Annotated in this window: 45 protein-coding genes and 1 pseudogene (1 of these 46 only partly in view); 13 read left to right on the forward strand and 33 right to left on the reverse strand. The window is 40.7% G+C overall.

Annotated features, from left to right (window positions below; genetic code table 11):
- Positions 1-748, reverse strand: partial view of a LysR family transcriptional regulator gene (locus tag G6Q48_RS12450; protein ID WP_166266747.1) — the 5' portion only. Its footprint begins 134 nt before the window's first position; only the first 748 of its 882 coding nucleotides appear in the window; it begins with the start codon at positions 746-748; the stop codon falls past the left edge of the window.
- 317 nt (positions 749-1,065) lie between these two features.
- Between G6Q48_RS12450 and G6Q48_RS12455 the strand changes: the two genes are divergently transcribed.
- Together G6Q48_RS12455 and G6Q48_RS12460 are read left to right on the forward strand one after the other, a co-directional pair.
- Positions 1,066-2,250 carry a sodium/glutamate symporter gene (locus tag G6Q48_RS12455; protein ID WP_231068259.1) on the forward strand — a complete coding sequence of 395 codons (1,185 nt, stop codon included), beginning with the start codon at positions 1,066-1,068 and terminating at the stop codon, positions 2,248-2,250.
- Positions 2,251-2,300: 50 nt separating this feature from the next.
- Complete coding sequence (locus tag G6Q48_RS12460; RefSeq protein ID WP_102139526.1) at positions 2,301-3,266, forward strand: agmatinase; 966 nt, start codon at positions 2,301-2,303, stop codon at positions 3,264-3,266.
- 57 nt (positions 3,267-3,323) lie between these two features.
- Here G6Q48_RS12460 and G6Q48_RS12465 read toward each other — a convergent pair whose 3' ends face one another.
- Entirely contained in the window at positions 3,324-3,674 is a 351-nt protein-coding gene (locus G6Q48_RS12465; protein WP_165879170.1) for a nuclear transport factor 2 family protein, read from the reverse strand.
- Complete coding sequence (locus G6Q48_RS12470) at positions 3,674-4,531, reverse strand: LysR substrate-binding domain-containing protein (protein WP_166266751.1); 858 nt, start codon at positions 4,529-4,531, stop codon at positions 3,674-3,676. The genes G6Q48_RS12465 and G6Q48_RS12470 overlap by 1 nt, the downstream gene beginning before the upstream one ends.
- Positions 4,532-4,615: 84 nt before the next feature.
- Between G6Q48_RS12470 and G6Q48_RS12475 the strand changes: the two genes are divergently transcribed.
- The 8 genes from G6Q48_RS12475 to G6Q48_RS12510 all read left to right on the forward strand — a co-directional run bounded on the left by G6Q48_RS12475 (position 4,616) and on the right by G6Q48_RS12510 (position 13,050).
- Entirely contained in the window at positions 4,616-5,302 is a 687-nt protein-coding gene (locus G6Q48_RS12475) for an ankyrin repeat domain-containing protein (RefSeq protein WP_166266753.1), read from the forward strand.
- Entirely contained in the window at positions 5,302-5,769 is a 468-nt protein-coding gene (locus G6Q48_RS12480) for a nucleoside deaminase (protein WP_166266755.1), read from the forward strand. Before G6Q48_RS12475 ends, G6Q48_RS12480 begins: the two co-directional genes overlap by 1 nt.
- Positions 5,766-6,947 carry a cyanate transporter gene (locus tag G6Q48_RS12485; RefSeq protein WP_166266757.1) on the forward strand — a complete coding sequence of 394 codons (1,182 nt, stop codon included), beginning with the start codon at positions 5,766-5,768 and terminating at the stop codon, positions 6,945-6,947. Before G6Q48_RS12480 ends, G6Q48_RS12485 begins: the two co-directional genes overlap by 4 nt.
- A gap of 98 nt (positions 6,948-7,045) precedes the next feature.
- Positions 7,046-7,915: a helix-turn-helix transcriptional regulator gene (locus tag G6Q48_RS12490; protein WP_102139521.1), complete on the forward strand. Its 870-nt coding sequence runs from the start codon at positions 7,046-7,048 to the stop codon at positions 7,913-7,915.
- A 108-nt stretch (positions 7,916-8,023) separates the two neighbouring features.
- Entirely contained in the window at positions 8,024-10,162 is a 2,139-nt protein-coding gene (locus G6Q48_RS12495) for a TonB-dependent siderophore receptor (protein WP_166266759.1), read from the forward strand.
- Positions 10,162-10,413: a hypothetical protein gene (locus G6Q48_RS12500; protein WP_102139519.1), complete on the forward strand. Its 252-nt coding sequence runs from the start codon at positions 10,162-10,164 to the stop codon at positions 10,411-10,413. Before G6Q48_RS12495 ends, G6Q48_RS12500 begins: the two co-directional genes overlap by 1 nt.
- Complete coding sequence (locus G6Q48_RS12505) at positions 10,410-11,849, forward strand: PepSY-associated TM helix domain-containing protein (protein WP_166266761.1); 1,440 nt, start codon at positions 10,410-10,412, stop codon at positions 11,847-11,849. The genes G6Q48_RS12500 and G6Q48_RS12505 overlap by 4 nt, the downstream gene beginning before the upstream one ends.
- A complete protein-coding gene (locus tag G6Q48_RS12510; protein WP_166266763.1) occupies positions 11,827-13,050 on the forward strand; it encodes a RhtX/FptX family siderophore transporter in 1,224 nt (407 codons plus the stop codon). Before G6Q48_RS12505 ends, G6Q48_RS12510 begins: the two co-directional genes overlap by 23 nt.
- A gap of 17 nt (positions 13,051-13,067) precedes the next feature.
- Here the strand turns inward: G6Q48_RS12510 and G6Q48_RS12515 are convergent, their stop codons facing one another.
- From G6Q48_RS12515 to G6Q48_RS12655, 30 genes and pseudogenes are all read right to left on the reverse strand, one after another.
- The gene (locus tag G6Q48_RS12515) at positions 13,068-13,460 is read right to left on the reverse strand and encodes a hypothetical protein (protein WP_166266764.1); all 393 of its coding nucleotides are present in this window, start codon (positions 13,458-13,460) and stop codon (positions 13,068-13,070) included.
- Positions 13,454-13,999, reverse strand: coding sequence for a LemA family protein (locus G6Q48_RS12520; RefSeq protein ID WP_166266766.1), 546 nt, complete (start codon positions 13,997-13,999; stop codon positions 13,454-13,456). Before G6Q48_RS12520 ends, G6Q48_RS12515 begins: the two co-directional genes overlap by 7 nt.
- A 1-nt stretch (position 14,000) precedes the next feature.
- Positions 14,001-15,041 carry a hypothetical protein gene (locus tag G6Q48_RS12525; RefSeq protein ID WP_207393035.1) on the reverse strand — a complete coding sequence of 347 codons (1,041 nt, stop codon included), beginning with the start codon at positions 15,039-15,041 and terminating at the stop codon, positions 14,001-14,003.
- Between the two features lie 29 nt (positions 15,042-15,070).
- The gene (locus G6Q48_RS12530) at positions 15,071-15,682 is read right to left on the reverse strand and encodes a LemA family protein (RefSeq protein ID WP_241098790.1); all 612 of its coding nucleotides are present in this window, start codon (positions 15,680-15,682) and stop codon (positions 15,071-15,073) included.
- A gap of 98 nt (positions 15,683-15,780) precedes the next feature.
- Complete coding sequence (locus G6Q48_RS12535; protein WP_102139513.1) at positions 15,781-16,044, reverse strand: helix-turn-helix domain-containing protein; 264 nt, start codon at positions 16,042-16,044, stop codon at positions 15,781-15,783.
- 55 nt (positions 16,045-16,099) lie between these two features.
- Positions 16,100-16,513, reverse strand: coding sequence for a hypothetical protein (locus G6Q48_RS22230; RefSeq protein ID WP_242685806.1), 414 nt, complete (start codon positions 16,511-16,513; stop codon positions 16,100-16,102).
- Between the two features lie 65 nt (positions 16,514-16,578).
- Positions 16,579-17,592, reverse strand: a complete 1,014-nt coding sequence (locus G6Q48_RS22235; protein WP_242685807.1) for a hypothetical protein — start codon at positions 17,590-17,592, stop codon at positions 16,579-16,581.
- The gene (locus G6Q48_RS12545; RefSeq protein ID WP_242685808.1) at positions 17,568-18,626 is read right to left on the reverse strand and encodes an adhesin; all 1,059 of its coding nucleotides are present in this window, start codon (positions 18,624-18,626) and stop codon (positions 17,568-17,570) included. The genes G6Q48_RS22235 and G6Q48_RS12545 overlap by 25 nt, the downstream gene beginning before the upstream one ends.
- 15 nt (positions 18,627-18,641) lie before the next feature.
- A complete protein-coding gene (locus G6Q48_RS12550; RefSeq protein WP_166266802.1) occupies positions 18,642-19,139 on the reverse strand; it encodes a fimbrial protein in 498 nt (165 codons plus the stop codon).
- Between the two features lie 20 nt (positions 19,140-19,159).
- Positions 19,160-19,696 carry a fimbrial protein gene (locus G6Q48_RS12555; RefSeq protein ID WP_166266770.1) on the reverse strand — a complete coding sequence of 179 codons (537 nt, stop codon included), beginning with the start codon at positions 19,694-19,696 and terminating at the stop codon, positions 19,160-19,162.
- The gene (locus G6Q48_RS12560) at positions 19,689-20,036 is read right to left on the reverse strand and encodes a hypothetical protein (protein WP_166266772.1); all 348 of its coding nucleotides are present in this window, start codon (positions 20,034-20,036) and stop codon (positions 19,689-19,691) included. Before G6Q48_RS12560 ends, G6Q48_RS12555 begins: the two co-directional genes overlap by 8 nt.
- A 17-nt stretch (positions 20,037-20,053) precedes the next feature.
- Complete coding sequence (locus G6Q48_RS12565; RefSeq protein WP_166266774.1) at positions 20,054-20,782, reverse strand: fimbrial biogenesis chaperone; 729 nt, start codon at positions 20,780-20,782, stop codon at positions 20,054-20,056.
- A 12-nt stretch (positions 20,783-20,794) separates the two neighbouring features.
- Positions 20,795-23,284 (reverse strand): annotated as a pseudogene (locus tag G6Q48_RS23205) (fimbria/pilus outer membrane usher protein).
- A 35-nt stretch (positions 23,285-23,319) separates the two neighbouring features.
- Positions 23,320-23,877: a fimbrial protein gene (locus G6Q48_RS12575; protein ID WP_242685810.1), complete on the reverse strand. Its 558-nt coding sequence runs from the start codon at positions 23,875-23,877 to the stop codon at positions 23,320-23,322.
- Between the two features lie 42 nt (positions 23,878-23,919).
- Complete coding sequence (locus G6Q48_RS12580) at positions 23,920-24,471, reverse strand: fimbrial protein (protein ID WP_166266778.1); 552 nt, start codon at positions 24,469-24,471, stop codon at positions 23,920-23,922.
- A 404-nt stretch (positions 24,472-24,875) separates the two neighbouring features.
- On the reverse strand, positions 24,876-25,358 hold the full coding sequence (locus tag G6Q48_RS12585) for a hypothetical protein (protein ID WP_166266780.1): 483 nt from the start codon (positions 25,356-25,358) through the stop codon (positions 24,876-24,878).
- Positions 25,348-26,166, reverse strand: coding sequence for a winged helix-turn-helix domain-containing protein (locus G6Q48_RS12590; RefSeq protein WP_102139504.1), 819 nt, complete (start codon positions 26,164-26,166; stop codon positions 25,348-25,350). Before G6Q48_RS12590 ends, G6Q48_RS12585 begins: the two co-directional genes overlap by 11 nt.
- Positions 26,167-26,518: 352 nt before the next feature.
- Positions 26,519-27,037: a 4-hydroxyphenylacetate 3-monooxygenase, reductase component gene (gene hpaC, locus G6Q48_RS12595; protein ID WP_102139503.1), complete on the reverse strand. Its 519-nt coding sequence runs from the start codon at positions 27,035-27,037 to the stop codon at positions 26,519-26,521.
- Between the two features lie 19 nt (positions 27,038-27,056).
- Positions 27,057-28,619: a 4-hydroxyphenylacetate 3-monooxygenase, oxygenase component gene (gene hpaB, locus G6Q48_RS12600; RefSeq protein WP_004905326.1), complete on the reverse strand. Its 1,563-nt coding sequence runs from the start codon at positions 28,617-28,619 to the stop codon at positions 27,057-27,059.
- A 523-nt stretch (positions 28,620-29,142) separates the two neighbouring features.
- The gene (gene hpaA / locus G6Q48_RS12605; protein WP_102139502.1) at positions 29,143-30,033 is read right to left on the reverse strand and encodes a 4-hydroxyphenylacetate catabolism regulatory protein HpaA; all 891 of its coding nucleotides are present in this window, start codon (positions 30,031-30,033) and stop codon (positions 29,143-29,145) included.
- 276 nt (positions 30,034-30,309) lie between these two features.
- A complete protein-coding gene (gene hpaX / locus G6Q48_RS12610; RefSeq protein ID WP_102139501.1) occupies positions 30,310-31,677 on the reverse strand; it encodes a 4-hydroxyphenylacetate permease in 1,368 nt (455 codons plus the stop codon).
- A gap of 163 nt (positions 31,678-31,840) precedes the next feature.
- Positions 31,841-32,647: a 4-hydroxy-2-oxoheptanedioate aldolase gene (hpaI, locus tag G6Q48_RS12615; RefSeq protein WP_102139500.1), complete on the reverse strand. Its 807-nt coding sequence runs from the start codon at positions 32,645-32,647 to the stop codon at positions 31,841-31,843.
- 10 nt (positions 32,648-32,657) lie between these two features.
- Positions 32,658-33,461 (reverse strand): 2-oxo-hept-4-ene-1,7-dioate hydratase, encoded by an 804-nt coding sequence (gene hpaH, locus G6Q48_RS12620; protein ID WP_102139499.1) that lies wholly within the window; start codon positions 33,459-33,461, stop codon positions 32,658-32,660.
- Between the two features lie 120 nt (positions 33,462-33,581).
- Positions 33,582-35,045 carry an NAD-dependent succinate-semialdehyde dehydrogenase gene (locus G6Q48_RS12625; protein WP_102139498.1) on the reverse strand — a complete coding sequence of 488 codons (1,464 nt, stop codon included), beginning with the start codon at positions 35,043-35,045 and terminating at the stop codon, positions 33,582-33,584.
- Positions 35,042-36,268: a Bcr/CflA family multidrug efflux MFS transporter gene (locus G6Q48_RS12630; protein ID WP_102139497.1), complete on the reverse strand. Its 1,227-nt coding sequence runs from the start codon at positions 36,266-36,268 to the stop codon at positions 35,042-35,044. Before G6Q48_RS12630 ends, G6Q48_RS12625 begins: the two co-directional genes overlap by 4 nt.
- Before the next feature lie 55 nt (positions 36,269-36,323).
- Entirely contained in the window at positions 36,324-36,707 is a 384-nt protein-coding gene (locus G6Q48_RS12635; protein ID WP_166266782.1) for a 5-carboxymethyl-2-hydroxymuconate Delta-isomerase, read from the reverse strand.
- A 9-nt stretch (positions 36,708-36,716) separates the two neighbouring features.
- Positions 36,717-37,598, reverse strand: a complete 882-nt coding sequence (gene hpaD, locus G6Q48_RS12640) for a 3,4-dihydroxyphenylacetate 2,3-dioxygenase (RefSeq protein WP_102139495.1) — start codon at positions 37,596-37,598, stop codon at positions 36,717-36,719.
- 274 nt (positions 37,599-37,872) lie between these two features.
- Entirely contained in the window at positions 37,873-39,339 is a 1,467-nt protein-coding gene (gene hpaE, locus G6Q48_RS12645; RefSeq protein ID WP_004905295.1) for a 5-carboxymethyl-2-hydroxymuconate semialdehyde dehydrogenase, read from the reverse strand.
- Positions 39,339-40,106: a fumarylacetoacetate hydrolase family protein gene (locus tag G6Q48_RS12650; RefSeq protein ID WP_166266804.1), complete on the reverse strand. Its 768-nt coding sequence runs from the start codon at positions 40,104-40,106 to the stop codon at positions 39,339-39,341. The genes hpaE and G6Q48_RS12650 overlap by 1 nt, the downstream gene beginning before the upstream one ends.
- Positions 40,107-40,117: 11 nt before the next feature.
- Positions 40,118-40,747: a fumarylacetoacetate hydrolase family protein gene (locus tag G6Q48_RS12655; RefSeq protein ID WP_102139494.1), complete on the reverse strand. Its 630-nt coding sequence runs from the start codon at positions 40,745-40,747 to the stop codon at positions 40,118-40,120.
- Between the two features lie 430 nt (positions 40,748-41,177).
- On the opposite strand from G6Q48_RS12655, the gene hpaR reads away from it, so the two are divergent.
- The 3 genes from hpaR to G6Q48_RS12670 form a co-directional block, all read left to right on the forward strand.
- Complete coding sequence (gene hpaR, locus G6Q48_RS12660; protein WP_102139493.1) at positions 41,178-41,633, forward strand: homoprotocatechuate degradation operon regulator HpaR; 456 nt, start codon at positions 41,178-41,180, stop codon at positions 41,631-41,633.
- A 705-nt stretch (positions 41,634-42,338) separates the two neighbouring features.
- On the forward strand, positions 42,339-44,012 hold the full coding sequence (locus G6Q48_RS12665) for a ShlB/FhaC/HecB family hemolysin secretion/activation protein (protein ID WP_166266784.1): 1,674 nt from the start codon (positions 42,339-42,341) through the stop codon (positions 44,010-44,012).
- 24 nt (positions 44,013-44,036) lie between these two features.
- Positions 44,037-46,667 (forward strand): filamentous hemagglutinin N-terminal domain-containing protein (locus G6Q48_RS12670; protein ID WP_166266786.1); only part of this gene is annotated, 2,631 nt, incomplete at its 3' end.

Here is a 46,667-nt window from a genome sequence, read left to right on the forward strand (position 1 = left end):
TGAGTGAATGGCGGAAATTAATATGTGAGGCATAGTTTTCCGGTAAAATTCCGACATAGTGACCTGAAGCGATAAAGGTGGCTACGGCCTCAAGGCCAGCGGCTTCGGGGCCTCGGCTAAATTCACCCGATGCTAAAATACTTTCAGTGAATGGGTGTGGCCGATAAACCAATGCTAGATTATGTTTGTTGTTGGCCGTATTCGCAGAAACATAAAGCTTATGGTTTTCTATAAATAAGAATTGGTAATTAAAACGGCTATTTTCGTGATATTGCCCGCGAATACCGATTTGAATTGTTCTATCACTAAGCGCTTTATTTAATTGATTATGGTTGAGTATACTTAGCTCTAATTTAACATTAGGTGCCTCTTGGGTAAATTGAGCGATAGTGGCTGATAGATGGCAGAGTGGATCCGTTAATATATGTTCAATAACACCAATAACTAATGTTCCAGATAAAATCCCATGGCGTTCATCAACTTCAGTTTTGATATTATCTAATGCTTTCAAAGCGGTATTGGCTTTTTCGATAACAAATAAGCCTGACTCAGTTAGCTTAAAGCCAGAAGGACCCCTTTCACACAATTGGACCCCGAGTTTTTCTTCAATTTCACGGATATGGCGGCTTATTGACGCTTTTGACATATTTAGTTTTTTTTCTGCAATGGTAAAGCCACCAGCTTCTGCAACGGAAGTAAAAACACGTAATGATTTTAAGTCTTTTTCAGTTAATTTTTTATTATGCATATTTATACCTATTACGTGAAATCAATCACTAAATGCTAATCTATCTTATTTTTTATTGCGATACAAATAGCATAATTAATACTGCTTTATTTTAAATGTTAAAATTGTTTTTATTTATATAAAAGGTTTCATTTTATGAAACCATAGGATCAAAAATATCACTTTTATTCCTAGTGGATACGTATATCTTAAAGTTGTAGTTGTTAATAGATTATTACCAAAGTGGCGCCACAAAATAATAATTAATCCAAATATATATAAATACAAAAGGATTCTAATTTATGGTCACAGATGAATTGTTAACAATAAAATTAGATATGATTACATTTACAGCATTAGGGGCTTTGTTGTTAATCGCTAGCAATGTAATTATAAAGAAATTTCCATTTTTTATGAAATATTCAATTCCTAGTCCGGTTATCGGCGGGTTTATGTTTTCTATTGTAATGTGGATAGCTTATCAATTTAATATTGTAGAGCTTAATTTTGATAACACATTATATGATTTATCAATGTATATATTTTTCGTCACAATAGGTTTAATGACGGGGGTTAAATTATTAGTGAGTGGTGGAAAAATATTACTGATTTATATGGTGATTTGCTGGGGCTTGGCATTTATGCAAAATGGCGTCAGTATTGGTTTATCGTATGTTTTAGATATTGAGCCATTAGTTGCTATGATGGCAGGCCAAGCCTCGATGCAAGGTGGTCATGGTATGGCGGCATCTTTAGCACCGCTGATTGAGTCCTTTGGTCACAACCAAGCCCTGAATGTTGGGTTAGCGGCTTCGACCTTTGGTTTGATTGCAGGGTCAATTCTAGGTGGGCCTGTTGGGAACTGGTTAATCCAAAGAAATAAATTAAAGATTGAAACTGACCATGTTGATTTAGAAAATTTAGCGGAAAGTAACGATACTGAGGATAAAATTACAGCTCAACAATGTATTATTACAGGTGCAGTTATTTTAAGCGTACTCGCTATCGGAATGCCGACAGCAAAATGGATAAGCACAGTAACAGGGTTTACTATTCCTGGCCATATTTTTAGTTTATTTATCGGCGTTATATTTCATTCAATTAATGAAAGAAAACCGATGATTAAAATATCTCGCAATACAGTTGTATTAATTTCCACTCTATCACTAGAAATGTTTTTAGTGATGGCAATGATGAAGCTAAAACTTTGGGAATTATATGAGTTAGCGTTACCTCTAACTATCATATTAATATCACAAGTCATTACAACAATATTAGTGGCTATATTTGTTGTTTACCGTGCATTAGGTAAAAACTATGATGCCGCTGTTATGTCAGCTGGTTTTATTGGGCATGGTTTAGGTGCAACACCAAATGGCTTAGTGGTAATGGATGCTATTTGTAATAAATACGGTTTATTCTCACGAAAGGCATTCATTATTATACCAATCGCTGGAACGGTATTAACAGATATTGTTGGTGTCCCTCTATTTGTATTCTTAGCTAACACATTTGGTGGCTAAGAAATAAAAAACAAAAGAAAGAAAACTAAATCTAAGAAGGAATAGTTTGTATGAAAAAATTAACGACACCCCCACATGTTGGCCATAAAACATTTTTATATTCAGAATTAGTGACTGAATTGACCAACATTGAAGCGGATATTGCCATACTAGGGATGCCATTTAGTTCAGCTTATAGTGCTCATGCATTTACCAACGATCAATCTCGTGCTCCACAATATTTACGTGATATGAGTGACCGAATTGTTAGGCATCCAGATCATTATGATTTTGATATTGATGGGCCACTACTACAAGGCCGGAAAGATATTAAATTTGTTGACTGTGGTGATGTTATTCCTGATTTATCAAAGCCTTTGGGGGAGCATCATCAGCGTGCAGCCGAGGCAATTCGACAGTTATTAAGAGCTAAAGCACTTCCTATTGTTTTAGGGGGCGACCATGGGATCACAACGCCTATTTTGCAGGGATTTGATGAAGTAGGGCCGATTACACTTGTGCATATTGATGCACATTTAGATTGGCGTGAAGAGGTTAATGGGGTGGATACCGGCCTTTCAAGCCCGATCCGTCGCGCTTCTGAAATGAAGCATATAGGTGAAATTTTCCAAATTGGTTTACGTGCACAAGGTAGCGGACGCCCAGGGGATTATCAAGCGGCTAAAGACCATGGTGCGCATGTTATTCCGGCCTATGAACTACACGAGGTTGGCATGCAAGCCATTTTAGACCGCATTCCAGATAATTCGAACTACTATATTAGTATTGATGCGGATGGTATTGACCCGAGTATCATGCCTGGAGTTGATGGCCCGGCTCCTGGTGGGGTGACTTATTTGCAAGCTCGTAGCCTAATTCACGGTTTAGTGAAAAAAGGTCGCGTTGTTGGTATGGATATCGTTGAAATTACACCCGCAAAAGATATTCCCTCTAAGCTAACTGGGGTGACTGCAGGGCGTTTTGTTGTGAATTTAATTGGAGCATCCATTCGCGCAGGATATTTTGATAAGAAATAACGCAGCCAATTAATGTTGTGCTAACAATAAAGAGGGTGATTCATTTCCACTTTATTGTTAATTTGCGGGTGTCCCTTGATGAAACCTTAATTGCCATTGGTTTGCTGAATTTTTTAGCCAAATAGATGAGCGGTTAGTTAGCTTGGTTTTATCCCCATCTTGCTGTTCAAAACTGATATAAGTCATCAACACCGTATTATCACTCAATTGCGAACAGTGGAAATTTTCGGCGTAAATCGTTTTAGCTGTTTCATTAGCCAATGACGCTAGGGTATCGAGTTTATCGGTTGAAAAGCCAGAACGACCAAATTCAAAAAAATCCTCATGTAATATCTCGCGAAGAAAATCGCTATTCTGCCGGTTAGTACTGTTATGTAATTTTTTTTCTAATTCAATCAGTTTATTCATCACTCGCGTGCCCCCAATTGTTGTGCCAGTTTCTCAGCGAGTTGAGTCACCGTATCCGAAGTATTTGCTTGGAAATGCATCGCAATTTCCATTTCTTGAGCAGCAGGGAAACCTTCTTCTTCTGTTAAAATTCGATGTTGAGGAAGTTTTGCTCGTAAAGGTAATAAACTAATACCTAACCCGTCTGCGATAGCACTTTGAATACCAGCAAGGCTAGAACAAGTATAAGTTATGTGCCAAGGACGTTGCTCATTGTCTAATAACTTAAACATGTCATTACGATAAAGGCCGTTTTCAGGAAAAACCACCAAAGGTACTGAATCATTATTGAAACGTTTATATTGGTTGCTCGTTAGCCAACACAAAGGCTCTGGCCAATGGTAATCACTTTTAAATTCACCTTTCTTCTGTTTCACAATAATTAAATCTAATTCACCATGTTGGTAGCGCTGATGGAGCTGGCGGCTTAGGCCACTCGTAACTTCTAGCCGCACATTGGGGTTAGCTTGCATAAATGCGGCCAGTGTCGGGGTGACTTGGCCAGAAGCGAGGTCTTCAGGAAAGCCGAGCCGAATAGTTTGAATGACGGCATTGCCAGTGATTTTCATAAAGAAGGTATCATTTAGCGCCAAAATATTTTTTGCATAGCTTAACAAAACTTCTCCAGTTTCGGTTAAGGTGAGTATGCGGTGCCCTCGGATAAATAAAGGCTGGCCGACTAAAGTTTCTAGTCGTTGGATCTGCTGACTCAATGTTGATTGCGTTGAATTTAAATGTTGTGAAGCTACGGTGAAATTCCCCGTCTCAGCGACAGTAACAAAGGTTTTCAACAAAACTAGATTGAGCAACGAATTCATTTTATAAATACCTATCATTTGGTTATTTAATTTTTAAATAGCATACTTTTTCAGTAGATTAAAGAGTCATAGGGGAGATTAATCATGAAAACATTCTTTTTACGTGCAAAATGGTTGGTTCACTTAGCTAGCATTCTTATGATTTCATTGATATTTATGGGGAAAGGCATGGCAAATTCACAAGCTAACTCTTTGGTATCATTGGCTGAACAAGGTAACTTACAAAGTGTTAAGTCCTTAGTTGAGCAGGGCGTGGACATTGAACAGCGAGATTCACGCCAACGTACTGCGTTGATGGCGGCAACCCATGAAAACCATCTTGAGGTTGCCCGTTTTTTGATTGAGCAAGGCGCGGACGTGAATGCACGGGATAATATGCAAGACTCCCCTTATTTGTACGCAGGGGCGCGTGGTTTGCAAGAGATACTTGTATTGACTCTGCAACATGGTGCTGATTTGAAAAGTACCAATCGCTACGGGGGAACTGCGTTGATCCCCGCAGCAGAGCGCGGCCATGTTGCCACGGTCAAAACCTTGATTGATGCGGGTGTTGATGTCAATCACGTTAATCGGTTGGGTTGGACTGCACTGATTGAAGCGATTATTTTGGGTGATGGTAGCGATAAGTACGCACAAATTGTCACTGAATTAATTAAAGGTGGCGCAGATGTCAATTTAGCGGATGGTTCGGGGATATCACCGTTGACGCTGGCGAAAAGTAAAGGTTACCGTAATTTAATCGAAATTCTTGAGCGTTCAGGAGCGAAATAATGACGGATACGCAATTTTTACAACAAGCTATCAACTTAGCAATGGAGAACGTGCAAGCTGGCGGACGGCCTTTTGGCGCAATAGTTGTCCGTGATGGGCAAGTGGTTGCAAGTGGCGTTAACCAGATGCTTGAGCTCAATGACCCAACCGCCCATGCGGAGCTGATGGCATTGCGTCAAGCAGGGCAAAAATTAAGCCGTGTGAAATTGGATGACTGTGTGGTTTATGCAAGTGGGCAGCCTTGCCCGATGTGCTTGGCCGCGATGCGAATGGCGGGGATCTCTCGGGTCGTCTACGCCTATTCAAATGATGATGCCGCACCTTTTGGGCTCTCTACGGACGCCATAGCAAAAGCGCTGAGGGTCGTTCCTGAGCAGCAATCAGGTTTACGGTTTGAGCAATTAAAACCTAATGATGAAACGCGTAGCACCCTGTACCAACAGTGGTGGGAACGGCAATCTCAATGAGTAAAACAGCACCATCTTCGTTGTCATTGATATTGACCATTGTCTTAGTCGGGCTGAACTTACGACCCTTTATGACGGGGCCTGGGCCTGTCATCGACAATATTATTCAAACGACAGGGATGAGTTATCAAAGTATTTCGCTTTTAACGCTGTTACCCATGTTATTGATGGGGGTTGGGGCATTGGTTGTACCTATGTTAAACCAACGTATAGGCGAACGTGCGGGTATCAGTACGGCAATGTTGTTACTGCTAGTCGGTTCACTCGCTCGTTACTTTGTTGCGGATGGTGCGGCTTTATTATTAACCGCTTTTTTATGTGGAGTGGGTGCGGCTTATATTCAGTCGGTCTTTCCTGGGCTCATTAAAGCGAATTTCCCCCAAAAAATGGCGATGATGACCGGGCTATATTCAGCCACATTGATGGCGGGAGGCGCTATCGGCGCACAGCTTACGCCTTTGGTTGAGGAAATGACAGGCCATTGGCAGAGTGCCTTAGCGTGGCTAGCTTTCCCTGCTTTGTTAGCGCTGTTGGCTATTTGGGCGAATGTACACACGGAGCGGGGCTCAAAAGCAGATCGGGTCTCAGTATTGGTGTTCTTACGCAAGCCGAGAGCATGGTTGTTGATGGCAGGCTTTGGGCTGATTAATGCAGGATATGGCACCGTGGTGACTTGGCTGGCACCTTTTTTCCAAGAGCAGGGAATGAGTGCTGCACAAAGTGGCTCATTTGTTGCCATATTAACGGTTTTTCAGGCGTTATCTGCGCTTATGATACCCGTATTTGCATCGCATAATATTGACCGTCGCTTTTGGTTGATTGTCACGCTCAGTTGCCAAGCTCTTGGTTTTTCTGGGTTGATGCTGTTTGCCAGCGATGCGCCACTTTTATGGGTTGCGTTATTAGGCATGGGGCTAGGTGGCTGCTTTGCATTAAGTATTATTACCGCTTTAGACCACCTACCTCACCCGGTTAGTGCAGGGGCATTGACTTCATTGATGCAGGCTGGGGGATTCATTATTGCAGCTTTTGGGCCACTATGTGCTGCGTGGATACAGCAATTGAGCCAGAGTTTTACATGGGTATGGGCAATGCATGTGGTCTTTGTATTAGTAACATTGATTCTTTATTTGCGTTTGAACCCTAAAAGCTACAGTCAAATCTTCAATTTAAACTGATTAATCTCCTCTTTATTTATTGCGAATGATAATTATTGTTATCTTGGCGTTTTTTTGTCACTATCACTGTTTATTTATTCGTCTAGGTAAGAGCCTTTATGCAGCAGCGCATCGAAGATAAATTCACTCAAGCGCATTCAGCCCGAGAAGAACACTCTGTTGGTGAGTTTATTCGGATCCGTCGCGGTGAGTTTCTGATTAACCGTGATTTAGGTATTGAAGAAGAGCAAGCCGCTGGGCTAAAAATTGTGGCTATCCATCAAGGTGCAATGGGCTGCCGTAGTAGTGCGGGACAAAATGTTGAAGTGAATTCGCCTTCTTTGATTTTATCGGGCAGCCAGAAAAATTATCTATTGAATAATCAATTTTATGGCCAACAAACCATGAAATACACCATGATAGATATTTCCCCTGAATGGTTGGATGCGCAGCAATTAAGTTTACCAGATACGTGTTATCACCCAAATTCCCCAAAACTATTACAGTTGGTTATTCCTCCCAATATATTAGCAATCACGCATCAACTATTTGCTTGCCCAACCCATTCATCATTACGCCAGCTATATTTAAGCGCTAAAGTGTCTGAAATTACGGCATTATGCTTACATCATTCGTTATCTAGTGCGAATTCGGCGGTTATGGGCACATTACGGCAGCGAGATATTGATAGTCTGCATATGGCAAAAACGATATTGATTCAGGAAATAGAATCTCCGCCCAGTTTAGATGAACTGGCTAAGCGGTTAGGGATCAATACCCGTAAACTTACACAAGGTTTCCGTCAATTATTCGGTAACAGTATTTATGGCTGGTTGCAGGAGTACCGTTTAGAAACGGCTTTTCAACTGCTGAGTATGAATGATGCAAATATCTCAACCGTAGCTTACCAAGTCGGTTATACCCCCGCTCATTTCTCCGTTGCATTTCGCAAGCGCTTTGGTATTTCCCCGAATCAACTCAAAAAATAACAATCGATGTGCCGGATAACGATAGACAAATTCCGGCAGTCGAAAGTAACCCATCACATTAATTGCTAAATTGATAACAATTATCATTTAACTTTTTTAGGGTGGGAAATGCTGTCCGTTTATAACATTAAGTCACGCGGAATATTCCGCTTAACACCTTGTGCCCTTTTGTGTGCAACAGTGAGTTGGTCTGTACAAGCAAACCCAGAGTTAGTACAACCGAAACAGGATGTTATACAAGTGACAGCATCCTCAGAGGTTGATGATGACTATGTTGCACCCGGTGTAACAACGCTTGGGAAAATTGCCCTTAAGCCGCGAGAAGTGGCGCAATCTGTTAGCGTGATTGATAGAGAGCAAATTGAAAAACAAAACCTACAAACCCTTGATGATGTAATGCAACGTGCAACAGGGGTAACCAGCGCGCCTTATGTGAAGTTAACAACCGCTTATTATGTCCGTGGTTTCCAGATTGACTCATTTGAAATTGATGGCGTGCCCGCGTTACTAGGGAATATGGCGAGCTCACCTCAAGATATGGCGGTATACGAGCGGGTCGAAATTCTGCGGGGCTCGAACGGACTATTGCATGGTATGGGAAACCCAGCGGCAACTGTCAATATGGTGCGAAAACATGCACCAAAAGAAAACATGGCCAAGTTGAGTTTAAGTGCGGGAAGTTGGGATCGTTATCGCGGCGAAGTGGATGTTGGCGGGCTACTGAATGGATCTGGCTCTGTTCGTGGGCGATTTGTTATGGCGTGGGAAGATAAAGATTATTTTTATGATGTTTCTGATCAACAAACCCGTTTGATGTTCGGTACGGTCGATATCGATATTACCCCTGACACCTTGCTGCGTATGGGCGCGCAATTCCAAACCATTGATTCTGTCACCAATATGGCAGGGGTGCCTTTTGGTAAAGATGGCAGTGATTTACATCTACCGCGTAAAACCTATTTAGATGTGGGTTGGGATCGCTTCAAGTGGGATACATCCCGCTCATTTGCGGGTATTGAACATAAAATCAACGATGATTGGCAATATAAGCTTAACGCAGAATATCAACATGTGAATGCTCGATTACTGTATGCAGGCGCATGGGGAAATATCGACCCAGTTACGGGTGATGGTGCGATGCTGATGGGGGGCGCCTATAAATTTCGTAACGAACAAACCAGTATAGATACCAGTTTAAACGGCAAAGTGGACGCGTGGGGGTTAACCCATGATGTGGTTGTCGGTGCAAGTTACTCACATGCCAGTGAAAAACAATATAGCGCAGATTTAGACCCCGCCTTAAATGTGCCTGTGAATGTGTATCGTTGGAACCCTCACAGCGTGCCAAAACCGAGTATTGGCGCTTATAGTTCTGCTGGGCCAACCAAAACAACGCAAAAAGGCTTATATGGGATGGGGCGCATCAAAGTGATCGAACCTGTCACGGTTATTGCAGGTGTACGCGATAGCTGGTGGGATGTCAAAACGCCAACAGCAAACTTCACGGAAAATGGCCGTCTTACCCCCTATGGTGGCGTAATTTGGGATTTTACCCCCCAATGGTCATGGTATAGCAGCTATTCAACGGTCTATCAGCCGCAAACAGGAAAAACGTGGAGCGGGAAAATGCTCAAGCCTGTTGAAGGGCAAACTCTTGAAACGGGTGTCAAAGGTGCGCTATTCAATGGCGGATTAAACTTATCCGGTGCTATTTACCAAATCGATATCAAAAATAATCCACAAATTGACCCTGCGCACCCAACGGGGGGCTTTAATAACTATTTCATTAGTGGTGGTAAAGTCCGTAGCCAAGGCTTTGAACTTGAAGGCATTGGTTATCTAACCCCATTTTGGGATGTCTCTGTGGGTTATACCTATACGGATACGAAATACCGTGATGACAGCCAGCGCGAAGGTGAGTCTTACAACACCTTAACTCCGCGACATATGCTGCGTGTCTGGTCTAACTATGACTTACCTTGGGATGAGCGCAAATGGAGTTTGGGCGGTGGCATGCAAGCCCAGAGTGCATACAGTACAAGTAACGGCAATGTGACTTTACGCCAAGGCGGTTATGCCATTTTCAATGCTCGTTTAGGTTATCAAATCGATGAAACATGGACGGCAGCGGTTAACGTGAATAACTTATTTGACCGTCGTTATTACTCAGGGTTGTTCTCTCCTCAATGGAATAACCGCTATGGTGACCCAAGTAATGTGATGTTTACATTGAAGGCTGATTTCTAATGAAATTAGTGAGTTGCCTAGCAGTTATTGGCACCTTGTTCAGTGGGATCGTGCTATCGATGTTGATAGCACGTTTTTATCCATCAACAGATCCGCTCGAACGCTTATATGGTGCGATATTTCTGAGTGTTATCACCTCAATGGGGTTATTGGTTTATAACCTCAGTGCATCAAATTGGCGGCAAATATTAGTACGCAGCTATAGTTGGTGGCCATTGCCGCTATTTTTAATGATAGGTGGGTGGATATGAAGCATAAACAGCCTCTTTCCCTCACCCGTCGTTTAGACCAATTACATCGCAGTGCGGGGGCGCTATTTGGTGTTTTTCTGTTTGTGATCTTTTTCACCGGGTGCTGGAGCTTAGGCAGTGATGCATTGAGGTTGTGGGGTAACAATGTGCCACTTTCAGGTAAGTTATTACCACTCGAACAGCTCCTTGCGTTGCAACCAAATGCAACCATGATCCAATTGCCAGAACAGCACAACCCAGTGATCACTTTTTGCCAAAGCATGGGGAAATGCGAACTCAGCTATAGCGCGATTAACGGTGAATTGGTTGTATTAGATAGCCCGACAATGTGGCTAGTGACATTACATAAAAACTTATTTGTGGGTTTTCCTGGACGTATTTTTATCAGTTTATTTGGTTTTGCATTAGTTGTCTTATTAATCACAGGGCTAGTGATACAACGTCGCAGAATAGCCACAATGTTGCACTTGCCACGCACCACACACTTAAAAGCATTGCTTCACGATTTACATAGCTGGCTTGGCTTATGGTGTTATCCGTGGCTGGTTTTATTTGCGTTTACCGGCGCATTATCGGGGTTAGGTGCGCTCGGAACCGTCTCCCTTGGGGAAAGGGCGGCACCGGATAATCCACACATTATCATGAAAACCTTGATGGGGGAGTTTGAGCCACTAAAAACACCCGTTTCTGTGGCTGAAAGCTCGATTACTGCGGCAGTCAGCGCATTACAGCAAACGGTCCCTAGCTTTATACCTCAAACCTTGTTCAAACAAGGTGATACGTGGGTGATTGGCGGAGTGCGTGATGGGCAGTTATCCACTTCTAATTTCGAACAATATCAATTTGATAGTAAAAAACGCCAGTTAGTTGCAGTGCGAGATTCTGCACAGCAAGGCTTTTGGACACGTGCTTTTATTGCCATCCAACCCTTGCATTATGGGCAATATCAATGGCTGCCTAAAGTAAGTAATACATTGAGTTACCTGCATTTTATCGCAGGGTTGAGTGGGCTGATATTGGTTTCTGTTGGCCTCGCCATGTGGTGTTGGAAAAGAATGCATAGCCTAGCCGCAAGGTTTATCGTGGGCTGTTGCGGTGGGTTGCTGTTGTCCGCATGTGTGCTGCTAGCCGTAATGCCATGGTTCACTGCTTTGCTGCCAATACACTTTTTTATGGTTTGGGGAATAGCATGTATCGCGAGTTTACTCTGTAAAAATGCCCAGTTTAGCTTGATGGTATCCCTTTTTCTCTCTGCCATTTTGTTGCTATTCGCATTTATCGCCTCTTATTTGTTTGGCTCGTTACCTTTTTCTCGTATCAATCTTGTTTTGCTATGTGGCGGAATAGGGCTGTTACTTATTTTATTCGGTTGTCGAAAATTGTCATGCACAGCAAAACGTGCACGGAGTGGGTATGAAAGATCTATTACAGAATAAACAGTTAGTAGTGACGTTGGGGCTACTTTATCTTGCACAAGGGATACCGATGGGGATCGCAATGGATGCGTTGCCTACTTTTTTACGCCATGATGGTGGGGAACTGAAAGCATTGGCTTTTTTGCCATTAGTCGGCTTGCCGTGGGTGGTAAAGTTTTTATGGGCTTCGTTTGTTGATAACCATTGGGGGAAACATTTAGGCCGTCGTAAAAGCTGGATTATTCCAATGCAAATCATTGTGACGGTAACGATGTTTGCGTTAAGTACCATCGGGCTGTCAGTTGTGAATGCTTTACCCTGCATTGTTTTGTTGTTTGTCGCTTCACTTGCCAGTGCCACCCAAGATATTGCAACAGATGGTATGGCTGCGGAGCAGGTCAGTGGCACAATGTTATCAAAAATTAATGCGGTACAGATAGCCGGGGTGATGGCGGGCTTTTTTGTTGGTGGCGCAGGGTTGATGATCATGAGTGAAAGTTTAGGCCAGCACCTTGCCTTGGGGGTTTTAGCTTGTGTGCCGTTACTCAGTTTAGTGTTTATTAGTCTCTGTCCATTAAAAACACCATCAATCACACAGGAAATGAACGAGAAAGCGAGTCTATTAAAAACGGTTAAACGCCGTGGTGCCCCGCGTTTACTGTTATTAACTTTGCTTTCTGCGGTGACAGCTGTTTCCGGTTTTGGTTTAGCCAAATTATTCTTAAATGATGCAGGTTGGTCATTAGCGCAAATTGGTAAAATGGGCATGGCTGGTGGAATGGTCACATTAGTATTAGGTTGTGGCGGTGGGGCGTGGTTAATCGGTAAAATCGGTGTGTGGCGCGCTTTCTCATTTGGTCTGTTATTTGCTTTACTCTCTTCACTATTGTGGTTGCTACAATCTTTCAGTGGCGTGTCAATGAGCTTAGTTGCACTGTGTATTACATTTGGTTCATTATCTGCGGGGATCACCTCGGTCGCGATAATGACAGCAGGGATGCAATTTGCATCAGGTTATCAGCAAGCGGGTACTGACATGACCGCGGTACAAAGCACACGGGACATTGGGGAGTTAGTCAGTTCAATGATGCTTGTTGGTTTAACGGCAGCGGTAGGCTATTCAGGTGGGTTTATATTAGGAGTATTAATTGCTTTTATAGCGTTGCTAGTGACATTTTCACATTACCGTTATGTGCAAAGATTAGAAGCAGAGCAAGTTTAATATAAATAGAGTAAGTGCTATTTTTTACGTTTCTTATTTTGTTTTTTGACTTCTTTATCCGCTTTCTTTTTAATGGAATTGAAGTAGATATCTAAATAATGTCGGTTGCTTAAAAATGAAATTAAGCAACTGGCAACAATCACTACCCAAACAAGTTGCAACTTAATTGAGTTTTCAATACTGAAAAGTAGTAGCAGTGGGATCATGACCATCATGCTTATGAAAATGGAGCACAATAACGCGCCAGCAATATAGAGCGAGTACTTTTTAAACCCGAATATATTGAGGATGGTAAGCACGACAAAAGTTAACAGTAGCGTACCAAATGTCGCAAACATAATGATAAGCCCTGCCTCTTGTTCAATGAGCCAATCCGTGAAACCAAACCAAGAGAAAGGGATACTTACCATGATGAACGCTCCTGTTGGCTAAATAGCAGGGGGATATTTTTAAAACCAAATAACCGGGCAAAAATAAGATTGGGGAAAACATGAATATCCGTATTGTAGAGTGTGACGGTTTGGTTGAAAAACTCACGTCGGTCTGCAATTTGGTCTTCAATATGTTTTACTTGAGTTTGTAATTCCATTAACACCGCTTTACTGATTAGTGTTGGATATTTTTCAGCAATAGCAATCAGTGGTTTTATTTTTGATGGATACTGGTTTGCGGTATCGACTTTGGTTTCAATCGCGGTGCTTGATAAATAGCGCTGGCGGCTTGCTATTAATTCACTAAATAGCTGCTTTTCATGTGCCATCGCTTTATCTGCAACTTGGGTTAATACAGGAACTAATTCAACTTGCTTCTTTAATAACACATCAATATTCGCGAATGCCTTATGGCAATTATTTTTCAAGAATACAATATTATTATAAATATTAATAAGATAGCGTATAAAAACATAGCCAATAACAGCGATAATGATGAAAAAAATAAGCTTTTCCATGTTAGTTATCACCAAATAATGCAATTTGGTCGAAATGCATATTGAGCTGCCCATTTTTGTAATCCATCGGGGTAACCAAAATCACACCAATCAGAAAAAGTGCAATCATGGCGGTAATAGCTAAATTTCGACGCAATGGACCCGTTTTGTTCCAACGGACGACATAGCTAGAAGGTGAGACGCCTAATAACATATGAGGTGCTTTACGTATAATAACGGGCTCCCCTTTTTCATTGGCATCTGCAGTGCCAATTAATAAATAGCTGCTGTTTGGTTCAAGTAAATATTCTTTGTAACGGCGATTACCGCTTTCAATATCCATATGCGGTTCTAAGCCAGGGTAAACAAAATAATCAGGGTCACATTCTACTTTAACAGAGCCCGTATCATCCGTTAGGGTAAAGCTGTGCATGTTGTATTTGCTATTTTGTAAGGTATAACTCTTTTTACCATCTTTATCTTTTGATATGGAATACTCAAAATAAAAGGAGCCATAGCAGGATTTATTGCCTAGCTGGCTTTTTATAACTGTCCCGGCAGTAATTTTTCCTTCAATTTCCACAAGCCCCATCGCCATTGAACGTATCTTTGAAGTGGCTAAGTTTTTCTGAAATTTTAAGAAGCGCTTGGTTGGTGTATTTTCAATGGCTTTAAATACGAAGGCTAAGACAAATGCGATAAAAAATACCCGCATGTCAATAAAGAACCCTGCAAATAGGCAAGTTGCTAGTAGCATTCCCACAAGGACTTTCAGAAATGCACTAAACTTTGATGAGCCTTCATTTTGTAAGCGTTGATAACGTTGATAGGCAACTTTGCTAGATTTGACAACGCTACGGGTAATAAAAAAGGTGATAACGAGTACAACGACATAATAAATGATACTGACATAATCACGGGTAGAAGGAGAGAGTGAGTACCACATACCGCAAGCAATACTAATAAAAGGAATAATTCCCCAGTTTACTTTTTTATTTACCGAGAACTTGTTATCAATAAATAAAATTAAAGCGCCAATGGCTGCACCAAGTAAAAAATACATATTCACGCATTGATACCTTTACGCTGACATTATTTAAACTGGACGCCGTGATATTTTTTTTCATCTTCAGAAATATCAAGTAATGGCAGTGCTGTAAAACGAAAGGCATTCGCAATCAGGCTATCTGGAAACATTTGTATTGCGGTATTGTATTCTGTTGTTGCATCGTTAAAGCCTTCACGTCGCTGCGCGATTTTATTTTCAACCTCACTTAAGGCAATTTGTAACTGCGTAAATTGCTCACCAGAAATGAGAGTCGGGTAGTTTTCTGCAATGGCAACAAGACTGCTGAGTGCACGGTTCATTTCATTTGATGCCGCAATTTTTTCATGCATATTTTGGGCATTAAAGTAGCGTTGGCGTGCATCACTTAATGAAGTAAATAATGTTTTTTCATGTTCCATCGCTTTTTCTGTGATGGTAACAAGTTGCGGGATTTGGTCTGCACGTTGTTTTAAAATAACATCAATATTGGCAAATTGATTGCTGACTTGATTACGAGCGTTGATCAGGCGGTTATAAATAGAGATCCCCCAGCCTACGGCCAATAATAGTAAAATAAATACAACGATAAGTGTGATAGTCATATTGATGCGTTTTAACCCGAGATAAGTGATTTGAGTTAAATGTATAAAAGCCATGCAGCTTATGCAATCAGAAAAGAATGAAATTGAGGTTAGAATAAAGAAAATCTGATCTTATTTTATAACAAAATCAGATTTTACTGTTTAAACAGTGCTTAAAGATTTATATCGACAAGAGAAAGGTTCTCATAGATATTTTGTTCAAGAAAATAATCTAGGTCACACTGCAGTACATTAGCAAATATACATAGTCGATGAATGGTAAAATTCTGCGTACCGCGTTCATAACGGGAAATTTGCTGTTGGCTTAGGCCTGATTTTTTGCCTAAAGTATGTGCGGTCCAGCCCATTTGTAAGCGGCGTTTACGAAGTTGTAGTCCTATATAGGTGTTTGAAATTTCAGTTTGATATATTCTCATTATTTTTTCCTGATATATGCACGAATTTAGTGCTAATAATGTTTATATTTTTTAACTATAGTTTTGTACTTTCTAGAATGATGAAGCTAGATGTATGTATCATTAAGTCTTCACGAATGGAGTTTTCTTTTGAATAGAAAGATTTTTCCCCGTTGAATAAAAATAATCCAATGCTAAAAATACCTAATCCAAGAATGAAGATAATTAAGCTAGAAATAGATGATAGCTGTTTATTAATGTAAATTAATGTTTGGTGCTCTAATGCAAAAGCTGCATCAGAGAAAGATAAAAATAATATCACTATTCCCCAATGCAATACGGAGAGTAAAAAAGGGTACTCTACATTAGCATGAATAATAATAGGGGTGATTGATAGTATAATTGCGAGTGGATAGCCATTTCCATTTGTTTTGTATTTTATTACAGATTGAAAAATAACATAGATAGCTCCTGTTAATAATAGAGACATGAAAATTAAGTTAATATATCCACTACTCATAATCCATAGAAATATTTCATTGTGAGGGCGGGGGACTATATACATTTTAGGGCTAAAAAATGGAATTGCCGTTCTTTCATAGCTTTTTCAAATAAGAATGACTGTTCCCATGCATCATAAGGCTTTTCTAAAAATAAAGTAATAGAAAAACGTAACATCTGTTTTAAATGAAACTGATTGATAATATCAGTGCCAATATACTGTGGACCGAGCTTGATGAGATAGATACCAATAAATATAGCTACAGCAATAATAAAGTAGCTAGCACTTACTCTCAGTGGGTTTTTATTATAAAAAAGGCAAATAAAAACAAATGCACAAACTGTTAAACAGAGCCAAGCGATGATTGACTGCAACACCACTAAAACTAGTGTAAACAGTAGAATACAGACTCCAAGTAAAATGGCTCTGACATTTTCATATTGTTCAGATGATAACGAAAACTGAGACAAAACTAGTGTCATTAAAGATAACAAGCATGCAGTGGCCATATTGATGGATAATATATTGACTTGTTGTGATAGCCCATTTGACCGCATACCGGAGGCAAGATAAAAGATATCTGCTTCAAATATATATTGATACGCAGTAAGAAATACTTGAATCACACTAATCATAATATAGCAGTAGATACAAAATGACTGTATATACCATTTTTTTCTTACCTGCAGCCCTGCTATATATAATAAAACACCAATAGTACAGCCTGACCAATACCAAAAATCAATACTATTACTTTCATTTTGATAAGATATTAATTCTATCATTAAAATTGCCAGCGATAAGCAATAACAAATAGCCGGTAATGTGATGACGATTTTAATACGGCGACAGAAAACAGTAAACGCAGTAATAGAGATGATTAATGTAATGGATAACCAGCTAATAATATTTTGCGGTAATGATTGTCTCAGGCTTCCAAGGCTGTCTATATAAATTAGACTAGCAAGATGCCAAACAATAAATATAGCAAGAAATATAGCACGAGAAAACGTAATCATATTGGTTTGTTTTTTTGAGTGAACTATAAAAATGTCGCAATAATCCAAGCGTTCCCCGTATATTTACCAGGGGTCATATCAAAACCAGAAATATGACTTTCCACTTGAATATTTTTTACTTTATCAATTGTTGTCTCAAAAGTTTTTCCACGTTGATTGGTGTCTGCATCATATAAGGTGAGGTCAGAGTAAATGGTATTTTTGCCAGACTTTAAAGGAACTCGTTTCTGTGGATCACTATCAGTGACGTAGTCTAAAGCAAATTTCACTCTTACTGATCTATCTAGGTAACATTTATAGCTTACAGTGCGTGTTTCTAAGCTATTAAATTCATAAGCATTCAGTGTCTGATGATTGATATTTAAATTACTGATATTAGAGCTACAATTTGAGGGGTAACTCACTACTGATGAGGTTAAGTCTAGTATTATACTGGCTTTATCTGATGGTACATTGATATTTGGTGCTCCTGAATCGCTAAATATACGGGTATAACCTGCAAGCATAGACTTAGGAATAACAATTTTTCCATCTACAGGGATGTTTTTTACGTAGATACGTACCTCAAAGGGGAAGTGAATAACAAAATGAGAGGCATCTAATGGACCTAATTCAGCATTAGAACATCCGGGAGCAAAAATTCTTTGCCATCCTTGAGTGATTTTATTATTGGAATATAAGGTAAAATAAGTATTTGAGTTGATCTTATATGCATTGAGCCCTTTTATTGTAATACCTGCATCAGGTTTATAAGCAAAAACTCGATGATAAGCTTCATTAGGAAGTAATCCTGGATGATAATATCCAGATAGATAGTTAACCATACAATAAACGAGACCTGATGGTTGAGATGTATGCTGATTAATTTCTATCCCTTCTCTGTTTGCTGGAGCAATTGAATAATATTTATCCCCATCGCTACCTATTATTGGCGTATAAGATAATTGAGCGTTAACTGATACTAAATTCATAGTATAAGTCCCCCCGCTAGGGGCATAACGTGTCAGCCCATAGGATAATTGGCTAAATAGAAATAATGGCAATAAACCGGCCATTAATAAAAAATGAATTATTTTTTTCATTATAGTTACCTAATATTAAAGATAATCAATCATTACGGATAGAGCAGCACTAAATGGACCAGCTTCAAGACTTTGTGGATTTTGGTCTGTTGCTAACTGTGACTGCAATGTGATACGAGCAGTGTCACCAACAATTTTGGGGTAGATTTGTTGCCATTTAAGAAGATCAATTGCACTACTTTTATTTTCTTCTGAAATTCGAATACCTAGGCCTTTTGTCGTCGTAGACAGTACAGTTTCATTATTGATATTCAGAGTAGAACCTTCTTTGGGTGACAGGTATATCTGCAAATTTTTTCTTAAATCACATTGTTTAATCAATATACCAAAAGTGGCTTTCTCTTCGGTTAAACGCTCAATAGCCACATTGGGAAAATTTATATAAAGTTCTTTATCCCCATTTTCATTGGTGATAACACAGGCAGGGCGAACTAACGTAGCTTCTAAGCTAATTAGAATATCGGCCTGCATAGTTGTTGAAACCCAAAATGAGAACAATACTAATATTCGCATTATGCTCACTTTTATTCTCCTTATTGGTAATCCACATTAAAAGTGATTAATGTGGAAAAGCTGCCAGTTTTTAGTGGTTGATTAAATGGTTTTTGTGCATATACACCGAATGACAATGTATTAATCGAACCTTTTCCTGATTCAGTAATTTTGCTGAAATCTAGCAGTTTATTAAACTCCAATGGTTGTCCATTATTGCCATCGGTTAGTACCAATAACACGTTGGATTCACCGGTTGTTTTTAAATAAGTAATACCGCTATGAGTTTCAGTATTTTTCGCATTAAAGGTGATTTTGATGGTTTTATTTAAAGCGAATGACGAACAATCAATGAGATCTAATTTAAAGGGTTGAATAGCAGAACGCCCTTGATTTTCAAGCTCAGAGAAACGCAAACCGGAAAGGTAGACTTTCTTTTTGGTATCATCATCAGACAATTGGCAGCCTAAAGGAATTAAAGTTCCTTCAAAATAAACGACTAAGCTATTAGCGAAGCCCAAGTTAGAAACTAACAGTAAGCTACTGAAAACTAAAATCGATAATAAATACTTAGTCATAATTTAGCTCCAAGCGACGCGCTGAGTTATTTTCTGGTACAGATAAAATAAGCGAGTCTTTTATTAAAGACCTTGATGACGACAACATGGTTTGCCCTAGCGTGATGGAAAATGGTAATCGTTTGTATCGCTTTGCATTAAGGCAATGTGCAAAACTGATATTAAATTGGTAAATAGGTGTATTAATATGGCTTACACCACGTTGCACTGTGACTTTAGGCTGGCAAAGTGGAGCCACTAAACGGGCATGTACAAACACGGTGCCTGTTGTTTGTGATTGGGCTTGCCCAACAAATATTGGCATTGCAAGCATCCATAGCCCCAAGTGGTGTAATTTCATAATAAGCTCCCTATTTGCTATTCCGTCACACTGCACTGTGATGCTTGGCATTTAAACGCCAGCGAAGGCTTTCCACCATAGTCATTGATATATGTTAAATAAGGTGTCGAGAACTTTGCTGATTTAAAGCTATGCGTTGATTTTGGTGGGATCATGACTGCCTCAAAATCACTTTGCTCAGCTTGCTTTTGGCTATTACCAAGGCCAATAACCGTGAGGTAAAACGGCGTGGGGTTGTTCAGTTGATAACCACTTGCTGTCGGGGTTAGTGTGAGCTGTCTTGTCCATTCTTTTTTACTTTCAGCCATAATGGACTCTGGGCGGTAAAACAGTTTTACACGGCTTTGCAGCGCAATTTGCAACACCCCAGCCTCTGTTGACTTTGGCGGGATTTCACGCAGGTTATAATAGAATAATGTTTCTCTATCTTGAGGTAGTTTAGCTATATCTGGGGCTGTACTTAAGCGAACCAAACTACTTGATTTAGGTTCCATTCGTTGAATTGGTGGTGTTGCAATCACAGGGCCCGCTTCCAGTTTCTTTTCGGCATCATCCTCTAACCATGATTGGGCTAAATAAGGAAGTTCAGGATTATCATTACGAATAGTGATGTTAATTGACTGCTGGCTACCATCAAAAATAATACGAGTGCGATCCAATGTGACTGCAGAATGTGCTGTCACAGCCGTGCTGATTAAGCTAATAAATGTGCTAGTGCGGATCAAAAAAGGTAAATTCAATTTCATTTTTTTCTCTTATTAACGACAAGTTAAAGTTGGATAGATATCTTGGGTGCGAATAACCTCAGGAAGCTGAGTACGACACTGCAGTTTGTTCGCCCAGTAAATATCAAGGAATTCTGTTGGCATTACCCCGACAATCCATGCAATGCCTTGCTCGCCGACAATGCCCAGTTCAATATTATTTTTATTTCGCACACTGGCACCAAATGGCGGGAAGCTACCATCCGCCAGTTTCAAACGGGCAAAGGTTTTTTCCCCTTGAATCACATTGAGTCGGCGATGACCAATAGCCCCACGAGTCAAGGTGGCATCCGTCATGGTATCGAGGGCTTCAATATTGTCAGGTAACTTACTGGTATTAATGGATGCAGTGGTTTTTCGGTAGCTGCTGATGTTAGGCAATACAGCAAGACCAAAGTGATTAGTCTGGTGAACGCCCTCATTGAGCGGTACGTTTTTAGCGCCAGGGGTCTCGATAACTAAACGCGTCCCTCCATAAGCCGCTTGGTGCATGGCAATACCTTGTTTTATTAAGGTAATCCCTCCATTAATCGACCCGCCAACGCTGTGATATTGGCTTGGTACATAACTCGCATTGGCTGATATTGATGCAGATGGTAGGTTCTGAGTTAAATACCCACTAAAGCTGGTTTGAGAGTCTTGCATCTGTCCCGCTTGATAGCCCACATTTAGGTTGTAGCTCCGTTGGTCGCTATAGTTGCTGTAGCCTACGTTGTGGCTTGAAGAGCGTTTTCCGCTTTGGTTTCTGGAATAGCCTTCCGAGAAACTTAAGCTACTACCAATAGTTAGCGGGATAGAAACATATAAATTAATGGCGTCATCACGATATCCAGCACGTTGAGAGCGTGTTATCGATGTGGTTAGGTTGATGTTTTTTAAGCCGAGTGATGGCAAATTTAAGGCGGTATTTAAATAAGCGCCATATTGTTCCTCCGTTTGGCTATTCCAATAGGTGTTGTATTGGTAGTTTCCACCTAAAGAAAAGGCATCAAAATATTTATTAATATTAACTTGATAGCTTTCTTTTTGAGCTTGAGTTTCAACACCACTACGGCGTTCATCTAAGGTTTGCTGTAATGAACGATATGTTTTATCGGAAAAGCGGTAACCTGCAAATGTAATGTCGGTTCTCGCTTCATCAAATGATTTCGAGTAACTTAAGCGATAACTACGCCCTGTTAAGGTCTTCTCTGGCAATTTTGCGTGAGACTGCGTTACATCGAATGACAAACTTCCAAAGGTGAATAAATCACGACCAAAACCAGCGGAAAGTGCTTGGTAATTTTTTGATAAAATTGACCCACCGTAGACGGACCAAATGTTATTTAAGCCATAAGAAAGCTCGCCTGATGTCGTTAGGTCGCCTTCTAAACTGCGGCCGTCATAGCGTGGCTTACCCACAGCAGACTTATAACGAATTTGCCCAGGGCGTGTTAGATATGGCAGCGCTGCTGTCGTAATACTAAATCTTTGCTCTTCGCCATTTTCTTCGCGTACAGTGACATCAAGTGTCCCACGGATAGAGCTGTCTAAAGTTTGAATCTGAAATGGTCCAGCAGGAACGGTAGTTTCTAATACGATTCGATCACGGCTTTTGACTATTACCGTTGCGTTAGTTTTGGCGATACCAATAATTTCAGGTGCATATCCGGTCAATTTTGGTGGCATCATATTTTCATCAGTTTCTAGTGATAAACCGATATATTGCCAAGAGTCAAAAATTGATGAGTAAAAATAATTTTCTCCAATAGTCAAAAGAGATGCAATATTGGTTAATGAGCGATAGGCAAATATACGGCTAAAAACGGCATCACTATATTGTGTGCTGTAGTTACCTGAGGATTTACGGTAATTTGCTTGGTAGTCAGCACGAAGGCGCTATGAACCAAAATTTAGGCCAGTTGTTCCATTTGCCGATATATAAGATTCTTTGGTACCACTATTTCGACGTGTTAATGCCCCTGTCAAGGTGTAATCAAGTAAAAAACCATTTACCCCGTCTTCCCAGCGTGTTGGTGGAACCCAACTTGGGTCGGAATATTCTAAATAGCTTTGTGGTATGAAAAGGGACAGTGTTAGAGTGGATAAATCCGTATTTAGCGTTGTTCCTTCTAAAGGCGATAGGTTAATACATTGATTGTTATCTCGATATTTAACTAAGCTCAAAGCCTCTTTTTTCAACCCTAATTTTTCGAGGATATCAGAGGGAAGGCAAATAACATCAAATAATGTATTTTCTGCTGATATTGGAGAGCCAACGGTAATATCTTGGGCATTACCTAATCGCTCATTGTTAACTTTTAGTGTTAAGTGGTAAGTGCCAGGCATAATAAAACCTGACTGAGAAAATTGGCTAAAATCAATATTCTTAGTGTCTTCGGTATCTAACATATCGGTATTAAACTCGACGGAGTATGCCACCGTAGAAAAACTAGATAAGCAAGAAACAATAATTAGATTGTGGAAAATATTAAATTTAGCCATGGTGTTTTTATCATTAAATTATTATGAGTATGTTATTAGTCGTAACTGATATTGAATTCAATCGTTACAAAATAATCCCCAGGTTCTATTTCTTTATTGAATGTGTTTATTTCGGTTTCATATTTTAAATAGCTAGTCTTTGTTTTACTGTCAAAATAAATAGAACTATTTGAAATGGAATATGATTTATTTGGCGATAATAAATTATGATTTACATCATAAATATAAAGTAATACCCCTGGTTTTGGTCCAGATAATTTTATTGCATCAGCATAAGTATCTTGTGGTGCATAAAACTGTATTTTTATGCCTTTGCGATTTTCTTGGTCATATTCACTGATGCAATTGTTTAATCTAATAGTAAATGATTTTCTACTCTCTTTTTTTATTTCACTATATTCGATGCTATGAGTTGAAATTGAATCATAATCAATGTATTGATATTGACTGTTCGTTTCGATAGAACACGGAGCGGAAACAATATAACCTTGCATAACCGTTGCCCCACGGATACCACCATCGATAATATATTCTGCTGACACCACATTATAATTAGTAAGTAATATTAACGATAAAAGATATTTTTTATTCATGATGAGCCTTTTATTGGGAGGGATTTCCCCTCCCATAAAAAATTACTCGTAAGTAATTTTAAAATCAGCGATAGAATTAAAGTCACCTTCTGTTACTGGTGTCGCTGCATCAATACGTTTTGCTAATGCAGTGAACTCTAGAACGTTCTCGCCTTGGCGGTTACGAATTTGGCTGAGGATAGATTTAGCTTCATCAAATTTGAAATCTTTAATTTGAATACCAATATTTGAAGCTGAGCCAGAAACGCCTAAGAACTCTTTATTTGCACCAGCGTAGTTTTTACCACCAAAGGTAATTTTAATATCTTTAACAGCAACCCATTTACCATCAACATCTTTGCTAAACTCATCAAAGTTACATTCTTTTAATTTGATAGCGATATTTTTTTCAGCAAAGTTACCTGCTTCTAAAGAAGCACGAGAAAGCTGACCAAATGGTACTTCTTGTTTAGTACTTTCTGACTCGATATTACATGGGGAATTAACTACCTGACCGCTGAAATGTAATTCACCGCTATTACCACTTGCCAGAATAGAAGTAGAGAATGCAGAAGTTGACAGTAATACAGCAATAGAAAGTTTATTCAAATTCATATTGTACGTCCTTAAATTTAAGTAAGATCCCTAGTGTGCCAATAGAGGCACAGTTATAGGATTGAAGTTAAATATCCATTAATGGATTGTTCGATTTCCTAATCAAAAAAACGCTTAACGTATCCTTACGGTTGTTCTTAGCATGGGTCATTTCGACGAAGAAAAGCTTATCCCTATCGCGGATAAATTGGAACTAAACTCTTAAAAATTAACAAAATTAGATTTTATATGCTTGTTTTAGTATTTTTTTAATGTAAATTAATATTTTTATGCTAATTTTATTGTGATTGAAATGTTTTGATATTTGTGGGTTTAAGGTGTTTTAAGGTGGAGAGTGTTTGGAAAATAAAAAAATGCATCAAATCATCAATATTTGATGCATTTTTATCAATTATTTTGCTCTGTTATAGTGTACAAATAAAAAGTGGAGAGAAGTTTTCTTCAAAAATATAATTTTTATCGTTTAATCTTTTTATTTTTAAAAAATAAAGTTGGTCAACTTTTGGAATACCTCGGATATTGGGTCTATCTTTACCTTGGTCATTTGGGTCAATAAACTCTTTTTCAACGCGTAAAAAAAAATGGTCGTCTAATGCTTCTGTTTTCATTAAAAATTTTCGTGAGATAGTATAGCTCTTACCATCATCATTAATAGTACCATTCATTACAAAAGTATGTTGGTCAGGCTTGTTTTTGTTAGGAATGACACTTAATAGATAAAAACCTTTTAAATCTGATTTATTATCTGAAATATTTATTTTAACGGTTGCGCGGCAGTTAGGAATGATAGGGGTATTAATTATATGGTATGCGTAAACAGTAATGGAAACCAGTATTGCTGATATGATAAATAAATAAAGTATTCTTGCGGAGCGTTTATTTGACATAAAAATTCTCACAGCTCACAGTTGCGCTCTCTTTCGGTACCGTTGGGCAATAGGACAAAAATAGGAAATTGTCATATAAATTTTTATCATTCGCGACGATACCAACATTATAATAAAAAACAGTTGCTGGCTTTTTACAATCAAGGTTTAATTTCGTGAGTTCATTTTGAATTGTCGCAAAGCTGATGGTTGTTGTATCGGGTTTATGGTAACTATTAATGTAGCGGATACTGCATTGATCAATACGACCAACTTCAGGATATTCTGTTCGGCTTGCAAAGAAATAACTTTTAAATAGGTATAATAAGCAAAAAATAATGATAGCTATAAGTGAAATTTCAACATACCGGTTATTCAGCATGTAATTTTTTTTATTTTCGCTTACTTGGGGGGAAGCTCCTTCAGGTACCTTTGATGAAGAGCCTAGTTCAACCCCAGTAGTGAGCAATTCTTTGTCATTATTATCCTTTATTTCCTCACGCCCATTTTCAATTTTCAGGTCAGCAGAAAATTTAATCCCAACTTTAGGAATAGTTGTAATAATTTCACCATCAGAAAAAGAAGACAGGTGACGACGTAGTACAGATACACTGCTATTAAGGTTATTATCAGAGACGACTTGGTTATGTTCCTCCCAAACCCTACGTAATATTGTTTCTCGGTCAACGATGTCATGATTATTTTGCACTAAGACTAGCAACAAACGGTTTAAAGTTGTTGTTAGTTTTAAGGCGTTATTAATATCGTCGGTATATAACAGCCCCTGATGACTATCATAAGTAATATGATCATTAATCAAATAGTTCATTTTAAAATTTTTTATTTATCGTTAAAATATTTGTATTATTTTAGTGTATACCTGTTATTTATAATATGTCAATTAAGCATAATTCGAGTTAAATTAAAATTTGTTTTAAATCAATTGGTTGTGTTTTTGTTTACACTTGTTATGTTTAAAATTCGGTTTTTTGATGTTATTTCTATAATCGTTCAAAACTAGCTAGTTACTTAGAAAATAAGAAGAAAGGAAACATTAATCTGTCAGTATTAAAAAATTTTAATGTTAAACGAAGTATTAAGATGTGGTTTTATCTAAGAAAAAGTATGGATAAAAAATAGCCTCTTAAAGTCGAGGCTATTTAATCGATATCTGTGAGTCATTAAGCGGTTGGCTCAAGGATTTGGTGCATAATAGGGTGGAATCTACGTTTGAAATAGACTAAGCCATGCCCTTCATCACGGACAATGATTTGTTTCATTTCAACCATATAGACAGAGTGCGTACCCATGTCCTGCACTTGAGTGATTTCGCCTTCAAGGTTGGCAAGGGCATTTTTTAGTAAAGGTTGCTGTAAAATACCGTTATCCCACACATTCCAGCTAAAACGTTCTTCCATCGTGGAACCTTTCATTCCAGCAAAATGGCACGCTAACTCTTCTTGGTCATGACTCAGCACGTTCACGCACAGGCGGCCATTCTTTTGAAATACCGCATTCATAGCGCTATTGCGGTTAACACAGACCATCAAAGTGGGTGGCGTATCTGTAACTGAACAGACTGCGGTGGCTGTAATTCCACAGCGACCCTCAGTCCCATCCGTGGTGACGATATTGACTGCTGCACCAAGACTTGCCATCGCATCTCTGAAACGCAGGCGATGTTCATTTTCTAAAGACATTTTGACCTCCTGCTGCCGATTATTTCAGCAGCGAATCTAACTGATTAATATCATTGTTGTTATGCAGGTGTGGACGTTTCCATCCGTGTTGATCGTAGTCTGATAAACAGCGATCAACCATATCTGTCATGGCTTTCATATTGCCAGAACCGTATGCATGACGCAGACATTGCAGACGAATTTCATCTTGGCTTCCTGCGTAGTTAATTTCATACAGTTCGTGGCGGCCACCAAATTCACTACCGATTGCATCCCACATGAGTTTAAGGATCTTAATACGTTCAACGTGATCCATACCATTAGAGCCGCGAACATATTTAGCTAAATACTTATCAATTTCTGGATTATTCATATCACGAACGCTTGATGGTAGGTAAATCAGGCCACTTGTCACGTTACTTTCAATGATATTCTTGATTTTGGTGTAAGCCATTGGTGCCATAACACGGTAAGTTTGGATGGCTTGAGTATCTGGTAGATAAGCACCGCCTTCCCATGCTTGCGCTTCAGAGGTCATTGCATCGGTTAATGACCAGAACAGATTACGCCATGCGACCACTTCACCGAGATCGGCTTGTACACCACGGAAATCAATAACACCTGTACATTCTAAACTTTTTTGTAACAATCCGGTAATGAAGTCTAATTTAACCGCTAAGCGGACACAAGCTTGTAATGGGAATAAACGCGCAAACCCACCTTGTACGGCCCAATTACGAGCGCGGTCAAAGTCACGGTAGATCAGGACGTTTTCCCATGGAATTAACACATGATCCATCACCAAGATGGCATCATTTTCATCGAAACGGCTTGAAAGCGGGTAATCAAATGGTGCGCCTGTTGCGCCAGCCACTAATTCATAAGATGCACGTGAGATTAATTTCACACCGTCGGCATCCATTGGTGCAACAAACATCAGTGCAAAATCTGGGTTATCACCCATCACTTGTGCAGAACCAAAACCGATAAAGTTATAGTGTGTTAATGCGGAGTTGGTCGCAACGACTTTTGCACCACTGACGATAATACCCGCATCCGTTTCTTTTTCGAGTTTGATATAAACATCTTTGACTTCATCAGCTGGCTTATGGCGGTCGATTGGCGGGTTAACAATCGCATGGTTAAAGTAAAGGCCGCTCTCTTGAATGCGTTTATACCAGTGACGCGCGTTGTCTGCAAATTGACCATAGTATTCTGGGTTAGCACCTAAACAGCTGGCGAATGCCGCCTTATAGTCTGGAGTGCGTCCCATCCATCCGTAGCTCTGGCGTGACCAATCTGCGATAGCGTCACGTTGTTGGCGCAGTTCATCGGCACTTTTAGCGAAGCGGAAGAATTTGTGAGTGTATCCACCGTTGCCTGTGTCGGTGTTCCAGCAAAGTTGGTCATGAGTCGTTTTATCATGAAGCGCATCATATAATTGTCCTATAGAAGCGGCTGAATTACGAAAAGCAGGGTGAGTGGTGACGTCTTTTACGCGCTCGCCATAAATATAGATTTCGCGGCCATCTTGTAAGCTTTTTAAATATTCTTGGCCATTAAAAGGGCGTTTAGCATCGGAACGAAAATCTTCTGGTTTCATGTCTACCTCGTTATCTCACAATGAGGGCTTGCATTGATAGGGCACAAAGGCTGCAAGCTAAATATGTTAATTTTATGTTTGTTTTGTGTTTCTTAATTGAATCGCTTTACGAGGGAGTTTTAAAGAGACATTCTAAAGGTTTACTGGTACTTTTCGTTGAAAGTTGTTTTTTGTGAAAGAAATGTGATCATCTCGATGTTTTGATATTAACGTAATGCTTTTGTTGTATCGTAATCTATTGATTGTCATTTAATAATTAACTTATTTTTATATTAATGTTAACTATTATTCCAGTATACTATTGTTCTTTTTTTAATCTCCTTGTTCACTTTTAGTTAAGCGTTATCGGCATTTTTACAAAGTTAAAACAAAATTTATAAAACATCAAAATGTTTTTAAAATGTAAAATAATTTGAAGGTGTAATAGTTTGTAGAGATAAGGGAGAAGATGGTTTGATATGCAGATAGAGAAGCTTAATGATTTTTACCTAAAAAAATAAGGATAAAATCACTAAGCCTCTCTTTAATGAATGTTTTGTTCTCTCCATAGGCTAGGAGAGCATCCTACTAACCGGTTAAAAAAACGCGCAAAATAGGCGGGGTCTTTGAAACCGAGCTGGTAGGCAATCTCAGAAACGGGGCTATCGGAAAATAACAACATTCGTTTAGCTTCACGCAATATTCTGTCAAAAATTAACCTTTTCGGTGGCCGGTTAGCGAACCGCCGGCACATATCTTTAAGGCGTGATTCTGTGACATCAAGTTTCTTGGCATATTCAGGCACTGCAAGGTGTTCATGATAATGCAAGTCAATGAGCTGATTAAACCGCTGGAATAGACGATGTTCGCCTCTAACCCCTGTTGTTGGGTGTTCATCAAGTGGAATCGAGCGCAGCAGAAACGTAAATAATGCTTGGGCTAAAGAAGCGAGGGCTTGGTCTTTACCTATATAGTTATTAGCCGATTCACGCGCCATCAATGCCCAGTAATGGTTAAAGGTATCGATATCATCAGGTTTATCAGCAACAGATAAACATATAGCCGGAATATCCACTAAATCAGGATTTGCTGGGTATAACGACCCCAGTAATGGCGTAATTAAATCCTGTCGTACGGTGAGTACGTGGCCGTCAGTGTCTTCTTGAGTGAAAAATGCATGCGCAACCGAAGGGGGCGTAAGAATAAATAATGGGGCTTGAACGGAATAGCGGGACTCATCGAGCTGCAAAGTAATATGGCCCGTAACCAAATAGTGCAACTGGAAGAAACCGTCATGGCGATGCGCTTGCATATCGCGACCAAAGAAGGCAGCCATGTTGCCAAAGGTTTGGTAGTGGACGTCGTCAGTGCCTTGGGTTTCGTCGTAGTCTGTACTGATGTCAATATTCGTAATTAAAGTTGAGTTACCCTTCATTCTTCGGCTCGCAGCGTTGTTGGCCTCACAAGCCAACCCTAGTCACATATTTCAGTATGCTCTTAGGGATTAGCTTGCTTGCCGCTTAGCTGCAACTCGAATTGCTCTTCATTCTTTGGCCCGCAGCGTTGTTGGCTTCACACGCTAACCCTAGTCACATACTCGTGTATGCTCCTAGGGATTAGCTTGCTTGCCGCCTAGCTGCAAGCCAAATTATTTTGAGCAATATCCATGGTTATTGAGTTACAGCACTTTAATTTATTAAACCTTACACTTTTAAGGTGTTGCCCTTGGTCTTGAGTTTTTCATTGGAATAACCATGACTAACAGCGCACCGACCACCAGCAGGCCTGCCACAAAATAGAGGCCGGAGTTAAAGCTACCGGTTTGGTCTTTTAACCAACCAATCAACAGTGGGCTGACGGCAGAACCTATATTACCCGTTGCGTTAATAACAGCAATACCGATGGCGCGAGCACGTAAACTGATTGATTGGTCTGGGGTTGTCCAGAACACGGCCATCGCAGTAAATGAACCTGTTGATGCCATGATAATACCAATTAATTGGATGACGGGATGGCTTGTCATCGCAGCGAGGATCCAGCCCGCTGCCGCAAATAAGTAGGGAAGTGCAGTGTGCATTTTCCGTTCTTGTAATCTATCAGAGCGACGACTCCAATAGATCATCCCTAGAATAGTACAAAACTGTGGGATAGCGGTTAATAGCCCAATCATGGCATTACTACTACCTTCATTGAAGCTTTGCATGATCTGTGGTGTCCAAATATTAATCGCACTTAACGTATTGGTTAAGCAAAAATAAGCGACGGTATACATTAAGATCACAGGGGTAAAAATTTCTTTCCATAAACTTTTGTTCTGTAATGCGGTATGGCTTTTTGACCCCTGTGGCTGGACAAGCTCTAGTTGGTCTTGGTCCATCATTTCTTGTAATGTATCTTTGTCTTCTTGGGTCAACCATTTTGCTTTCTTTGGTGAATCATCAAGGTAGAACCAAACCAACACACCGAGGATCACCGATGGGAAACCTTCTAACAGGAACAGCCATTGCCAGCCTTTTAGGTTTAAAATGCCATCCATGCCTAAAATGTAGCCCGATGCCAGGGAACCGAATGCCATGGTGACTGGCATCGCAATCATAAATAAGGCATTAGCACGAGCGCGGAAATAGGCCGGGAACCAGTAAGTCAGATAAACTAAAATCCCAGGTAAGAAGCCCGCCTCAGCGATACCCACTAACATCCGTAGGACGTATAAGCTCGTAGGCCCTGTGGCAAACATGGTGGCTGTAGAAGCGATACCCCAAAGCACCATGATGGTGGCTATCCAGCGGCGAGCCCCAACAATCCCCAACATGATGTTACTTGGAATACCAAAAATCACGTAAGTGGCATAGAACAAGGTAGCCGCTAGGCCAAACATGGTGGACGTTAGGCCGATGTCTTTCCCCATGGTTAAGCCCGCAAAGCCAATATTAATACGGTCTAAGAAGGAAAAAACAAATAGCACAAATAAAAATACAATCAGACGTTTAAATAATTTATTAATCACCCGCTGCTGCGGTTCGGTTAAATTTTTATGTTGTTCAGCAGGGTTAGTGCTTGCAAGTTGTTGATTACTCATATTGTAGGGCCCTCAATTCTTTCTTTTGCAGATTATTATAGGTACAAGGGACGAGTAGGCAGCCATGGTGCTGTCTGCCCAATGTTGCGATATTGATTTCTTATTTATCTAATTAAGTTATTTGTCTGTAGGGTTAAAATTAACTTATTTAGAGATAGTTTAATTAATAAACGCTTGGTGTACTTGAAGTCACCTCAGAGACGGTTTTACCAAATTTTGCTGCTAGCGCTTCTGCGGTACGAGCCAGTAGCGTGGTATCAACCCCGACGGCAACAAATAGTGCGCCGAGTTTCAGATAATGTTCAGCAACATCTGGGGCTGCCATCAAAATACCGGGTGCCAAGCCGGCTTCACGAATTTGTACAATCGCTTTTTCTATCGCGGCTTTGACTTCAGGGTGGTTAGGGTTCCCTGAAAAGCCCATATCCGCACTAAGATCCGCAGGGCCGATAAACACACCATCGACGCCTTCAACCTTTAAGATCTCAGGAAGATTATTCATGGCTTCTCGGGTTTCAACCTGCACTATCACGCACATTTCATCATTGGCACGGGTTAAATAATTAGGTACTCGGTTCCAACGAGAAGCACGAGCTAAAGCACTGCCGACACCACGGATCCCGGCTGGCGGGTAACGCGTTGCACGTACTGCTTGTTTGGCTTGCTCTGCATTTTGTACCATCGGTAGCAAAAGGGTTTGTGCACCAATATCCAGTAATTGCTTAATGATCACCGGATCATTCCACGGTGGGCGTACCACGGGCTGTGACGGATAAGGGGCGATCGCTTGTAATTGAGATAATGTCGTTTGCACATTATTTGGTGCATGTTCACCATCAATTAATAACCAGTCAAAGCCTGCACCAGCAAGTAATTCAGCACTATATGGGCTGCATAAGCCAAGCCATAAACCAATTTGCGGCTGCCCACTTTTTAGCGCTTTTTTAAATTTATTTTCTAAAATATCCATACCATTTTCCTTACACGAAGCGGCAGCTAATTGAACCCATATTGCCGTAATCAACGTGGAACACATCACCTTTACGAGCAGGAACAGGGCGTGTAAATGAGCCACCTAAGATAATTTGGCCTGGCTCAAGTTGTACATTATGCGGTGCTAATTTATTTGCTAACCATGCTACGCCATTCGCTGGGTGATTGAGCACAGCAGCGGCTACGCCCGATTCTTCAATGACGCCATTACGATAGAGTAGGGCGCTAATCCAACGCATATCCAAATCGCGAGGTTTAATTGGGCGACCACCTAAGATTACCGCGCCATTTGCTGCGTTATCTGAAATGGTATCGAACACTTTACGTGGGCGATTGGTTTCAGGGTCAACGTTGTGACAGCGTGCATCAATCAGCTCAAGCGCTGGGATCACATAGTCAGTTGCGTTATAGACATCAAAGATGGTGCAGTTTGGCCCACTTAATGGCTTTGCGAGTACGAAGGCTAATTCAACTTCAATACGTGGCACGATAAAGCGGTCTGTTGGAATATCACAGCCATCATCAAAAAACATATCGTCAAGAAGCGCACCGTAATCAGGTTCATCAATTTGTGAACTTGCCTGCATGGCTTTGGATGTTAGCCCAATTTTATGGCCTTTTAGCACACGTCCTTCAGCAATTTTCACGCCAACCCACTCTTTTTGGATAGCGTAAGCATCGTCGATCGTCATTTCTGGGTGATCGAGTGAGATCTGACGGATTTGCTCACGTGATTTTTCAGCCTGATTTAGGCGTTGCGCGATTTGCGAGATTACATCTTTTTGTAACATGCTGTTAATACTCCTATTCACCTATTCTATTTCGAGAGCAGCGCTGCACTAAAGCGCTTTGCTGCCACTCGAACTATTCAAGGTGTAAATTGAATGCGTACCCAGCGGTACTCAATTTAACTAATTAGAAAGACCACCAAAGCAGAGGTATTTCACTTCCAAGTAATCTTCGATTCCGTAGCGTGAACCTTCACGCCCCAGACCAGACTGCTTAATGCCACCAAATGGGGCCACTTCATTTGAGATAATGCCTTCGTTAATACCGACCATGCCGCTTTCTAGAGCTTCTGCGACGCGGTAGATACGACCGATATCTTTTGAATAGAAATAGGATGCCAAGCCAAATTCAGTGTCATTGGCAAGATCAATTGCTTCTTGCTCATCACGGAATTTAAATAATGGCGCGAGTGGGCCGAATGTTTCTTCTTTGGCCACTTTCATAGCCTCAGTGACGCCAGTGATAACGGTCGGTTCAAAGAACAAGCCGCCTAAGTGCGCAGGTTTACCACCTGCAATCACTTTTGCACCATGGGAAACAGCATCAGCAATATGTTCAGTGACTTTATCCACTGCAGCTTGGTTAATCAGAGGGCCTTGCTGGGAGTCTGCTTGTGTGGCAGGGCCGATTTTCAGTTCATTCACGGCTTTTGCTAAACGAGCCGCAAATTCATCGTAAACGCCTTCTTGGACTAAGATACGGTTAGCACACACACAGGTTTGCCCACTATTGCGGAATTTAGCCGTTAACGCACCTTGTACAGCGGCATCTAAATCGGCATCATCAAACACGATAAATGGCGCGTTACCACCGAGTTCCAGAGACATCTTTTTCACTGTATTGGCGCACTGTTCCATCAGCAACTTACCGACTCGAGTTGAACCCGTAAAGGTGAGTTTGCGTACCACAGGGCTGGAGGTCATTACGCCACCAATGGCCTGTGCATCTGTACCCGGAACGATATTGAACACACCCGCAGGAATACCCGCTTCTTCTCCTAACACTGCTAATGCTAATGCGGATAATGGTGTCTCTGCTGCGGGTTTTAACACCATGGTACAGCCGGCAGCAAGGGCTGGGCCGACTTTGCGCGTGATCATGGCATTTGGAAAGTTCCATGGCGTGATAGCCGCAACCACACCGACAGGTTGTTTAATGGTGACAAGGCGACGTCCCGGCAGAGGTGATGGGATGGTTTCCCCATATATACGTTTACCTTCTTCAGCAAACCACTCAATAAAGCTGGCACCATAGGCAATTTCGCCCATCGATTCAGTGATTGACTTACCTTGTTCAGCACTGAGTAACTCAGCCAATTCTTTTTGGTTGTCCATCATTAAACGGAACCACTTGTTTAAAATTTGGCTGCGCTCTTTGGCGGTTTTAGCACGCCATGCTGGGAGCGCTTTTTCTGCGGCCTCAATAGCTTGTTGAGTTTCTAACGCACCAACGTTGCTGACGTTAGCGATAACCTCGTTATTTGCTGGGTTAGTGACCTCAAACACACTTTTATTTTGGGCATCAACCCATTGGCCGTTGATATAAGCTTGTTGGCGAAATAATGTAGAATTGGTATTTATGCTCATTTTTCGTTGTTCTCCGAAGACACTGATTGGACTTGTGGGCGGATATTTTTAGCTGATAGCTGTTGGCTAGCAAAACTTAACCCGGCACAAAGCGCCATAACAAGTGCCATAGCGAATGGGGATTCATCTTGTAATACAGAAACTGCAACGCTGGCGATAGCCGCTAAGGCAAACTGAATAGAAATCGCAAGTGCACTGGCACTTCCTGCAATTTTCCCGCGATGTTGCAGTAATAGTGACAAACTGTTGGTGCCGATAGCATTGACCATCGATAAGAACAGCACGACTAGAATAACAATTATGGGCAAACTTTGTTGGTAAAATATGAGTAACAGCAGACCAAATGCCAATTGAAACCCACTTTGCATAGTCAGTATGCGCGTTAAACTATAGGTTTTTAGCAGTTTAACGTTCAACAACAGCATGACGATCATCCCCAAGATGTTACAACCGAACAGCAAACCATAATGTTGTTCAGAAACACCGAAATAATTGATATACACAAACGGTGAACCACTGATAAAGGCAAACATACCGGCAAAAGAGAATGCCATGGTGCCAATAATACTCAGTGCTTCTCGGTCTGTGAGCACCTGCGCATAATTCTTGAAGGCGACACAAAGGATATTTTCAGAACCACGCTGGTGGGTTAGCGTTTCAGGGAGCAAGAAAAAAATCGCACACACCGAAGCTAAGCCAATCAACGCTAATAAGTAAAAAATCACTTGCCACTGAAAATGAACAAGTAAAAAACCACCTAAAAGTGGTGCCAGTAGCGGGGCTATCATGGTCACCAGTGTCATTAATGACAGTACTTTAGGTAGCTCATGGGCAGGATAAACATCCCTTGCAATCGCCCTAGCCATAACAATGGCAGCACCACTGCCAAATGCTTGCAATGCTCTAAAAATAATTAAGGTATTTGCATCAGTGGCTTGAGCGCATAGCAGGCTTGCCACCGTAAAGATGACTAGGCCACTTAGCAGCATTTTACGACGGCCGAGTAAATCGCTTAATGGCCCGTAAAATAGCATTCCCACACAGAAACCGGCAAAAAAAGCGCCAAGGGTGTACTGCATTTGCCCTTGAGTGGCGTGTAATGCAGTTCCCATTTGAGGAAGGGCAGGAAGGTACATATCGATAGACAATGGACCGAATGCCACTAATGACCCCAGTAATGGGATCAAGTAGTGCGGTATGTGTTTATCGAAATTTTTAACCATCTTGCCCTCTCAATAAAACGTTAAATAAAGATTTAAACTATTAACCTTTAAGCTATTAACCTTTAAACAAGGCATGAACATTGTTTTGCTTATAATTTAATACGGGATCAAGCTCTTCCATGGTAAAAGACAGCGCCAGATAGCGTTTTGCCATTAAATCGGCAAAGTGGGCTTTGATCAGGTCGAAGATCATCTCCCCCGTTTTTTGCCTATCTTCAAGAGAGCGTCCGGCACCAATTTTTAGCGTCATATGCACAAATGCATAATCGTGTTTGCCATCAGCCATTTGCCAAGTATCTAGCCAAATAGCACGGCTACGAATACCGCCTAATGGAAAAATACCAGTAGCAGCAAGGGATTCATTCACTTGTGCAAACAGCTCTGGAAGTTTCGCTTCTTCACGGATATTCTCTGTACATTCTGCATAAAAATGAGGCATAACAGTTCCTTATGCGTTGGCAGCTTGTTTATCAGTGATATAGTTTGGAAGTGGGAACACGGCATTAATTTGCCCTGTGCCTGAGCTGGCAAACAAGTCAGTTAAAACTTCCACTTTCTCAGCGTATTTATCCCAACCTAACATGCCTAACAGCATCACTGTGTCGTGCATATGGCCTTCGCCATAGCAGTAGTCGGCATATTCAGGTAGCATTTTGCAGAACTCTTCAAAGCGGCCTTCACGCCAAAGTTTGACGACGCGTTTATCCATCTGCTCATCAAATTCACGTGTGTAGCTATTCATACCGTCTTCGGCTTTTTGGTCATCAATAAAGCGGTGTGATAATGAACCACTCGCTAATACAGCGACTGTGCCATCGTATTTTTCAATCGCAGTCAGTACGGCTTCGCCTAATTTTCGGCTATCTTCAAAACTGTGAGACGTACAGAATGCTGAAATTGAGATAACTTTAAAGTGACGGTCGCTATTCATATAGCGCATAGGGACTAACGTGGCGTATTCGAGGGTTAAGCTTGGAATTTCATGGGCTTGAGCACGAACGCCTAATTTACGTGCTTCTTCACCAATCATTTGGCCTAATACGGAGTTCCCATCATATTCATATTCCATATCACGAATAAAATGTGGGAGTTCATTACTGGTGTAAATACCTTTGAAGTGGTCAGCACAATTAATGTGATAAGCACTATTAACTAACCAGTGTGTATCAAAAACAATAATGGTATCAACGCCTAATTCACGGCAACGACGACTGATTTCTTTGTGTCCATCGATAGCGGCTTGGCGACATCCATGGTTTTTACCTGGTAGTTCTGATAGGTACATGGATGGGACGTGTGTTATTTTTGCAGCGAGTGCCAACTTACCCATATTTATATCCTTACCCGTCATTCTTCAAGCTGTAGCGTTGTTGACTGCTCGCGCTAACCCTAGTCACATACTCATGTATGCTCCTAGGGATTAGCTTGTTTGTCGCCTAGCTACAACTCGAATTATTTAGGGTAAGACAGCGAGTTTACCTAAGTTGTAGCTCTTCTAACGACTTGAAGTGACTTGGTTTATCAGTTTTAACGATGCTGAGTATCAATGTAATTCAGCGGAAAGTGCTGGAATATAAGGTTTCCAGCACAGAGTGTTGTAAAGCTTACACACCCCAACGAGGGATGTTGTGGTCTCCGTAGGAGATACAGACGTTCTTCATTTCTGCGAAGACTTCGAAGCTGTACTCGCCACCTTCACGGCCTACACCCGAAGCTTTTACACCACCGAAAGGCTGGCGCAGGTCACGTACGTTTTGTGTATTAACAAACACCATGCCTGCTTCGATACTGCGTGATAAACGTAAAATCTTGCTGACATCTTGTGTCCAAATATACGAAGCAAGACCGTATTCAATATCATTTGCCATGCGTAAACCGTCTTCTTCAGATTTAAACGGAATTAAACAAGCTACAGGCCCAAAGATCTCTTCTTGGGCGACACGCATACGGTTATCGACATCAGCCAGTACGGTAGGGCGTAAGAAATTACCACCTTTCAGGTGATCAGGTAGATCGGTCGGTTTGTCTGGTCCACCCGCTAACAAGGTTGCGCCTTCTTCCATACCTAAGCGAATGTAACCCGAAACTTTGTTCCAGTGCTGTTGGCTGATCAATGCACCCACTTGGGTTTTTGGATCGTTCGGGTCACCGACGATCAAGCGGTTTGCACGTTCCGCAAAGCGTTTAACAAACTCAGGGTAAATGCTTTCTTGAATGAAAATACGTGAGCCCGCAGTACAGCGTTCGCCATTAATGGAGAAAATAGTGAACAGAGCGGCATCGAGTGCACGTTCAATGTCCGCATCTTCAAAGACTAATACAGGTGATTTACCCCCTAATTCCATGGAGTATTTTTTCAAGCCTGCATTTTGCATAATGGTGCGGCCAGTGGCCGTGCCCCCAGTAAAGGAAACCGCACGGACATCATGGTGTTTGACTAAAGCATCCCCAGCAGTGCTACCATAGCCTTGAACCACGTTCAAAACGCCCGCAGGAATACCGGCTTCTAGAGCCAGTTCACCAAGGCGATTCGCTGATAATGGTGATAACTCAGACATTTTCAGCACCGCAGTATTACCCAGAGCTAAACAAGGGGCGGTTTTCCATGTTGCGGTCATAAATGGCACGTTCCATGGGGAAATCAGCGCACAGACACCCACTGGTTGAACCAAGGTGTAGTTCATCATCTTGTCATCAACAGGGTAAGTGCGGCCATTCATTTGCTGGCAAATTTCGGCAAAGAATTCAAAGTTATGTGAAGCACGTGGGATCAACACATTTTTAGTTTGGTGAATAGGCAAACCGGTGTCTTTGGTTTCCATTTCTGCAATTTGCGGGACATTTTCGTCGATCAATTCACCAAGGCGACGCATTAAGCGAGCACGCTCTTTCATTGGGGTATTGGCCCACTTTGGAAATGCGTCCTTTGCTGCGGCAACAGCTTGGTTGATTTCGTCTTGTCCACCCGCTGCGACTTCAGCTAATACTTCGCCAGTTGCAGGGTTGGTGGTTTCAAAATAGTCTTTGCTAGCAACGTTTTTACCGTTGATCCAATGATTAATCTTAGTCATTACACACGTTCCTCATACTCTTTTTCGCTGATAATGGTGTTGACCAATCTGCCAACGCCTTCAACTTCAACAATGACTTCGTCACCCGGTACGACATCAGACAACCCTTTTGGTGTCCCTGTCGCAATCATGTCTCCCGGTTGCAGTGTCATAAAGTCACTGAGGTAAGCAATTAAAAATGGAATATCGAAAATGAGATCGGCAGTGGTGCCTTTTTGACGTAATTCACCATTAACATAGGTGTATAAAGCCAAATTATGGGGATCTTTAACGGCGTCTTTATCGATAATCCAAGGGCCAATCGGTGTTAAGGTATCGCGGCTCTTAACACGTAAATTTGGGCGATAATAGTTCTCTAAATAGTCACGGATCGCATAGTCATTACACACGGTGTAGCCTGCGACATAATCCATGGCATCTTCTCTTGAGACCTTATGAGCCGTTTTTCCAATCACCACGACTAATTCAGACTCATAATGCATATATTCAACATTATCAGGGCGAACAGAAACTTGGCGGTGACCCGTTAAGCTGCTTTCCGCTTTTAAGAAAATCAGCGGTTCTTCAGGTGGCTTAAATTCTAACTCTGCGGCGTGGTCGGCATAGTTCAAACCAAGGGCAAATAACGTCCCTTGAGCAGGAGGCAGCCATGTAACATCAGGAGAATCACCCGCGATCACATCCCCATTAGGTAATGTAATGGCTTCGTTATCACCAACAGTGACGGAATATTCAGTGCCTTTAAAAAGGATTTTGGCGCGTTTTATTATCGTAGACATTATTTTCCTCCTGCTGCCACAACGGTATTTTTCAGGCTAGGAAAGCCTTCCGCTTGGATAACCACTTCATCACCGGGTTTGATGGTGACACGTTGCTGTGGTGTGCCGAGTAGGATCACATCCCCTTGCTTTAAGGTGGCAAAGTCACTTAATGCAGCCACTAACTCGCTAGCATCGCGGATCAGATCTTTTGTTGACCAGCGATCCGCTTCTTTGCCATTCACTAGAGTGATGATATCAACAGGAGTATTCAGTGAAGTTGCTACCATTTCACCGATTGGGCAGAAAGTATCACGGCATTTGGCTTTAATCGCAGGACGATAAAATGTGTCTTCTGGCAAGCTCACTTCATTTGCCAATGCAAACCCAGCAATAAATTGATGTGCATCTTCTTTGCTGACTTTACGTGCATTTTTGCCGATTACCAAAGCAAGCGTAGCGCCACTTTGCACTTCTTCACCTGCGGGATGCAAAATTTGCTCGCCTGAATTGATACGCGTATTACGCGGCTTAATAAACCACACTGGGGTTTTCGGCGGGGTTTTATAAGGGGCTTGCTGGAATGCCTCGAGCCAATGGCTAAGCTGGCTTTGATGATTGAGGGCAACGGCAAATACAGTGCCTTTCATTGACAACTCCTTAATGAAAAGAATTCAACTTTCGAGTAATTATTAACATATTAATAAAGTATATTTTTTAAATTAGCAATAGGTTTATGAAAATGTTAATTTTAATTGTGATCTCATTAACACAATTAAGTTATCTTTCTGTAAGATGCTGTTATAAAAGAATTTATTATTTTTTCAATTTTTTTTGATTTACAAAAAATTAACTTTAAAGTTGGATTTTAAATTATTTACTCATTAATATTTTAGGGTTTTTCTTTGAGATTGTTATTTGGGCGTGCTACTCTTAATTAAGGCAAATTGGTGATGTGGAAATTCATGGTGATAACCAAAGGTTTCACTAAAGCATTGGGCCAATAAAGCAATGTGGCAGCCGCCATAAAATACCTAAATTGGGCTAAATAACGTTAATTAAGTGGTGAGTTTTAAGCTTATGCATGAATCATTGACAATTGCATTATTGCAGGCAAGAGAAACCGCAATGGGTTTTTTCCGGCCGATATTAAAGTCGTATAATTTGACTGAACAGCAATGGCGTATCATTCGCGTTTTAGCTGATAAGCGTTCAATTGATTTTCATGAATTATCAGTCCAAACCTGTATTCTGCGCCCAAGTTTAACGGGGATCTTAACCCGTATGGAGCGTGAAGGTTTAATTTTCCGCTTAAAACCGTTGAATGATCAGCGAAAATTATATGTCTCTTTGACTCCTGCGGGGCAAGAGTTGTATGACAAAGCACGGCAGGAAGTGGAAGAAGGTTATCAAAAAATCGAGCAGGCTTTTTCGCCAGAGAAAATGCAGCAATTGACCGCACTGTTGGATGAGTTAATCGCTTTAGAGAGCCCAGATTATAGTAATATCGCTGCTGATAAGAGAAAGAGCGCCTAAATTTTCGTCATATTTCGAGCTCTAGTTGTGTTGGCTTCTTTCGGCTATTTGGGTCACATACTTGTGTATGCTCCCCAAACTATCCTCAATTGCTGCCTTGCTAGAGTTCGAACTATTTAGAAATTTAATTATTGGTCATATTTCGGTTATTTGGGTCACATACTGATGTATGCTCCCCAAACTATCCTCAATTGCCGCCTTGCTAGAGTTCGAGCTATTTAGAAATTTAATTATTGGTCATATTTCGGTTATTTGGATTACATACGACTGTATGCTCATCTGGCTATCTTCAATTGCCACCTTCCTACAATTCGAATTATTTTAAATATAGTTATTACTTAAATAATTCACTTTTCCGTTTAGATTCACTGAAGTTGAACTTCACTTATATTTATTAGTTGAGTAGTCAATCCCTCACTGTCATATCTTATTTGTAATAGTGAAATTATTTATAGGTTGCTTGTGACAAATTCTTCAGAAAAATCATTCCCAATAAAATCAAATGATTGATTTTCAGTGCATAGAGCCAATGATTGTTATCAATTGCAGTTTTGTCGAATTAATAAACTTAAAAAATACAAAAAAACACATTAAAAATGAAAGTATTAATTTTTAGTCATGGTGGATTTTTTTTATCTAAAAACAGTTAATGAGAATAAGTTACATTACGGTAAATTTACTGTTCGTAACGAAAATTTAGATAACATGACAAAATATCAAATTATGTGGCGTTTATTATACTTATCGTTGTTTATGATTTCGCCCTATGGCTACACAGAAAATCAACTACTCCCCTCTGCACAGGAAAGTGTTCAATTTGAACAGAAACAACGGTTAGAGTCAGAGTTAATCCAACGTAATCGATTGGAAAAACAAAGCACTATTTCCATTGAAGATGCATTGCCATCTCCTTCCCAAAATGAAATATGTTTCCTTATCAGTGAGATCCAATTTGTCGGTGCCACACAGCTTACGACTAAAACTCAAACTCAGTTAACCTCATCTTATTTAAAACGCTGCCTCACACTGAGTGAAATACAAAAGCTCACCAAGCATGTAACTAATTACTATATGGAACAAGGGTTTATTACCTCTCAAGCCATCATTCCTGAGCAAGATTTATCCTCACATCAATTGTTATTACAAGTGATTGAAGGGCATGTTGAAACTATCGAGATTGAAAATTCCCCTGAGCGTTTAGTTCATCAAATATTTCCTTATCAACAAGGCAAAATATTAAATCTACGGCATATTGAACAAGGGTTGGAGCAACTCAACCGGTTATCGTCCGCTAAGTACACTATCGATATCCAACCAGGAAGCCAAAATGGCTACTCTCGGGTTATTATTCATCAACAAGGGAAAAAATGGCCTATCACGAGCCAGTTGAATCTCGATAACTCGGGTATGGAGGCAACGGGAAAACAGCTGCTTACCGGCGGTTTAACGGTAGATTCCCCATTAGGGTTTGGTGAGCAGTGGTCAGTCTCGGGCAATACCGATATGGATGGAAGTGTATCCCACCATAACCGTTATATCGTTGCGAATGTGAATGTGCCTTATGGTTATTGGTCTTACCGTTACCAATTTTACCGTAACAGTACGTTACAACCGTTTTATGCATCGGGTCAGCAGTACCGTTATGAAGGCAAAAATACCAACCAACAGCTTGATATCAGTCGCTTAATTTATCGCGATGGGAAGCAACGGCTTACACTGCAAAGTAGCTTAAAACATAAAAATGCCAACACCCAGTTAGCTTCCCAAACCTTGAGTATCAGCAGCCCAACTTTAACCTCGCTCTCATTTACCCCGCAGTACAGCACCACGCTTGGACAAGGTTACTTTACGTTTAACCCTGCCGCTGAATGGGGAATATCCGCCTTTGGCGCCTCACTGGATACCCTCGCGAAAGATTCACCGCGCAGCCATTACCGCAAATTCAGTCTAAGCAGCAGCTATCAGTATTTTTTCTCTAATGGTTTGACCTATTTAACCTCATTTTACGGCCAATACTCGCCCGATAATTTATACGGTATTGAACGCATAAGTATTGGAGGCCAGTACTCTGTCCGTGGCTACCACGAGCAGTCTTTAAGTGATAACCGAGGCGGATATTGGCGTAATGAAATTAATAAAGACATCGCCAATACGGCAATTGGGCAACTGCGTTTTATCGGGGCTTTAGATTACGGGTTTATTGCCTCAGATAAATACCACGTTGAACATGACACCCTAGCGGGGGGAGCCGTTGGTCTCTCTTTTACAGGCAATAGCCTAATTTATTCTCAGTTTCTACTCAGTAAGCCTTTGCATTATCCCTCACAACTTAAACCAGACAATTGGTCGGCTTATTGGTCGGTCTCATTTTCTCTGTAGCTTTACGTTTTTAAAGGATTATTTATGCTAAATGAACAATTACCTTCTCGCTCAAAGCGGATATTAAGTTACACCATTATTTTCTTAACTGCAGTCTACCCCTTACATCCCGCTTGGGGAGCCGCCATGACGGCAGCAGATAAAAACACCCAAATCAGCCAACAAAATAACGTCCCGATTATTAATATCGCCGCACCGAATGGGGCGGGAATATCCCACAATAAATTTCAACAATTTAATGTGGATAAACAAGGTGCGGTACTCAACAACGCCACCACTAATGTGAATTCCCAAATTGCAGGGCAAATCAAAGCCAATGCCAATTTAAAGGGAAATGCCGCTAATCTGATTATCAACGAAGTTACCGGCAGTAGCCGCTCAGAATTACAAGGTAAGTTGGAAGTAGCAGGCAAAGGGGCGAATGTCTTAATTGCTAACCCGAATGGGATTACCTGCAATGGCTGTAGCTTTGTGAATACCCCAGCGATTACCTTGACCACGGGAAAACCCATTCTGGATAACAAGGGGGCATTGTCTGCGGTTGAGGTGAAAAAAGGCAGTGTGGTTATTGGCGCCAATGGCCTGAATGCCGAAGCACAAACCTATGCCGATATTATCAGCCGCGCCACCGAACTAAATGGGCAAATCAAAGCCAAAAACTTGACCTTGATGCAAGGCACCAACCGTGTCGATTTTCAAAAAGGCACCGTAACACCGATTGCGGGTGAAGGGGCAAAACCCAGTATTTCGGTAGATACCAAAGCACTGGGTGGGATGTATGCCAATCAAGTGAAATTGGTGAGTACTGAATCAGGGGTGGGGATTAACCTCAGCAATGTGCAAGCCAACCAACATGACCTGACGTTAACCGTCGATGGAAAAATTACTCTTGCGGGTAATATCCAAGGGAAAAAAGACATTAATGTCAGCACCAAAAACCTGCAAATTAACGCCAATGCCAACGTGAATGCCGCCAAAGACATCACATTAGCCACCAACACCCTCACCAATAACGGGAAAGTTATCGCTGGTAAGGACATGCGAGTCTTTGCTGATAACGTCAGTAACACAGGAAATAGCGCACTTATTCAGGCACAAGATAATCTGTGGATACAAAAAAATGCCAAGGGGGATTTGAGTACGCTGATTGAGAATAAGTCAGGGACGATAAAGACCAATGCGGGGGACTTGGTTGTTCGGACAAAAAAACTGACAAATACGGCGAATGCATCTCCAATAGAAATTTCCAATATCAATGCGACTACCAGTGATAAAAATGGCACTTATGTATCTTCTTTTTTTGGTACTAGGCAAGGAGTTGTATCAATTATTTCACTCTACCCTCGATTAGAAAATTTTCCCTATAAAAAATGGTTTGGGGAGATGGATTTGATCAGCAATGACAGCATTAATGTTGAAAGAAAACAGTATTTGAATCTGGGAAATATTGGGACTATCGCATCAGGAAAGAATGCCTATATTAATGCAAACGATTTAGTTAGTGATTTTGGAAAAATTGCAGCAAAAAACAATGTGATATTGACAGGACAAAATGCATCAATATCCTCTTTTAACTCAGGCAAGTTAGATCTTTGGTATAAATATGATACATCTAATGTAGATTTAGGAAAATTTGCAGATGAAAGTGATGATGATGGAACTTATGATATTTTTTATGTTGGTGAGCCGGTAGACTTTAAATTAATCGATAAACTTTATTCTTGGGCTCCCGAAGCCTTAAATTATAAAACGGTATCTGCTGGAAATAATGTTGTTCTTGATTTTAAAAACGACATTAATCTTGAAAGTAAACTTCCTAATACTGAAAAACCCATAGCAAAAATAGTACAAGTAGGTAATCCATCTTTTGCCATTACTGCAAAAAACATTGTCTTAAATTCCAATAATATAAATATTTCTACCAACTTACAGTCTGAAAATGATCTGTCTATTATCGCTGGTCAAAATATCAATATTCATGATGCACAGCTGATTGCAAAACAATCACAGAGCCTAATTGCCAACAACGACCTTAATCTCAAACAAGTCAATTTAACGGCTAAAGACAGTACCTTGATTGCGAAAAATGGCGATCTTCAATATAGCTTAAATCCTGTCTCTGCGTTTAAGGATAATGTCTTATCTCCTCCGGTTATCAACGCCGCAAACTCGTTACATATCCAAGCGGGTAAAAATATCACTTTTGATAATGCGCAGTTAGCCAAAACGAATAAACTTACCCTTAGTGCTAATGACAATATTTTTATTCGTCGTGATGAATCTAATTTAATGAAACTCGCGGCTTCAGAGCCTGTCGCCAATATCAATGCGTTACTCACAAAAACAGGAAATTGGGCAAGTTCAGGGGAAATAAACCTCACCGCTGGTAAAAATATTGAAGCGCATGGCATTGCCTTCAACAGTGGAAAATCACTGACGTTCAATGCAGGCGAAGATATTTTGTTAGACTCAAAAGCGATTAAAGATGTCGATAATGTATTCAAGACCAATCGCTACCCAGAGCTACGCTCACAACTCATCGCGGATGGTAATATTACGTTAAATGCAGCCCGTGATATTGACTTGCAGTCGGCTAACCTTCAGTCCAAAGACAAAATTATTGCACTTTCTGGCCGTGATCTTAAATTAACCGCT

The sequence above is a fragment of the Providencia sp. M-27 genome, from assembly GCF_011077905.1.
Taxonomy (GTDB): Bacteria; Pseudomonadota; Gammaproteobacteria; order Enterobacterales; family Enterobacteriaceae; genus Providencia; species Providencia huaxiensis.

Bases quoted from the DNA above. Each gene is read 5' to 3' on its own strand.
- G6Q48_RS12455 (WP_231068259.1), top strand. From the start codon at position 1,066: ATGATTACATTTACAGCATTAGGGGCTTTGTTGTTAATCGCTAGCAAT.
- G6Q48_RS12510 (WP_166266763.1), top strand. From the start codon at position 11,827: ATGAAAGATCTATTACAGAATAAACAGTTAGTAGTGACGTTGGGGCTA.
- G6Q48_RS12545 (WP_242685808.1), bottom strand. From the start codon at position 18,626: ATGAAAAAAATAATTCATTTTTTATTAATGGCCGGTTTATTGCCATTA.
- G6Q48_RS12655 (WP_102139494.1), bottom strand. From the start codon at position 40,747: ATGAAAGGCACTGTATTTGCCGTTGCCCTCAATCATCAAAGCCAGCTT.
- G6Q48_RS12465 (WP_165879170.1), bottom strand. From the start codon at position 3,674: ATGAATAAACTGATTGAATTAGAAAAAAAATTACATAACAGTACTAAC.
- G6Q48_RS12485 (WP_166266757.1), top strand. From the start codon at position 5,766: ATGAGTAAAACAGCACCATCTTCGTTGTCATTGATATTGACCATTGTC.
- G6Q48_RS12500 (WP_102139519.1), top strand. From the start codon at position 10,162: ATGAAATTAGTGAGTTGCCTAGCAGTTATTGGCACCTTGTTCAGTGGG.
- G6Q48_RS12630 (WP_102139497.1), bottom strand. From the start codon at position 36,268: ATGGTTAAAAATTTCGATAAACACATACCGCACTACTTGATCCCATTA.
- G6Q48_RS12530 (WP_241098790.1), bottom strand. From the start codon at position 15,682: ATGGCTTTTATACATTTAACTCAAATCACTTATCTCGGGTTAAAACGC.
- G6Q48_RS12490 (WP_102139521.1), top strand. From the start codon at position 7,046: ATGCAGCAGCGCATCGAAGATAAATTCACTCAAGCGCATTCAGCCCGA.
- G6Q48_RS12515 (WP_166266764.1), bottom strand. From the start codon at position 13,460: ATGGTAAGTATCCCTTTCTCTTGGTTTGGTTTCACGGATTGGCTCATT.
- G6Q48_RS12470 (WP_166266751.1), bottom strand. From the start codon at position 4,531: ATGAATTCGTTGCTCAATCTAGTTTTGTTGAAAACCTTTGTTACTGTC.
- hpaB (WP_004905326.1), bottom strand. From the start codon at position 28,619: ATGAAACCAGAAGATTTTCGTTCCGATGCTAAACGCCCTTTTAATGGC.
- G6Q48_RS12665 (WP_166266784.1), top strand. From the start codon at position 42,339: ATGACAAAATATCAAATTATGTGGCGTTTATTATACTTATCGTTGTTT.
- G6Q48_RS12535 (WP_102139513.1), bottom strand. From the start codon at position 16,044: ATGAGAATATATCAAACTGAAATTTCAAACACCTATATAGGACTACAA.
- hpaH (WP_102139499.1), bottom strand. From the start codon at position 33,461: ATGTTACAAAAAGATGTAATCTCGCAAATCGCGCAACGCCTAAATCAG.
- G6Q48_RS12475 (WP_166266753.1), top strand. From the start codon at position 4,616: ATGAAAACATTCTTTTTACGTGCAAAATGGTTGGTTCACTTAGCTAGC.
- hpaA (WP_102139502.1), bottom strand. From the start codon at position 30,033: ATGAAGGGTAACTCAACTTTAATTACGAATATTGACATCAGTACAGAC.
- G6Q48_RS12560 (WP_166266772.1), bottom strand. From the start codon at position 20,036: ATGAAATTACACCACTTGGGGCTATGGATGCTTGCAATGCCAATATTT.
- G6Q48_RS12575 (WP_242685810.1), bottom strand. From the start codon at position 23,877: ATGAATAAAAAATATCTTTTATCGTTAATATTACTTACTAATTATAAT.
- G6Q48_RS12590 (WP_102139504.1), bottom strand. From the start codon at position 26,166: ATGAACTATTTGATTAATGATCATATTACTTATGATAGTCATCAGGGG.
- G6Q48_RS12580 (WP_166266778.1), bottom strand. From the start codon at position 24,471: ATGAATTTGAATAAACTTTCTATTGCTGTATTACTGTCAACTTCTGCA.
- G6Q48_RS12555 (WP_166266770.1), bottom strand. From the start codon at position 19,696: ATGACTAAGTATTTATTATCGATTTTAGTTTTCAGTAGCTTACTGTTA.
- G6Q48_RS12565 (WP_166266774.1), bottom strand. From the start codon at position 20,782: ATGAAATTGAATTTACCTTTTTTGATCCGCACTAGCACATTTATTAGC.
- G6Q48_RS12525 (WP_207393035.1), bottom strand. From the start codon at position 15,041: ATGTATTTTTTACTTGGTGCAGCCATTGGCGCTTTAATTTTATTTATT.
- G6Q48_RS12460 (WP_102139526.1), top strand. From the start codon at position 2,301: ATGAAAAAATTAACGACACCCCCACATGTTGGCCATAAAACATTTTTA.
- G6Q48_RS12495 (WP_166266759.1), top strand. From the start codon at position 8,024: ATGCTGTCCGTTTATAACATTAAGTCACGCGGAATATTCCGCTTAACA.
- hpaX (WP_102139501.1), bottom strand. From the start codon at position 31,677: ATGAGTAATCAACAACTTGCAAGCACTAACCCTGCTGAACAACATAAA.
- G6Q48_RS12585 (WP_166266780.1), bottom strand. From the start codon at position 25,358: ATGTCAAATAAACGCTCCGCAAGAATACTTTATTTATTTATCATATCA.
- G6Q48_RS12520 (WP_166266766.1), bottom strand. From the start codon at position 13,999: ATGGAAAAGCTTATTTTTTTCATCATTATCGCTGTTATTGGCTATGTT.
- hpaC (WP_102139503.1), bottom strand. From the start codon at position 27,037: ATGTCTTTAGAAAATGAACATCGCCTGCGTTTCAGAGATGCGATGGCA.
- hpaR (WP_102139493.1), top strand. From the start codon at position 41,178: ATGCATGAATCATTGACAATTGCATTATTGCAGGCAAGAGAAACCGCA.
- G6Q48_RS12480 (WP_166266755.1), top strand. From the start codon at position 5,302: ATGACGGATACGCAATTTTTACAACAAGCTATCAACTTAGCAATGGAG.
- hpaE (WP_004905295.1), bottom strand. From the start codon at position 39,339: ATGACTAAGATTAATCATTGGATCAACGGTAAAAACGTTGCTAGCAAA.
- G6Q48_RS12505 (WP_166266761.1), top strand. From the start codon at position 10,410: ATGAAGCATAAACAGCCTCTTTCCCTCACCCGTCGTTTAGACCAATTA.
- hpaI (WP_102139500.1), bottom strand. From the start codon at position 32,647: ATGGATATTTTAGAAAATAAATTTAAAAAAGCGCTAAAAAGTGGGCAG.
- G6Q48_RS12625 (WP_102139498.1), bottom strand. From the start codon at position 35,045: ATGAGCATAAATACCAATTCTACATTATTTCGCCAACAAGCTTATATC.
- G6Q48_RS22230 (WP_242685806.1), bottom strand. From the start codon at position 16,513: ATGTCTCTATTATTAACAGGAGCTATCTATGTTATTTTTCAATCTGTA.
- G6Q48_RS12550 (WP_166266802.1), bottom strand. From the start codon at position 19,139: ATGCGAATATTAGTATTGTTCTCATTTTGGGTTTCAACAACTATGCAG.
- G6Q48_RS12635 (WP_166266782.1), bottom strand. From the start codon at position 36,707: ATGCCTCATTTTTATGCAGAATGTACAGAGAATATCCGTGAAGAAGCG.
- hpaD (WP_102139495.1), bottom strand. From the start codon at position 37,598: ATGGGTAAGTTGGCACTCGCTGCAAAAATAACACACGTCCCATCCATG.